The organism is Pseudomonas sp. R5-89-07 (assembly GCF_003851685.1).
Lineage (GTDB): Bacteria > Pseudomonadota > Gammaproteobacteria > Pseudomonadales > Pseudomonadaceae > Aquipseudomonas.
This window is the reverse complement of the sequence record NZ_CP027727.1, coordinates 5,876,520-5,932,620: the sequence shown is the minus strand read 5'-3', so window position 1 is coordinate 5,932,620 and position 56,101 is coordinate 5,876,520. Positions and strand designations below refer to the sequence as shown.

The following is a 56,101-nucleotide window of genomic DNA, read 5'->3' as shown; positions in this document are numbered from 1 at the left end:
GCCCATGCTGGCACGGGTCATGCGCCAGTACAGGTCGCGCAGGGAATTGCGCGGCAGCGGTGCGGCGAGGGCCTCGGATTCGGCGCAGGTGGCGCCTAGTTTGTCGGCGGCCAGCAGGGAGGCGCGGTCCAGCGGCTGCTCGAAGTTCTGCAGGATGAAGCGCCTGGCGCTGTTGACGGCCAGCACGCGGTCACGTTCGCCGAGGGTGTCGTGAAAGAAACCCGGGAGGATATGCAGCTCTTTTTTCAGGCTGCCGAGACGGTCGAAAAACTGCTGCTGGGGTTTGCGGTGCACCACGAAGTCGGAGCCGGAGATCAGCAATTGGGTTGGCACCTGAATCGCCTGGGCGTCGGCGACCACTCGGTCAGCCGCTTCGTACAGGCCCAGCAGCACATTCACCGAGATGGCCTTGGTGATCAGCGGATCGCTGTCGTAGGACGCCACGCGCTCGGGATCATGGCTGAGGAACTTGGCCTTGACGTAGCTGTTGACGAAAAAGTTGCCGCGAAACCTGCGCATCAGTGCCAGGCCCGGGCGGGCGAAAGGCACGTACAGCTTGACCTTGAAGGCAGGGGAGGCGAGCACCAGGGCACGGATCTTCGGTGCGTAATCATGCACCCAGGTGGCCGCAATCACCGCACCGACGCTTTGGGCGACCACGGCAATGTTGTCCTCTGCGATAGCGTAGGAGGCGCCTATGTGGTCGTGGAAGGTCTGCACGTCGCGGGCGCTGGTGGCAAAGCTGGGGCTGTCGCCGCGCTCGCCGGGGGACTGGCCGTGGCCACGGGCGTCCCAGGCGAAGAAGTCGAAGTCGGGCAGGCCCAGTTCATCCACAAGGTGTGCGATACGCCCTGAGTGCTCATGACCTCTGTGGAACAGCACAACAGCCTTGCGCGGCCCGGCGCCTGTCGTGGCCGGCCAGTGCCGGTAAAACAGCTCGACGCCGTCATGGGTGCTGAAGCTGTGTTGTTGCTGTTCGCGCATCGCAAGCATCCTTATGCAATCGGTGAGGTTTCTGAGTGTTCCTTGAGGCCCTGACGCACCCGGTTGACCAGGGTGTACGCCAGCAGCGCGGCGACCAGCCACATCACCGTGTCGACCCAACCGGCGCCGAGCCAGCCCAGCGCCACGCCCGTGGCCAGCACCCCAAGCACGAAGGCTCGATCGCTTTTGCCCATCGGCCCGTCATAGCGGCGCGATGCACCCACCATCGGCCCCAGCACGCCGGCGTATTCGCTGAACACCGCGAGCAGGGTGACCAGCAGCACAGGCGCCAGGCTTACGCCGGGGATCAGCGCAAACGGCAGAATCAGCGCGCTGTCGGCGATCACATCGCACAATTCATTGAGGTAGGCGCCCAGACGGGATTGCTGGCCGAATTCCCGCGCGAGCATGCCGTCGATGGCGTTAAGCGCCATGCGCGCAATCATCCACAGCGGGATCAGCGCAAACAGCCAGAGGTGCTGGGCGAAGGCGGCGATCAGCAGGCCCACCAGCACCGAAATCACGCCGGCCAGTACGGTGATCTGGTTGGCAGTGGTGCCGTTGTCATAGAGGCGCTGCACGAGGGGACGCAGCAGGTTTTGAAAGCGCGGTTTGAGCTGATAAATGGAGATCATGAAGGGTGACGCTTCCTTGTCCGTAGAGCCGCGAAAAACTGTTCTGGAGTGTGCCGATTAATTCTGACGTGCACCAGTGATGTCTCGTGTTTATAGGGGGTTAGTCACAATTCAGGACAGGCCGGAAGACAAATGTGGGAGGGGGCTTGCCCCCGATGGCGCAGGGTCAGTTGATAAAGGTGCTGGCTGATCCACCGCTATCGGGGGCAAGCCCCCTCCCACAGGGGATCGGCACTGCAGCCAAAAGCGAACAAAAATTTCACGCTCCGTGTTATATCGTAACGAATTATGTACAAGCGGGCGTTGAGTGGATGCAAGTGGATCTAGAAGCTGACGGCGCTTCGGTTGAAGGCCTGCCGCGTTTTCAGCAGGGGCTGTTCCATGCCCGTCGATTGCGGCAAGCCGGCATCAGCCTGACGGCCCTGGCCATTACCGGTTGGGTGCTGGCGCTATTTGTGGCGCTGTTTGCACCTGAATCGATCTGGCCGGTGGTGTTGGTCAACTGCTCGTCGGCCTTGTTCGTGCTGGTCGCCGGGTTGCAATCGGCGTGGTGGGTCGCCGATTGGCGTGCCCAAGTGTTGGAAGAACCGGCGATTGAAGCGCCGGTGGCCGATACGGGCCGCTACGGGCGTCTGGTGGAGCGCATTGGCAAGCAGATCGGCGCGCCGGTGTTGTGGCTGTGCGGTTGGTCATTGCTGGCGCTTATCAGCGTCGTCCAATTCTGGAACCTGGCGCTTCCTGCTGCGGCCGTCGGTCAATCCGCCAGCATCGGCGCGGCGTTGGGGTTGGCGCTGGCGTTCGGGTTGCTGGTGTTCGAGCGGCGCATGGCCCAGGAAACGGCCGCGCAATGGCCGGAAGCCGCGCAACTGGCGCAGTTGAGCCGGGTAACAATCATTTGCCTGGTGGTCAGTGCGGTGTGCCTGTTGTTTGCCGGCGCCCAATCGGTGTGGCCGCTGCGGCTGGCGACACTCATCGGCCTGTTGCCAGCACTGGTGGCGCTGGAGTTTCTGCTGCGTGGCGTGTTGTCACTGTTCAGCCCGCGCCAGCCGCGCGTTGAACCGCGCCTGATGGCGCAGAGTTTTGTCGCCGGCCTGCTGCGTTGGCCGCCGCAACCTTTGCAGGCTTTGCAGCATGAATTGCACAACCGCTTCGGCATCGACCTGCGCCAGATCTGGGCATTTACCTACATGCGCCGTGCGTTCCTGCCGGTGCTGCTGGTGGTGCTCGCGGTCGGCTGGGCGCTGACCGGCGTGCATGAAGTCCCGCTGCAGGGCCGTGGGATATATGAGCGTTTCGGCAAACCGGTCGAAGTGTTCGGCCCGGGCCTGCACGCCGGGTTGCCCTGGCCGCTGGGCCGCGTGTTGAACGTGGAGAACGGCGTGGTGCACGAGCTGGCGACCAGCGTCAGCGAAAGCGCCGCAACCGCGCTGGCCAGTGCCGAAGGCCCGGCGCCTTCGATCGCCAACCGCCTGTGGGACGCCAGCCATGTGAATGACAAATCCCAGGTCATCGCCAGCAGCAGCGGCGACAAGCAGAGCTTCCAGATCGTCAATATGGACGTGCGCTTCGTCTACCGCATCGGCCTGACGGACCACGCCGCGCTGGCCGCCACCTACAACAGCGCCGATGTGCCGACCCTGATCCGCAGCACCGCCAGCCGGATTCTGGTGCACGACTTTGCCTCGCGCACCCTGGATGAATTACTCGGCGAGCAGCGCACCCGCCTTGCTGATGAAATTGGCCGCAGCGTGCAAGCGGACCTGCAGAAGCTCGACAGCGGTGTGGAAATTCTCGCCACGGTCGTCGAGGCGATCCACCCACCGGCCGGCGCCGCCAATGCCTACCACGGCGTGCAAGCTGCGCAGATCGGTGCCCAGGCATTGATCGCTCGCGAGCGCGGCGCGGCCAGCGAGCAAACCAACCAGGCGTTGCTGCAAGCCAGCACGGCCCGCGACCAGGCCCAGGCCACCGCGCGCGAAGTGAATGCCGGTGCCCAAGCGGCGAACCTGCGGTTCGTTGCCGAACAAAAAGCCTATGCCACGGCGGGCCGCGCCTTCGTGCTGGAGCAGTACCTGGGCCAACTCAGCCAGGGCCTGGCCCACGCCAAACTGCTTATTCTGGATCATCGCCTGGGCGCCGACAGCGCACCGACGATCGATCTGCGATCTTTTACCTTGCCGGCCGATCCCTCGGTGCCGCGTAAAGCCGTTCAATAAGGAGTCTGTCTGTTGAGCGCTCATTCTCACGATCACGGTCATCACCATCATCACGGTCACCATCACCATCATGGTGACGAACAGGTCGAAAGCCCTTTTCCCTGGCGGCGCATGGCCTGGGCAGTAGTGCTCGTGCTGTTTGCCATCGCGGCGGCGAGCCTGGTGCAGGTGCGCTCCGGCGAGGCCACGGTGATTACCCGCTTCGGCAACCCGGTGCGGGTGCTGCTGGAACCGGGCCTGGGCTGGCGCTGGCCGGCGCCGTTTGAAGCGGCGATCCCGGTTGATCTGCGCCTGCGCACCACCTCCAGCGGTTTGCAGGATGTGGGCACACGCGATGGCCTGCGGATCATCGTGCAGGCCTACGTGGCGTGGCAGGTGCAGGGCGATACCGACAACGTGCAGCGCTTCATGCGCGCGGTGCAGAACCAGCCGGATGAAGCGGCGCGGCAGATCCGCACCTTCGTCGGCTCGGCGCTGGAAACCACGGCGGCCAGTTTCGACCTGTCCAGCCTGATCAACACCGACGCTAGCCAGGTGCGCATCGCCGATTTCGAAGCCCAGCTGCGCCAGCAGATCGACCAGCAATTGCTCGCCACCTATGGCGTACGCGTGGCCCAGGTGGGCATTGAGCGGCTGACATTGCCCTCGGTGACCCTCACCGCCACGGTCGACCGCATGCGCGCCGAACGCGAAACCATCGCCACCGAGCGCACCGCCGTGGGCAAGCGCGAGGCGGCGCAGATCCGCTCGGCGGCCGAACGCGATGCCCGCATCGTGCAAGCCGATGCCACCGTGAAAGCCGCTGATATCGAAGCCCAGTCGCGGGTTGAAGCAGCGCAGATTTATGGCCGTGCCTACGCGGGTAATCCACAGCTGTACAACCTGCTGCGCTCGTTGGATACCTTGGGTACCGTGGTGACGCCGGGCACCAAGATCATCCTGCGCACCGATGCCGCACCGTTTCGCGCGCTGGTGGATGGGCCCAAGGATGTTCAACCATGAGCGAGCGTGACAGCCCGGACAGCCCATGGATCCAGGCCGGGCGCCTGACCTTCCTGGCGCTGTACGCGGTCACTGTATTGGCGGCGTTGGCCTGGGCGTTTTCCAATGTGCGCCAGATCGACCCGCAGAACCGCGCCATGGTGCTGCACTTCGGCGCCCTTGACCGCCTCCAGAATGCCGGGCTGCTGCTGGCCTGGCCGCAACCTTTCGAACAGGTGGTGTTGCTGCCAGCGGCAGACCGGGTGATCGAGCGTCGGGTAGAAAACCTGTTGCGTTCAGAGGCGGCGGTACAGGCTGATCGTGTAGCCAGTTTCGCCACCCCCTTGAGCGACACGCTGGCCGGTTCCGGTTATTTGCTGACCGGTGATGCCGGGATTGTGCAGCTGGATGTGCGGGTGTTCTACAAGGTCACCGAGCCCTACGCCTTTGTATTGCAGGGCGAGCATGTGCTGCCCGCGCTGGACCGCCTGGTGACTCGCAGTGCCGTCGCACTGACGGCGGCGCGGGACCTGGACACCATCCTGGTGGCGCGCCCCGAGCTGATCGGCGCTGATAACGGCGCCGCCGAGCGCCGCGAACGGCTGCGCGGCGACCTGGTGCAAGGCATCAACCAGCGCTTGGCGCAACTGACCGCCAGTGGGCTGGGGCTGGGCATCGAAGTGACCCGGGTCGATGTGCAATCGAGCCTGCCGGGCCCGGCGGTGAACGCGTTCAACGCGGTACTTACCGCCAGCCAGCAAGCCGACAAAGCGGTGGCCAACGCGCGTACCGATGCGGAAAAACTCACCCAAACCGCCAACCAGGAGGCCGACCGCCAGGTGCAGGTGGCCCATGCCCAGGCCAGCGAGCGTCTGGCCAGTGCCCAGGCGCAAACCGCCACCGTCGCCAGCCTGGCGCAAGTCAACGACCCCGGCTTGCTGCTGCGCCTGTACCGTGAGCGCCTGCCGAAGATTCTGGGCCAGGCCGGCTCGGTGACCACGGTCGATCCGAAAGACGACTCCCGTTTGATCATTCAGGGAGCCGAGCAATGAGCGCACCCATGCTGACTTCCGCCGAGCAGCGCAGCGCCGCCCGGCAACTGACCCTGGCCATGCTGGCCCTGGGCTTACTGCTATTGGGCCTGGCGTGGCGTTGGCTGGCGGCGGACCAGGGCGGGGTCAGCCAACTGCTGCTCGGTGTGGCCTCGCTGCTGGTGGCCGTGCCGGTCATGCGGTCGGCCTGGTACAGCCTGCGCTACCCGAGCCTGCATGGCATCACTGACCAGTTGATCGCGCTGGCGATGATCGGCGCCTGGGCCACGGGCGATCTGCTCACCGCCGCGTTGCTGCCGATCATCATGATTTTCGGGCACGTGCTCGAAGAGCGCAGCGTGATCGGCTCCCAGGAGGCGATCCATGCGCTGGGCAAGCTCACTCGTAGCCATGCACGCCGGGTACAGGCCGACGGCAGCATTGTGGAAGTGGATAACAGCACGCTGAACACTGGCGATGTGGTCGAAGTGCGCGCCGGCGACCGCGTGCCTGCCGATGGCGTGGTGCTGTCGGGCCAGGCCAGCCTGGACACGGCGCCGATCACCGGTGAATCGGTGCCCCTGGAAGCCAGCGCGGGCGTCCAGGTGTTTGGCGGGGCGATCAACCTGGACGGCCTGCTGCGCCTTGAAGTAACGCGCACGGGCAATGAGTCGACCTTGGGCAAGGTGATCGCGCTGATGCAGAACGCCGAGCGTTCCAAACCGCCGATCACCCGGTTGCTGGAGCGCTATGCCGGCAGCTACATGGTGCTGGTGCTGTTACTGGCGGCGGTCACCTGGTTTGTCACCAACGACGCCCAGGCGATGCTTGCGGTGCTGGTGGCGGCGTGTCCGTGTGCGTTGGTGTTGTCGGCACCGGCCACGGCGATTGCCGGGATTGCGGTGGCGGCACGGCACGGGATTCTAATCCGCAGCTCGGCGTTTCTGGAAGAGCTGGCGGACCTCACCTCACTGGTGGTCGACAAGACCGGTACCTTGACCTTCGGCACCTTGCGCTTGCAGTCCATCGAAGCTGCATCTACCGATCGCCAGGCGTTGCTCAACCTTGCGGCCAGCCTCGGTTCGGCCAGCAGCCACCCGGTCAGCCGTGCGCTGGCGGGGCTGGCGACACAGGAACAGCGGGTGGCGCTGACCGATATCCGCGAGCGCCAGGGGCTCGGTGTGGTGGCGCACACTGAACAGGGCGAAGCGGCGTTGGGTCGCCCCGAACTGTTCGGGCAACTGGGTATCGTCACGGCTGCCGTTCCGCACCACGACGGCCCGATTGCCGGGCTGGCGCTGAACGGACAGTTCCTGGCCTGGCTGCTGTTGGCCGATAGCGTCAAACCGGAAGCTCGCCAGGCCCTGCAAGAATTGCGCGACCTGGGGCTGGGCCGCCAACTGCTGCTCACCGGCGACCGCCAGAGCGTGGCCGACAGCCTGGCCGTGAACGTGGGCATCGCTGAAGTCCAGGCCCAAGCGCTGCCGGAAGACAAACTCAACCGTGTGCTGGGGGAGATCGGCAGCGGTTTCCGGCCAATGGTGGTAGGGGACGGGATCAACGACTCCCTGGCGCTCAAAGCCGGGGTGGTCGGCGTGGCAATGGGCGCGGGCGGTGCCGATATCGCCCTGGCCTCGGCAGACGTGGTGCTGATCGGCAGCGACCTGCGCCGCCTGGGCACCTGCGTGCGCCTGAGTCGCCAGTGCCGGCACACCTTGCAGGTCAACGTGATCATCGGCCTGGGCTGGACGCTGGCTATCGTGGTGTTCGCCGCTTTCGGCTGGCTGGGCGCGGCCGGCGCCATGATCGCTGCGGTGTTGCACAACCTCAGTACCTTGCTGGTGCTCGGTAATGCCGGGCGGTTGCTGCGCTTTCAGGAGCCGCTGTTGAAGCTTGACGAATAATTTTCGGAAATCTTTGTACAGGGCTGTAACGCTAAAAGGGCACCTCACTCTAGTGGTGTGTCGAGACTGGACAATCCGTTCAGACCGACACCACCACTGACCGTTGAGGACTACACAATGAATATCAAAAACGCCGTTTCCGGTGCTGCCCTGGCTATCGCTGCTGCTTCCATGTTCGCCGGCGTCACCACCCAGGTACAGGCCGCCGACGCTCCGGTTCATTGCTACGGCGTAACCTCCTGCAAAGGCATGAACGATTGCAAGACCGCTGAAAATGCCTGCAAAGGCCAGGCGGTGTGCAAAGGCCACGGCTTCAAGGCCATGAGCAAGGCTGAGTGCGCCAAGGCCGGTGGCAAAGTCGGCGAGTAACCGACACGCGAGTGCAACCGCAGCGGCCCCGCTGCTGCGGACACTTTCCAGGAGCGCATGATGGCCAGTTCTTTCCCTTCCCTGGGTTACGGCCTGGGACTACGCAACGAATACTACGAGCAGATCCTCGCGCAATCCCCTGCGGTGGATTGGTTCGAAGTGATCTCCGAAAACTACCTGGTGCAGGGCGGCAAAGCCTTGTACTACCTGGACGCGATAGCCGAACGCTATCCCCTGGTGATGCACGGCGTGTCCCTGTCGATTGGCGGGCCCCACGCCATCGATACCGACTACCTCAAACAGATCCAACAGCTTGCCGAGCGCATCCAGCCGGCGTGGGTTTCCGATCATCTGTGCTGGAGCCGTGGCAGCGCACACCAGCTGCATGACCTGCTGCCCCTGCCGTACACCGAAGAAAGCCTGTACCACGTGGCCGCTCGTGTACGGCAGGTGCAAGACGTGTTGCAACGGCCGCTGGTGCTGGAAAATGTCTCCAGCTATGTGCGCTCCAGGGCCGATGAGTTCACCGAGTGGCAGTTTCTCAGCGCCCTGGCACATCTGACCGGATGTCAATTGCTGCTGGACGTGAACAATGTGTACGTCAGCTCGCGCAATCATGGCTTTGATGCCTGGACGTTTATCCAGAACCTGCCGCCTGAGAGCATTCGCCAGCTGCATCTGGCGGGGCATATGGACTATGGCGACTACGTGGTCGATACCCACGATCACCCGGTGTGCGATCCAGTGTGGGCGCTCTATCAGCGCACTTTGGAGCGGGTGGGGCCGGTGTCGACGCTGCTGGAGCGCGACGACCATTTTCCGCCATTCGAAGAACTGCTGGCCGAACTGGGCAAGGCCCGCGAATTGGGGGCCACGGCTTTGGCGAGGAGAGCGTCATGCGTCTGATCGATTGGCAACTGGCCTTCGAGGCGCAGCTGTTGTCGGAAAACTGCGCCGCCAACCGTGGCTTTACCGACACCTTGCTCGGCGGCCCGACGCTGAATGTGGACACGGGCCTGGCGATTTATCACAACGCCTACCTGTCCCGACTGCAGGAAGTGCTGCGGCATGACTTCGGCGCCATCCGGTACTGGTTGGGGGACGAGGAATTTGCCGCGCTGAGCCAGGCGTACATTCGTCGTTATCCCTCGCAGCATTACAGCCTGCGTTGGCTGGGTGAACGTTTCGCCGCCTTTATCCTTGAGTATCTGGTGGCCGACCAAAGTGCCCCGCTGGCGGAACTGGCGCAGTTGGAGTGGGCGTTCACCCTGGCATTCGATGCGCCTGCGGGCGAGCCGCTGAGCCTCGATCACATGGCGCAACTGGCGCCTGAGGATTGGCCGGGATTACGCGTATCGCTGGTGCCTTCCGTCCATTACTTGGCGTGCCGTTTCAATACGGTGAATATCTGGCGGGCCCACAAGGATGAATCAGACTTTCCCGGCAGTCAGGCGCTGGACCCGGCGCAGGTCTGCCTGGTGTGGCGCCATCAGAACCTGTGTCATTACCGCAGTCTGGAACCTGCTGAAGCCCACGCGCTGACAGGCATGATCACCACTGGCTGGAACTTTTCAGAACTGTGCATCGAGTTGGCAGTCACTTATGGAGAGGGGGCACCACTGCAAGCGGCCACGTGGTTGAAACAGTGGATCCAGGACGGGTTGCTCGAGCGTCGGGCTTCTTAGCGGGCAGTTATTTAATCGATAGCTTCCTACTTTATTTTGGATGGTCTACCCTCACAGCAGACGTCTGAAACAAGGGGGGACTACTCATGCTCGCGCAACTTCCACCGGCCTTACAGAATCTTCAGCTACCGCTGCGTCTTCGACTCTGGGACGGCCATGAATTCAACCTGGGCCCCGAGCCCAGTGTGACCATCGTGGTGAAGGACCCTACGGTCGTCACACAGCTGACCCATCCCACGCTCGATTCACTGGGCGAAGCCTTCGTCGAGGGCAAACTGGAGCTGGAAGGCTCTATCGCCGAGGTGATCAGGGTATGTGACGAGTTAAGTCACGCCTTGATCGACGACGACGATGGCCCTCGTCCGGTGCGCTCGATCCACGACAAGGCGACCGACGCGGCGGCCATTTCCTACCATTACGACCTGTCCAACGAGTTCTACCAGCTATGGCTGGACCAGGACATGGCGTACTCCTGCGGTTATTTCGAAACCGGCAGCGAGTCCATCGACCAGGCCCAACAAGACAAATTTCGCCATCTGTGTCGCAAATTGCGGCTGCAGCCGGGTGAGTATCTGCTCGATGTGGGATGCGGGTGGGGCGGGCTTGCGCGGTTTGCGGCGCGGGAATTCGGGGTCAAGGTGTTCGGGATTACCTTGAGCAAGGAACAACTGGCCCTGGCCCAGGAGCGGGTGAAAGCCGAAGGCCTGGAGGATCAGGTCGACCTGCAACTGCTCGACTACCGCGACCTGCCTCAGGACGGTCGTTTCGACAAAGTGGTGAGCGTGGGCATGTTCGAGCACGTTGGCCACGCCAATCTGGCGCAATACTGTCAGATTCTTAACGGCGCAGTACGTGAAGGCGGCTTGGTGATGAACCATGGCATCACCGCCAAACACACCGATGGCCGTCCCGTGGGCCGTGGCGCCGGGGATTTTATTGAGCGCTATGTTTTCCCCAACGGCGAGCTGCCGCACCTGGCGATGATGACGGCCGAAATCAGCGAAGTCGGACTGGAAGTGGTGGATGTCGAAAGCTTGCGCCTGCACTACGCCCGTACGCTGGACCATTGGAGCGAGCGGCTGGAGGACAACCTCGAAGCGGCGGCGAAAATGGTGCCGGAGCATGCGTTGCGTATCTGGCGGCTGTACCTGGCAGGGTGCGCCTACGCCTTTGCGCGGGGCTGGATCAACCTGCACCAGATCCTGGCGGTGAAACCCCATGCCGATGGCAGCCATGAACTGCCGTGGACGCGGGAAGATCTGTACCGCTGAAACCGCTTGATGAGAGAGGAGGCTCGCCCTGCTTTTTGTAGGAGCGAGCTTGCTCGCGAAGAACTCTGGGCTGCGAGTTTATTCAGGGTGAACGCGTTGCCTGGACGTTTTTCGCGAGCAAGCTCGCTCCTACAGTGAAGCCAGGGCTTGGCGCCTGTTAGAGAATCGGCGAGATCAAGCGCGCCACGCGCATGCCCAGTTGCTGCAGGCGCCGGGTTTCACGGCTTTCTTCCTGGCTCACTTCATGGGCCAGGGCGAAGTCGTCCAGCAGCATCTGCTCCACCTGTTTGGCAAAGGCCTCGTCGACCGTCAGCAACATCACTTCAAAATTCAGCCGGAATGAACGGTTGTCCATGTTGGCGCTGCCGATGGCGCTGATTTCGCTGTCCACCAACACCACCTTTTGATGCACAAACCCGGGCATGTAGCGGAACACCCGCACGCCGGCGCGTACTGCTTCGATCGCGTAGAGGCTGGAGGCGGCATACACGATGCGGTGGTCCGGTCGCGAGGGCAGCAGCACACGCACATCCACGCCGCGCAAGACAGCCAGGCGCAGGGCGGCGAACACCGCTTCGTCGGGGATGAAATACGGGCTGGTGATCCATACGCGTTCGGTCGCGGCATGAATGGCCTCGACAAAAAACAGCGAGCAGGTTTCATACGGATCCGCCGGGCCGCTGGCGAGCAACTGGCAGAGCACGCCATCTTCCGGATAAGCGTCCGGCAGGATCAGCGGCGGCAATTCCCGCGCGGCCCAGAACCAGTCCTCGGCGAACGACTCCTGTAAGCACGCGACCACCGGGCCGCTGACCTGCACGTGGGTGTCGCGCCACGGCGCCAAGGGCGGCTTTTTGCCGAGGTACTCATCACCTACGTTATGCCCGCCGACAAACCCGGTGATGCCGTCCACCACCACGATCTTGCGGTGGTTGCGGAAGTTGACCTGGAAACGGTTCAGCCAGCCGCTGCGGGTGGCGAAGGCTTTGACCTTGACCCCGGTGTCGCGCAACGATTGCACGTAGTGATGGGGCAGGGCGTGGCTGCCGATGCGGTCGTAGAGCACGTAGATGTCCACGCCTTCGGCCGCTTTTGCGCTGAGCAACCTGTGCAGTTGGCGGCCGAGCTCGTCGTCATGAATGATGAAGAACTGGAACAGCACCGCGGTTTTCGCGTTGCGGATGGCTTCGAAGATGGCGCTGAAGGTGGCATCGCCATTGATCAGCAACTGTACCTGGTTGTTGGCCAGGCAGGGCATGCGGCCCAGTTTGGGCATGGCGCGCAACGAGGCGTAGGCACTGGAGTTGCGCGCGGCCAGCGCTTCCTCGACCCAGGGGCGCCAATTCAATTCGGCGATTGCCGTGTGCATTTCCTGGTTGGCCTGGCGCCGCGCCTGAATGTAGGCATCGAAGGTGCTGCGGCCAAAAATCAGGTAGGGAATCAGCGTGAGATAAGGCATGAACATCAGCGACAGCGCCCAGGCAATCGAGCCTTGGGCGGTCCTGACGGTCAGTACCGCATGGATGGCGGCGAGGCTCCCGAGAAAATGCAGCGTGGCAATGAAGTAGGCGAGCAGGTGCGGGCCAAAAAAATCCATGAACGACATCACTCCAGGCAATCCAGTGCCTAACAGACCATGTTCCATCGTGAATGTCGCTATTTTATTTGCCGTGCAACACTGGCGCCTTTGCGGCGTCTAACGCCCACTATTGCCCAGGAGTTACCCGATGAATGCTCGTCTGCTCTGTTTGTCCATGGTTGTTGGTTTGTCGCTGCCGGTGGTGGCACAGGCGCAGATGTTGGCGCCGGGCTTGTGGGAATTGACGACCAGCAATATGAAAGTCGACAACCAGGATCTGCCGGACCTGTCGCTGATCCTCGGCCAGCTCAAGCAACAGATGACCCCTGAACAGCGTGCCATGCTGGAAAAGCAGGGCATCACCATGGCCGGTAAAGGCGTGCAGGTGTGCCTCACGCCAGCCCAGGTCGCTTCCGACTCCATCCCCCTGACTGACCCGCAATCGGGTTGCAAACAGGAAGTGACCGACAAGACCGGCAACCAGTGGAAATTCCGCTTCAGCTGCCCGAAAGCCCAGGGCACGGGCGTGGCGACCTTCCAGAGCCAGAAGGAATTCACCACCACCGTCAACGGCACCTTCAATGCCACCGGCATCCAGCAAAAGGGCAGCCTGGACACCCACGCGCAGTGGCTGGGTAATAACTGCGGTACCGTCAAACCCCGCGCTTAACGCAGGAAATGCAGGGGCAGGCCCTGGCAGCTGTCGACCACCTGGCCGTTGTGCCACGCCAGGTGGCCCGACACCAGGGTAGTGCTGACGCTGTGGCGAAAGCTGCGCTCGGCAAAAGGCGTCCAGCCGCAACGGGCCAGGATCGGTTGGCTGCTCACGGGTTTGCCGGCAGGCTCGGGCTTGATCAGTACCAGGTCGGCCCAATACCCCTCGCGCAGATAACCTCGATCCGGAATGGCAAACAGGTCGGCGACGCGATGACTGGTTTTGGCCACCAGTGTGGTCAGCGGCAGCAGCCCATCTGCCACCAGTTCCAGCAACGCCGGTAGCGCATGTTGCACCAAGGGCAAACCCGCCGGCGCCTGGCGATAGTCCAACTGCTTTTGTGCCCAGGTATGCGGCGCATGGTCACTACCAATCACATCCAGACGATCACTCAATAAAGCCAGGCGCAGCGCGTCGCGGTCGGCGCGGGTCTTGATCGCCGGGTTGCATTTGATCTGATGACCGAGGCGCTGATAGTCGCGGTCGTCGAACAGCAAGTGGTGCAGGCAGACTTCGGCGGTGATGTGTTTTTCCGACAGCGGCTTGTCTTCGAACAAGGCCAATTCCCGCGCGCTGGTCAGGTGCAACACGTGCAAGCGCGTTCCATGGCGCTTGGCCAATTCCACGGCAAACGATGAGGAGCGATAGCACGCCTCGGCATCGCGGATCAGCGCATGGGCCACGGCGGGGATGCGCTCGCCGAAGCGGTCACGCAGGCGCAGTTCGTTGGCCTGGATGCTCGGTGTGTGTTCGCAGTGAGCCAGCAGGATCGTTGGCACTTCGGCAAACAGGCGCTCCAGCGTCTGCGGGTCATCCACCAGCATATCGCCGGTGGACGCGCCCATGAACACTTTGACTCCTGCCACGTCGCGCGGGTCGAGGGCCGCGACGGTGTCGAGGTTGGCGTGGCTCACGCCAAAGTGAAAGCCGTAGTTGGCCACCGAGTGCAACGCGGCGCGGCGCTTTTTATCGGCCAGGGCGTCCAGGCTCAACGTGGCCGGTTGGGTATTGGGCATGTCTATGAAGCTGGTAATGCCACCGGCCACCGCTGCGCGGGACTCGCTGTAGAAGCTGCCTTTGTCCGGTGCGCCGGGTTCGCGAAAGTGCACCTGGTCATCGATCATTCCTGGCAACAACCATTGGCCTTGAGCGTCGATCTCCACCGGTTCGTTTGCGTGTTCAATGCTGCTGGCAATCTTCTCGATGCGGCCACTGACCACCAGCACATCCGCATCGAACTCCTGGCCCTCATTGACCAGTCTGGCATTGCGAATCAATAGGCGGCTCATGCTTCAGAACTCGTTTTGCAGGGCTTTGTAACCGCGCACCAGGTCGACATTGGTGCGGGCCACGTCTTCGGAAAACTCCGAGGCGCTGACGCTCACTGGCGCGAACTGCGACAAGTCGGTGGAGGGCCCGATGCGGGTGGTGGAGGGCACGTAGAAGGCAGCGGGCAGGTCGCGCTCGTCCACTACCGAGTTGTGCCGCACCACCGAGCCGTCGCCCACCACGCAATTGAACAGCACACTGTTGAAACCGATAAACACGCGGTCGCCCACGGTGCAGGGACCGTGGACGATGGAGCGGTGTGCAATGGAGGTGAACTCGCCGATCGTCACGGCGGCGCCGGATTTGGAATGGATCACCACGCCGTCCTGGATGTTGGAGTTGGCACCGATGGTGATCGGGTCCATGGCGCCGCTGGCGTTGACTTCGTCGGCGCGGATCACGGCGTAGGGGCCGACAAATACGTTTTCGCCGATGATCACCTTGCCGCAGATGATCGCGGTTTTGTCGACGTAGGCCGATTCGGCAATCACCGGCAGATCGCCCGAAGGGTTCTTGCGGATCATGGTTTGCTTAAGCTCGCGCACAGGGTGTTGAGGTTGTATTCGAACAGCCCGATAAAGGTGCTGGCCGGGCCTTCGGCGGCGAGGGCGTCGGAGTACAGCGTGCCGCCAATCTGCGCGCCGCTTTCGTCGGCGATTTGCTTGAGCAGGCGCGAGTCCTTGATGTTCTCCATGAACACGGCCTTGACCTTGTCCTTGCGAATCTGGGTGATCAGCGCGGCCACTTCGGCGGCTGACGGCTCACGCTCGGTGGACAGACCCTGAGGCGCCAGGAATTGAATGCCATAGGCCTGGCCCAGGTAACCGAAGGCGTCATGGGAGGTCACGATACGGCGGTTGCCTGCGGGCAGGGCGCCGAACTTGGCCTTGGCTTCGGCCAGCACGCGGTGGATTTCCTTGAGGTAGGCCTGGCTGTTGCGCAGGTAATCCGCCTGGTTGGCCGGGTCGGCGGTGACCAGCGCTTTGGTGATGTTGTTGACGTAGATTTCGGCGTTGGCCAGGTTGTGCCAGGCGTGTGGGTCGGGAATGGTTTCGCCGTCCTCGTCCATGGTGTGGGAGATCACGCCTTTGCTGGCAGTGACCACCGTGGCCTTGGTTTCGGTGCTGGTCACCAGGCGGTCCAGCCAGGGCTCGAAGCCCAGGCCGTTCTTGATGATGAGCCTGGCCTTGAGCAACGCCTTGGCGTCGTCGGGGGTGGGTTCGTAGGTGTGGGCGTCGGCGTCCGGGCCGACCATGTTGCTGATCTGGATGTGGTCGCCACCGATCTGGTGGGTGATGTCATCGAGAATACTGAAGCTGGTGACCACCTGGAGTTTATCGGCGGCCTGGGCCATCGACAGCGGCAACAGCAGACTGAACAGCACGAGTAGAGCGCGCATCGGAAGACACCTCATTGGGATGTAAGCAAGGGCGGGCGGCGCAGCAAGCCGTGCACCGGACCGAAGGCCACGGACAGCAAATACCCGCCGCCCGCCACCAGCACGATGGCCGGGCCGCTGGGCAGTGAGTAGTAGAACGACAGCAACAAACCCAGCCACACCGACAGGCATCCCAGCACCGCCGATACCGCGATCAGCACCGGCAAGCGTCGGCTCCAGAAGCGCGAAGCGATGGCCGGCAGCATCATCAAGCCCACCACCATCAAGGCACCGATGGCCTGGAAACCGATGACCAGGTTCAGCACCACCAGGGTCAGGAACAACCCGTGGGCCAGCGGGCCGAGGCGGCTGACGGTTTGCAGGAACAGCGGGTCGAGGGTGTCGAGCAGCAGCGGCTTGTAGATCAGCGCCATGGCGATCAGGCTGAAACCGGAGACCCAGAGCATGCCGGTGAGGGTGGTTTCATCCACCGCCAGGGCGGAGCCGAACAGCAGGTGCAACAAGTCCAGACGCTTGCCGGCGATGCCGAGGATCAACACGCCGGCGGCGAGGGAGATGGGGTAGATGGCGGCGAGGCTGGCGTCTTCACGCAGGCCGGTGCGGCGGGTGATCCAGGCGGACAGCCCGGCCATGCTCAGTCCCGCACCCAGGCCGCCGATGGTCAACGCCGGCAGGCTCAACCCGGCGAACCAGAAGCCCAAAGCGGCGCCAGGCAGAATGCCGTGGGCCACGGCATCACCAATCAGGCTCATGCGTCGCAGGATCAAGAACACGCCCAGCGGCGCGGTGCTGCAGGCGAGTACCAAGCCACCGATCAGCGCGCGGCGCATGAAGACGAAATCGACAAAGGGCATCCACAAGTGGGCAGCAAAGTGCATCAGGCCACCTGCATTTGCGGTTGGGGGCGGATCAGCTCTTTGCTCGAGCCCAGTGCGCAGCCCGTGCTTTTGATGTGCAGCACATGCGGGGTGTGATGGCGCACCGACGCCAGGTCATGACAGACCACCATCAGCGTGCGGCCTTCGTCATGCCAGGCGTGAATGTGTTTCCAGCACAACGCCTGGCCTTCTTCGTCGAGCGCCGCGTGGGGCTCGTCGAGCAGCAGGATCGGTGAGTCGGCCAGGCTCATGCGCGCGAGCAGGGCGCGTTGCAGTTGGCCGCCGGACAGGGCCATTAGCGGGCGCTGCTCCAGGCCGCCGAGGCACCAGTCTTCCAGCACGGCGCGCAGGCGCTCGCTGCGTTGCTGCGGTGTGAGCTGGGTGCCCCAGAAGCCGGCGGCGACCAGTTCCTGCAGGCTGATGGGAAACTGCCGGTCCAGGTGTTGCTGCTGGGGCAGGAACGCCAGGCCGCCACGGCGTGGCACGTCGACGCTGACTTTCCCAGTCAGCGGCTTTTGCAGGCCGGCAATGACTTTGAGCAGGCTGCTCTTGCCACAGCCGTTGGGACCGATGACGCCGGTGAGGCTGCCTTTTTCCAAAATGAAATCCACCGCAGGGGTGAGCGGTTGGCCCGGAGCGCCCCAGCGCAATGCGTTGCAGGTGATCATGTGGCAGGTCTCGTCCAGCGGCTTTCAGCCACGGCATCGTGCGCGTGCAGGCTTTCGGCGTGGATCACTTTGAGGTGGAAGGCGTTGACCGCATCCGAGCGTTTCAAGGCGAGGTTCAGGCGGCGCGCGGCGTCTTCGCAGAACATCAGGTTCTGCCCATTGGCCAGGGCGAAGGCTTGTTCGTCTGCCCGTTTCACCGCGGTTTGCACGGCGGTGCCGAGCGCGGCTTCGGCATTGTTGATCAGTTCAAGTATTGGCAGTTCGTCACCCTGAATCTGCACGTGTAACTGCGCACTGCTGCGCTGGCTGTGGGGCGTGGCGACAATGCCGTCGGCGCTGCCGAGCCAGGTCAGTACTTCTGCATGCTGCAACGATTTGTTAGCGAAATCGGCAAGAAACTGCTGCTGAATCAACTGCCTGGCAAGGGCGGCGGAGCAAGGGCAGGTTGAGGAATAAGTAACGTCAATTTTTAGTTCCACGTGGAACATCTGGTTTTCCAGACGCGCCTCGATGCTCACCGGGTAACGCTTCCAACCGTCCAAAGCGCTGACCAGGGCAGGCCGTTTCAACAGCAGATCGGTGTGAATACGCAGATAGGCGTTGTTAGATAAATCTTCATGTGTGTGGAGAAACCGCTGCAGTACATTACGCAGAAGTGCAGGCGTAAGCGGTTGCTGGTCGAACATCTCCAGGGCCAGGTACAGGCGTGACATATGAATGCCACGGGCCGCGCCATCGTCCAGGCTTACGCCCGCATCGGCGGTGGCGGGCAGACGTTGGCCATCGAACAACACAGGCAAGGCAATGCCGCACATGCCGACCCAATCCAGTGGCAAGGCCTGGCGTGAAGCCTGCGCGGCGATATCCGGCAGAGTCAGCGCATTCATAAGCAGGTCCATCGTTGGAAATAATTCGACATGTTATAGTATAACAATAGAATCCACGATGAAATTTCTGCACCCACCTTTCTTCAGTCACGTCGAGCAGGGACGCTCCCTCAATTCGCGGTATAGGTCATGCACAGACGTCAGCTCCTCAACCTGCTGCTGGTCAGCCCCTTGTTCGCCTTGCCGCTGGGGGCGTACGCCACGCAGATCCGCAATGCGCGGCTGTGGCGTTCGGACGATAAGCTGCGGCTGGTGTTCGACCTCAGCGGTCCAGTGCAATACAAGACGTTTTCACTGGCCGCTCCTGAACGCGTGATCATCGACCTGAGCGGCGCGGGGCTCAGTGGCGACTTTTCCCAGTTGGTGCTGAAGAACAGTGGGATTACCTCGATTCGCTCCGGTCATTTCGGCAAGAACGATACCCGCATCGTGCTGGACCTGGCTGCGCCGATGCAGCTCAACAGTTTCCTGTTACCGCCCCAGGACGGTCAGGGCCATCGCCTGGTGCTTGACCTGACCAGCGCCACACACGCGCCTCGCCAGATCGCCGCCGAGCCTGCGCCATTGATCGCGCCGGTGGACAAGACTCATCCCAAGCGCGACATCATCGTGGTAGTCGACCCAGGCCACGGCGGTAAGGACCCCGGTGCTATCGGCTCCAAGGGCCAGCGGGAAAAAGACGTGGTGCTGTCGATTGCTCAACTGCTGGCCAAGCGGTTGAAGCGCGAAAAAGGCTTCGACGTAAAGCTGGTGCGCAACGATGACTTCTTCGTGCCGCTACGCAAGCGCGTGGACATCGCCCGCCAGCACAAAGCCGACATGTTCATCTCGGTACATGCCGACGCCGCCCCCAGGCTCACCGCGTCGGGGGCCTCGGTGTATGCGTTGTCCGAGGGCGGCGCCACCTCCGCCACTGCGCGCTTCATGGCGCAGCGTGAGAACGGCGCGGATCTGCTGGGCGCCACCACGTTGCTCAACCTGAAGGACAAAGACCCAATGCTGGCGGGGGTGATTCTGGACATGTCGATGAACGCCACCATCGCCTCCAGCCTGCAACTGGGCAGCTCGGTGTTGGGCAGCCTGCAAAACATCACCAGCCTGCATCAGAAGCGCGTGGAGCAGGCCGGCTTCGCGGTGCTCAAATCGCCGGACGTGCCGTCGATCCTGGTCGAGACCGGGTTTATCTCCAACACCCAGGACGCCCAGCGGTTGGTGACGGCGCGTCATCAACAGGCGGTGGCGGATGGCTTGTTCGACGGGCTGAAAAAATACTTCGAGAAGAACCCGCCGATGAACAGCTACATGGCCTGGGTGCAGGAGCGGAAGAATGGCCAGGTCTAACAGCCAGTGATTCGGCTGCAGGTGAACTTGGCGCTGGCTCCACCCGAACTGGAGAACCGGTTGAGGGTGGTCCAGCCCACGCGCCGTGTGTAGCCGACCCAGGCCTCACCGTCCGACGCCAACCCGGTAAAGAACGTCAGTTGCCCATAACGGCTGTTGGTTTGTGCCCAATAACGTTTGCCGATCACTTCGAACCCGCGCAGATACGTGGTGCTGCCCACTGTCGCCACGCTATAGGCGTTGCCCAGCGGGTCCACGCAGGCCAGCAGGTTGGCGCTGCGCGTGCAGTTGGCCAACAGGCTTGGGGGTTGCGCACAGGCAGGTCCTGCCGCTGCCAATAACAGGACGTAGCAAAGGCGTTTCATCGGCTTTCTCAGGGCTGGAAGGTGATCAAGCATTGCGCCCTTCGTCGCCAGGAACAAGAGAGATTGGCTTGTTTGTACTGTTATACTATAACATAAAACAAAGCCTGGCTTGACCGGGCAGCCAGATGAGATCGACCTGATGCCCAATCGTCTACCCGTTACCGTGTTGTCCGGCTTTCTCGGCGCCGGTAAAAGCACGCTGCTCAACTATGTGCTGCGCAACCGCGAAAACCTGCGGGTTGCGGTGATCGTTAACGATATGAGCGAAATCAACATCGACGGCAGTGAGGTCCAGCGTGACGTCACGCTCAATCGCGCCGAAGAAAAACTGGTGGAAATGAGCAACGGCTGCATCTGCTGCACCTTGCGTGAGGATTTGCTCGAAGAGGTCGGCAAGCTCGCCAGGGAAGGTCGGTTCGATTACCTGCTGATCGAATCCACCGGCATCTCCGAACCGCTGCCGGTGGCTGAAACCTTCACCTTTCGCGATGAAAACGAGCAAAGCCTGGCGGACATTGCACGCCTGGACACCATGGTTACGGTGGTCGACGGCGTGAATTTCCTGCTCGACTATCAGGCCGCAGAAAGCCTGGCCTCACGCGGGCAAACCCTGGGCGAAGAGGATGAGCGCTCGATCACCGACCTGTTGATCGAACAGATCGAATTCGCCGACGTGATTTTGATCAGCAAGATCGACCTGATCAGCAGCCACGAGCGCGAAGAGCTGATGGCAATCCTTGAGCGCCTCAATGCCCAGGCGCAGATCATCCCAATGGTCATGGGCCAAGTGCCGCTGGACAAGATTCTTAATACCGGTCGCTTTGATTTCGAACGCGCCGCCCAGGCCCCGGGCTGGTTGCAGGAGATGCGCGGCGAACACGTGGCGGAGACCGAAGAGTACGGCATTGCCTCTACCGTTTACCGTGCGCGCCGCCCCTTTCACCCACAACGGTTTTTCGACTTTATCGACCGCCCCTGGGTGAACGGCAAACTGTTGCGTTCCAAAGGCTTCTTCTGGCTGGCCAGCAAACATCGGGACGCCGGCAGTTGGTCCCAGGCCGGCGGTTTGATGCGCCATGGTTTTGCCGGGCGCTGGTGGCGTTTCGTGCCCAAAAGTGAATGGCCGCAAGACCCGGAAAGTGTCGCGGCGATTATGGAAAACTGGCAACCGAGCACCGGTGATTGCCGTCAGGAACTGGTGTTTATCGGGCAGAACATCGACTTCGCGACAATGCGCGCCGAGCTGGACCAGTGCCTGCTCACTGACGCGGAAATGGCCTTGGGTGTCGACGCTTGGCGCCAATGGGTCGACCCCTTTGGCCCTTGGTATGAAGAGGCAGCCGCCTGATGCTGGCCCCGGTGATTCCCCTGCGCCCCGTGATTCGCCAAACCCGTGGTGAAACCCCGCTGGCGCTGTCTGACATCCTCGACGACGGTGTGAACCTTGCGCTGTGGCAGCGCCAATTACCGGTGCATATCGCCGAGTTCGGCGCCTTGATGGTAGCGCTCGACGAGCCGCTGGCCGAAGCGCGGGTCATCGAATTGGGCAGCGAAGACAGCGCGCCGAACCTGCAGGGTCTGGCCTCCGGTTGCCGCGATCTGGAGGGCTATGATGGCTTTATCGCCGATGTGTCCTGGCTGGTCAGCGCGTTTGCCTGCCTGCTGGGCGCCAAGCGCATCGGTGTGCGTTTGCGCCTGCTGGACAAGGCCATGTGCCCGCGTTTTCATGTCGACCATGTGCCTGTGCGGCTGATCACCACCTATGCCGGCGTCGGCAGCCAGTGGCTGCGCGAAGGCGTCATGGACCGGCGCCGGTTGAGCCAGGCTGACGCCGAACCCACCGAACGCATCGAGCAGATCCTGTGTGGTGAAGTGGCCCTGCTCAAGGGCACAAAATGGCATGGCAATGAAAACCATGGCCTCATTCATCGCTCGCCGGCACTGAAAGCGAATGAACGTCGCTTGATTCTCACGCTGGATTGGCTGGCATAAACGCGTAGGATCAAGCGCTCCAGACGGTCTGAATGATGCCACCCATGCTGCAGAATATTCCCACTCACGTGATTGCCGGGCCCCTGGGCGCCGGCAAGACCAGCCTGATCAAACACCTGCTTACCCAACGCCCGGCCAACGAGCGCTGGGCGGTGCTGATCAACGAGTTCGGCCAGATCGGCTTGGACGCTGCCTTGCTCACCCAAGATGACGATGGCATTGCCCTGGGCGAAGTCGCGGGTGGCTGCCTGTGTTGTGTGAACGGCGCGCCGTTCCAGGTGGGCCTGGGTCGGTTATTGCGCAAGGCCAGGCCGGATCGGCTGTTTATCGAGCCGTCGGGCCTGGGGCATCCGGCGCAGTTACTCAAACAATTGGGTCAAGCGCCATGGCAAGGCGTGCTGGCGGTTCAGCCTTGCGTATTGGTGCTGGACGCCCAGGGCCTGGCAGCGGGCAAACCCTTGCCACAGGCCCAGCAGGAGGCGCTGGCCAGTGCCGGCCTGCTGGTGTTGAACAAGGACGAGACGCTGGATGCGCTGCAACGCCAAGCCATCCAACAGCAGTTAACGGGTTACGCATTGTATTGGACGCGCCAGGCCCAGTTGCCCATTGAACAGCTACCTGGCCTGAAAGCGCAGGCTGGCGGGGTTGTGGATAACTTCGCAGTGCCCAATGGTTCGGCGCCAATGCCGACGGTTTGGAGCGACCCCACACTGCCCATCTGCCTGAGCCAGGCCCAGGAGGGGGGCTGGAGCATCGGTTGGCGCTGGCATCCGAGCCAGCAATTTGACCAGCAGCGCTTGAGCCAGTGGCTGAAAAGTCTGCACTGGCGTCGCGCCAAACTGGTTATCCACAGCCGTGACGCCTGGGTGTCCGCCAACGCTGTGGATAACAGCCTGCTGACCTGGCAGCCAAGTGAATGGCGTCGTGATTCACGTATCGAGTTGATCTTCAGCGCGCCACAGGACGTGGCGGCATTGCAGGCTGCACTGGCGGCCTGCCGTTACTGACGGTTCTTGGTTGCGTGGTCCTGTCGCCACTGGCTCAGCTCGATAACCTCGGCGCTGGGCAGTGGTTCCTTGGCCTCGAACGGGTAGGGCGCCAGTTCAATCTGTGCGCTGTGGGCGCCGAACTGGGTGATGGTCCCGCTGTGGCGAGCCTCGCCCGTCACGGTGAACTCGAAATTGTAAACGCGTGCCAACCGTCGCCGACCCTTGGCATCCTTCACGAAACCGATGCGCTTCAAGGCCACCGCGCCGTCGAGCAGTTCGATGTCGAGCTTGGCGCAGTGTTGCTTGACCCGCTCCAGCGCGCGCTCGCGCAGGCCATGGTTGTGCCAGACCCAAGCGGCGCCGGTCGCCAGCAGCATCAAGACGAAGATGTTTCCCAGGGTCAGCATTCCATGAACTCCAACAAAGTGAGCGCAGCTTAACTGTGTCGCCGGTCTGTCGTACAGGTTGCGTTTAGTCGCATACTGCGCGGCCAGAATTTCAACGGCTTTATGGAAATCTCCTGCATGAAACGTACACCCCATCTGCTTGCGATCCAGTCTCATGTGGTCTTTGGCCATGCCGGAAACAGCGCCGCCGTGTTCCCCATGCAGCGGGTCGGGGTGAATGTATGGCCGCTCAACACGGTGCAGTTCTCCAACCACACACAGTATGGTCACTGGGCGGGCGAAGTGCTGGCGCCGCAGCAAATTCCGGCATTGATAGAGGGCATCGCGGCGATCGGCGAGCTGGGCAACTGTGATGCGGTGCTATCCGGCTACCTCGGCAGTGCGGAGCAGGGGCGTGCCATTCTTGCCGGCGTGGCGCGCATCAAGGCGCTCAATCCCAAGGTGATGTACCTGTGCGACCCAGTGATGGGCCATCCCGAAAAGGGCTGCATCGTGCCGCAGGAAGTCAGTGATTTCCTGCTCAACGAGGCGGCGGCTGTTGCCGATTTCCTGTGCCCCAACCAACTGGAACTGGACAGCTTTGCCGGGCGCAAGCCGCAATCGCTGCTCGATTGCCTGGCGATGGCCAAGGCCTTGCTGACACGCGGGCCCAAGGCGGTGCTGGTCAAGCATCTGGATTACCCGGGCAAATTGCCGGACGGCTTCGAGATGTTGCTGGTGACGGCCGATGGCAGTTGGCACTTGCGGCGGCCGTTGCTGGCATTCCCGCGCCAGCCGGTGGGGGTGGGTGACCTGACGTCGGGGTTGTTCCTGGCGCGAGTGCTGCTGGGCGATAGCCTGGTGGCGGCTTTCGAGTTCACCGCGGCGGCGGTGCACGAAGTGCTGCTGGAAACCCAGGCCTGCGCCAGTTACGAACTGGAACTGGTGCGGGCGCAGGATCGCATTGCCCATCCCCGCGTGCGTTTCGAGGCGACACCGATCAGCCTGTAACTACACAAAACCCAATGTGGGAGGGGGCTTGCCCCCGATTGCGATATATCAGCCGCCATCTCTTTGGCTGAAATACCGCTATCGGGGGCAAGCCCCCTCCCACATTTTGGGTTTGCAGAACTTGAATCAGGGCGCGTCGGCCTTGATTTCCTGGTAGCGCTTTTCCAGTTCCTGGCGTATCTGCCGACGCTGCTGGGCCTGCACGAAGCGGCGCTTGTCTTCGCTGTTCTGCGGCTGCAAGGGCGGTACGGCGGCCGGTTTGCGTTGGTCGTCCACCGCCACCATGGTGAAAAAGCAGCTGTTGGTATGACGCACCGAGCGTTCACGAATGTTCTCGGTCACCACCTTGATGCCTACTTCCATCGAGGTGTTGCCGGTGTAGTTGACCGACGCGAGAAAGGTCACCAGCTCGCCGACATGAATCGGCTCGCGGAAAATCACCTGGTCCACCGACAGCGTGACCACATAACGGCCGGCATAACGGCTGGCGCACGCGTACGCCACTTCGTCGAGGTACTTGAGCAGTGTGCCGCCGTGGACATTGCCTGAGAAGTTGGCCATGTCAGGGGTCATCAATACCGTCATCGACAGCTGGGCGTTTCCGGGTTCCATAGCACACTCACGGGTTGTAGGCATTGGTTGGGGTAGGGCACCTCTGCGGGTGCTGGGGGCTTTGCAGCGCCATCCTTAACGGGACGCCGGCGGGCGGCTTGCCGTCACGCTTGGGCCGATCTGTTTCCATATATTGCACCGGCTTTCTGGCGGAAGTCGCGGTGTTAACCTTCAAAAGCCCATCTCGGGGCATTTCTTACGATTACGGCAGACTTTTCTCTCAGCGGCTGCGCAGGTGGTAAGTCGGAAAAGCGCCAGCCATTTCAAGGAGCCCCTCGCCATGCACGCCATCAGCTTTATCCAGGACTTGGCCGTGATCATGCTGGTGGCGGGAGTAGTCACCATTCTGTTTCACCGCCTCAAGCAGCCGGTGGTGCTGGGCTATATCGTCGCCGGCTTCATTATCGGCCCGCACACACCGCCGTTCGGCCTGATTCACGATGAAGACACGATCAAGACCCTGGCTGAGCTTGGGGTGATCTTCCTGATGTTCTGCCTGGGCCTGGAATTCAGCCTGCGCAAGCTGTTCAAGGTCGGTGCCACGGCGTTTATCGCGGCGTTCCTGGAAATCATCCTGATGATCTGGATCGGCTACGAGATTGGCCAGTGGTTCGACTGGAACACCATGGATTCACTGTTCCTCGGCGCGATCCTGGCGATCTCCTCTACCACCATCATCGTCAAGGCCCTCAATGACCTGAAGATGAAAAACCAGCGTTTCGCCCAGCTGATATTCGGCGTACTGATCGTCGAGGATATCCTGGGGATCGGCATCATTGCCCTGCTGTCGAGCATTGCCGTCAGTGGTACGGTCAGTTCCGGCGAGGTGTTTTCCACGGTGGGCAAGCTGTCGCTGTTCATGATTGTTGCCCTGGTGATTGGCATTTTGCTGGTGCCGCGCCTGCTGGCTTATGTCGCCAGATTCGAAAGCAACGAGATGCTGCTGATTACCGTACTGGGCCTGTGTTTCGGCTTCTGCCTGCTGGTGGTCAAGCTCGAATACAGCATGGTGCTGGGGGCGTTCCTGATCGGCGCGATCATGGCCGAATCGCGCCAACTGATTAAGATCGAGCGCTTGATCGAACCGGTTCGCGACATGTTCAGTGCGATCTTCTTTGTGGCCATTGGGTTGATGATCGACCCCCAGATCTTGCTGCAGTACGCCTGGCCGATTGCGGTGATCACCGTGGCCGTGGTGCTGGGCAAGATGCTGTCTTGCGGGCTGGGCGCATTTATCGCCGGCAACGATGGCCGCACGTCGCTGCGGGTGGGCATGGGGCTGTCACAGATTGGCGAATTCTCTTTCATCATCGCGGCGCTGGGGATGACCCTGCAGGTCACCAGCGATTTTCTGTACCCGGTGGCCGTGGCGGTTTCGGCAATCACGACCTTGCTCACCCCCTACCTGATCCGCGCTGCCGACCCGCTGTCGCTGAAAATCGCCGCTGTGATGCCCCAACGCATGGGCCGGGTATTCGGGATGTACGGCGAATGGCTGCGCAGTATCCAGCCTCAAGGCGAAGGCGCCATGCTGGCGGCGATGATCCGCAAGATCCTTCTGCAAGTGGGGGTGAACCTGGCGCTGGTGATCGCGATCTTTTTCGCAGGAAGCTTTTTCGCGGCGCGCATCGGAGGGTATCTGGAAGGCTGGATCAGCGATCCAAGCTGGCAGAAGGCGTTGATCTGGGGCGGGGCGCTGCTGTTGTCATTGCCGTTCCTGATTGCGGCGTATCGCAAGCTCAAGGCGTTGTCGATGCTGCTGGCCGAGATGAGCGTCAAGCCGGAGATGGCGGGGCGGCATACCCAGCGTGTGCGGCGGGTGATTGCAGAGTTGATTCCAATCTTGTCGCTGTTGGTGATCTTCCTGCTGCTGGCAGCCTTGTCGGCCAGCATCTTACCGACCAACAAGCTGCTGGTGCTCATCGCGGTGGTCACGGCGGCGGTGGCGGCTGTGCTTTGGCGCTGGTTCATCCGCGTGCATACGAGGATGCAGGTTGCCTTGCTGGAAACCCTGGATAACCACAAGGATACGCAGTAGGAGCGAGCTTGCTCGCGAAGATCGTTAACGATAACGCGGAAAACCTGACACCCACTGGCGCCCTCAGGTTTCTCGCGAGCAAGCTCCACTCCTACAAAGGCCTCAGCTTTCCAGCCAGACGTCCCGTGCCCAGTGCCACACCGATTCCCAGGTTTCTTCCTGGACCAGCTCTTCCTCGGCAGACCACAGCACTACGGTGCCGTCTTCTTCGACGCAGTAGTAGTCATCGCCGTCCTGGCAGATCGGGATCAGGCTGCGGTCAACACCGGCATCCCAGGCGTTGGCGGCAACGTCCGGCAGATAGGTGTGGGATTGCGGGTCGGTGACAGTCACCGGCTCAAGGCTGCCGTACACCACGTCGCTGACGGTCAGCAGGAATTCGCGGAATACAAACGGGATGTCGATGAACAGTTGTTCCTCGATTTCCACCAGCTGGTCTTCGTCAGGTAGCTCCAAAGGAACCGGGACCGGTTCGTTGGCTTCACGCAGTTGTTCGATGATTTCTTCCACGGCCGGGATCCTCTTGCTAGATGGCGCGGTTTATAGGGGCGTTTTATACAGTAGCTCGCTATAAGTGCAACCGTGAAATAGAAAACCCCGGACATGTCCGGGGTTTTTGTTACCGCTTGCTCAAACGTGCAGGTTTCAGCCGTTCTGGCGGATACCGGCGACCAGCCATGGCTGGTTGTCGCCCTGGGCGCGTTCCATGTTCCAGCTTTCGCTGAACACTTCGCCCTGGTCGAAACGCGAGGTCTTCGACACGCCGCTGAAGGTCAGGGTGGCGATGGTCTTGTCGGCGCGATCATCCACACCTTCCAGCTGTACGCGCAGGTCGTCGATATAGGTCGACTGGAAGCCGTCACCCAGGTCGGCGCGTTCGCGCTTGAGGAAGTCCAGCAGTTGCGGGGTCACGAACTCGGCGATCTTGTCCATTTCGTTGGCGTCCCAGTGCTGCTGCAGGGACTGGAAGTGGTTGCGGGCCGCTTCGACGAAACGTTCTTCGTTGAACCAGGCCGGTGCGTTGATCACCGGACGGGCGGCGGCAGGGGCTGCCGAACCACCGAAGATCGAACCCATGGCCGGTTTTTGCTCGAACACTTCACGCTGCATCGGCGCGCCGGCCGGAGCCAGGTGCTCCTGCTGCTTGCGGCGACGGGCAGCGATAAAGCGGAAGATCACAAAGGCGATAACCGCCAGGATCAGGATGTCGAAGATCTGCATGCCCTGGAAGCCGCCGCCCATGAACATGGAGGCGAGCAGGCCACCGGCGGCGATGCCGGCCAGCGGGCCCAACCAGCGCGAAGCACCGCCGGCCTTGGCAGCAGCGCCCGCGGCACCGGCTGCGCCTGCGGTAGCTGCAGCACCGCCGGCACCGGCGGATGGAGCCATCTGGCTAGTCTGGTGAGTCGGTGCCGAGCCCATGCTCTTGCCGCCACCGAAGCGTTTGGCGTTGGCGTCGAGGCTCATCGTCAAGCCGATGCACAACGCCATGGCGATGCTAAGAAAACGTTTCATAAAGGGAATTCCCATTTGTGGATTGCACGCGCGCCATGTTGCACAGGTGTCGTGACAGTGGCTAGCGGCATAATGTTTCGGGCTTTTGCGTAGGACCGATTCAGAATGGTCTGTAGGACGTATTACAGATATTGGCCCGCGCTCGTCTAAAACAAGGGCGAGCCTATAATCTTCATGTTACGCGGTGTTTCGTGTGGTGGGCTTGACGTGGCGAGGGAGCAAGCTCCCTCGTCACCTACCGTCGTTTCAGACCGCCTCAAGCTTCGCATAGCCCATCATCAGCCACTTGCTGCCCTCGGCGAAGTTGACCTGCACCCGTGCCTGGGCGCCGGCGCCTTCGAAGTTGAGGATCACGCCTTCCCCAAAGATGGCATGCCGGACCTGCTGGCCCAGGCTGAACGCGGTTTCCGGAATCGCGGAGCCGGCAAACAGGGTGCTGGAGTTCTGCTGCTGGCCGCCGCCAAACGGGCGGCTGACGCTGTTGGACAAGCGCACTTCCTGGATCAGCCCCTTCGGCACTTCACGTACGAAGCGCGACACCTTGTTGTAGGTCTCGCTGCCGTACAGGCGTCGGGTCTCGGCATAGGTCATCACCAGGTTCTGCATCGCCCGGGTAATGCCCACGTAAGCCAGGCGGCGTTCTTCCTCAAGGCGGCCAGGTTCTTCCAGGCTCATCTTGTGGGGGAACAGGCCTTCTTCCATGCCCACCAGGAACACATACGGGAACTCCAGGCCCTTGGCACTGTGCAAGGTCATCAGCTGGATGCTGTCTTCATGCTCGTCGGCCTGGGTATCGCCGGCCTCCAGCGACGCATGGCCGAGGAAGGCGGCGAGCGGGGTCAGCTCTTCATCTTCATCGGTGTTCTCGAAGGCGCGGGCGGCGCTGACCAGTTCCTCAAGGTTTTCTACGCGGGCCTGGCCTTTCTCGCCTTTCTCCGCCTCGTGGTAGGCGATCAGGCCGGACTGTTCGATCACGGTCTGAGTCATCAAGTGCAGAGGCATTTCCGCGCATTTGGCCGCGAGATTCTCGATCAACTCGACAAATACACCCAATGCGCCGGCTGCGCGGCCCGTCAGGCCTTTATTGGCGATAAGCAGGCGCATGGCCTCCCACATCGACACGTCGGCATGGCGGGCGTGCTCGCGAATGGCCTCGACGGTTTTTTCACCGATGCCACGGGCCGGGACATTAATGACCCGCTCCAGCGCCGCATCGTTGCCGCGACCTTCCAGCAAGCGCAGGTAGGCCATGGCGTTCTTGATTTCCGCACGCTCGAAGAAGCGCTGGCCGCCATAGATGCGATAAGGGATGCGCTCGCGCAACAAGGCTTCTTCCAATACCCGCGACTGGGCGTTGGAGCGGTAAAGAATGGCGATATCACTGCGTGCCAGGCCGGTTTTCAGCGCGCTCTCGATGGTTTCCACCACGTAGCGCGCTTCATCGTGTTCGTTGAACGCGGCGTACAGGTTGATCGCTTCGCCTTCGCCGCCATCAGTCCACAGCTCTTTGCCCAGGCGCCCGGTGTTGTTGGCGATCAAGGCGTTGGCGGCCTTCAGGATACCCGCGGTGGAGCGGTAGTTCTGCTCGAGGCGGATGGTCACCGCGTCCGGGAAGTCTTCGGAGTACTGGTAGATGTTCTCGATTTTCGCGCCGCGCCAGCCGTAGATCGACTGGTCGTCGTCACCCACCACCATCAGGCTGTCGCCGCCCTTGGCCAGCAGGCGCAACCAGGCGTACTGCACGGCGTTGGTATCTTGGAACTCGTCCACCAGAATGTGCCGGAAGCGCTTCTGGTAATGGGCCAGCAAGCCGGGGTTGTCGCGCCACAGGTCAAGGGCGCGCAACAGCAGCTCGGAGAAGTCGATCACGCCGGCGCGCAGGCAGGCCGCCTCGTAGGCTTCATAGATGCTGCGCATGGTGGCCAGGAACAGGTCACCGCTGGCCTGGATATGTTGCGGGCGCAGGCCCTCATCCTTCTGGCCGTTGATGAACCACTGGGCCTGGCGCGCCGGCCAGCGCTGTTCATCCAGGCCCAGCTCGCGGATCACTCGCTTGACCAGACGTTGCTGGTCGTCGCTGTCGAGGATCTGGAACGTCTGGCTCAGCCCCGCTTCCTGCCAGTGCGCCCGCAACAGGCGGTGCGCCAGGCCGTGGAAGGTGCCCACCCACATGCCGGCCGGGCTGATGCCCATCAACTGCTCGATGCGATGGCGCATCTCGGCCGCGGCCTTGTTGGTGAAGGTCACCGACAGGATGGAGTGGGGGGACGCGTTCTCGACCTGGATCAACCAGGCGATACGGTGCACCAGCACTCGGGTTTTACCGGAGCCAGCACCGGCCAGGACCAACTGACGGCCAACGGGGGCCGCTACGGCCTGGCGTTGGGCATCGTTGAGGGAATTCAACAAAAGGGAGAGATCATCGCGCATCGGCGCATTCTAGGGTGCTGGGGGGAGACGGGCAAATCCCAATGCCAGGTGGTCGACACAAAACCAACGGGGGCAAACATTCTGCAGAGTGCGGATGACCGGTTAGTCATGCGTCACAGCCCGCGTGGCGTCTCGTTCAAGCCGTCTGGAACAACGCTTTGCGTTCAGCCGACGGGTGTTTTTTATGGCCTGGGGCGGTTTGGTCCAGGCGCTTGCTTGTGTATGCTCCGTCGATGTTTCGGGCTCACCATTATAAGAACACTGCCTATGACCTTTAACACTGACTTGTTCGGCCCCGCGGCGGCGCCAGCGCAGGTTATCCGCAAACATTACGCCACCGAGATGGCGGTCGAGCGTACACGCCTGCTGTATCAGGGCTCGCTGCTGCCGACCCTGTTGATGCTGGTCAATGGCCTGGTGTGCGCCTGGCTTCTGTGGAACCCCAAGCAATACCTGCTCGACAGCATCTGGCTGGTCTGGTTGCTGGCCCTGGTGGCGATGCGGGTCATCCAGGTGGCAGCCTTTGATTCGGCGATGCCCAGCCGTCAGGCTCAACCCGTCTGGCGCCGTATGTTCATGCTCGGCTCGGCGGTCAGCGGCCTGACCCTGTCGGCCGCCGCCATCGCCCTGGCACCGACCGACAGCTTCATGCAGCAGGCCTGGGTGTTCGGCCTGATCGGCGCGGCGACATTGTCGGCCAGCGTGGCGTATGCCGTCAGCCTTTGGGCCTTTTTGTCCTTCGCCTTGCCGTGTCTGTTGCCGGTTATCGTCTATCTGTTCTGGAATGGTAGCTCGCAGCAGCAGGGCTGGGGCGTGCTTGGTCTGATCCTGTTGGCGTCCTTGAGTGTGGTGGCGTGGCAGGTCAACCGCCTGATCCAGCGCGGGCTGCTGCGACGCTTCCAGAACCAGGCCTTGATCGAGCATTTGCAACAGGCGCAGCAACGCAGCGAGCAGTTGAATCAGGAATTGATGCGCGAAGTCGAGCAGCGACGCCAGGTCGAACAGGAGTTGCGTGAAGCCCAGGTTGGCCTGCAAGACCGTGTGGCGCTGCGCAGCCAGGAGCTGGACGCCGCCAGCCTTGCCCTGAATAAAAGCGAGGCGCGCTTGGCCATGGCGCTGCAAGCCAGTGAACTGGGCTTGTGGGACTGGAACCTGCAAACCGATGAGGTGCACCACACTCAGCTCAAGGAACTGTTCGGCCTGGAACCCGAATTTGTCACCGCGATGCTCAGCCACCTCAAGCCGCGTCTGCACCCCGACGACCTGCCGCTGCTCAAGCATGCGCTGGTGGAGCATCTCAAAGGCCGCAGCGAGGATTATCAGGTCGAGTACCGCATACGCCATGGCGACGGGCACTGGGTGTGGATCGAGGACCGTGGGCGGGCGGTAGAGCGTTCGCCCAGCGGGCGGGTTATCCGGATGCTCGGCACACGCCGCGACATCAGTGCCGGCAAAGCCGTGGAAGAACAACAACGGCTCGCCTCGACGGTGTTCGAGGCGGCCAGCGAAGGCATCGTGATTCTCGACCCGAACTACGCGCTGATCGCCGTCAACCAGGCGTTCAGCCGCGTCACCGGCTTTGACATCGACGACATGCTCGGCCGCAACGTCGTGGAGTTACCCTGCAGTCGCGATGCCCGGCGTCACTTTCCGGTGATTCACCAGGCGCTGCTCAGCCACGGCACCTGGCAGGGTGAGCTGGTGGAAACGCGCAAGAACGGCGAGCTGTACCCGCAGTGGCTGCAATTGAGCGTGGTACGCGATGTTCGCGGCAACGTCAGCCATATTGTCGGCTTTTTCGCCGATCTATCCGCGCGGCGCGAGTCCGAGGAGCGCATGCGCTACCTCACCCATTACGACGAGTTGACGGGCCTGGCTAACCGTTCGCTGTTTCGCGAACGGCTGCGCGAAGCTCATCAGCGCGTGCGCCAGGGTGGGCGCAGCCTGGCGCTGCTGCACATCAACCTCGACCGTTTCAAGCTGCTCAACGACAGCCTTGGCCATGAAGTGGCTGACCAGCTATTGCAGAAAATGGCGCGTCGGCTGATCAACGCGCTGCCGGAAGCCGACACCATTGCGCGCCTGTCCGGGGATGAATTCGCTGTGTTGTTTGACGCCTACGGCAACTTGTCGAGCCTGGCGCGTGTGGCGACGCGGCTGCTGGCAAAGCTGCGCGTGCCGGTGACGGTGGAGGGGCATGAGCTGGTGGTCAGCGCTTCCATGGGCGTCAGCCTGCTGCCGGATAATGCGCGGGAAATTTCCGCGCTGGTCAGCCAGTCGAACATGGCGATGCAGCACGCCAAGCACCTGGGTGGGAATAATTTCCAGTTCTACACCGACAGCCTGCAAGCCAGCACCCTGGAGCGTTTGCAGCTGGAAAACCAACTGCGCAAAGCCATCGACGAGCGCCAGCTCGCGGTGTTCTACCAACCCAAACTGTGCCTGGCCAGCGGTAAGCTCAATGCTGTCGAGGCACTGGTTCGTTGGGATCATCCGCAGTGGGGCCTGGTACCGCCGGGGGACTTTATCGGCCTGGCCGAAGAAACCGGCCTGATCGTGCCGCTGGGTGAGTTGGTGTTGCGCCAGGCGTGCTGGCAGGCCTGTGAGTGGCAGCGTCAGGGGCTGGCGCCGATTCGGGTGTCGGTGAACCTGTCGGTGCACCAGTTGCGCCAGGGCAAGTTGGTCAGCCTGGTGCGCCAGGTGCTGGAAGAGACCGGGCTGGACCCGCAATACCTGGAGTTGGAGCTGACCGAAAGCCAGCTGCTCGACAGCGTCGAGCACATCATTGTCACCTTCCGGCAGTTGCGCGACCTGGGCGTGAAGCTAGCCATCGACGATTTTGGCACCGGCTATTCGTCCCTCAGCTACCTCAAGCGTATTCCGGTGGACTACGTGAAGATCGACCAGACCTTTATCCGGGGCCTTGGCCAGGGGCGTGAGGATGCCGCTATTACCCGAGCGATCATCGCCATGGCCCACGGGTTGGCGCTCAAGGTGGTGGCCGAAGGCGTGGAAGACCAGCAGCAGCTGGACTTCCTGCGGGCCGAAGGTTGCGACGAGGTGCAGGGCTATCTGATCAGCCGGCCGATGCACGCTGAGGGGCTGGCAGATTTGTTACGAAAAAATCCGGATTTTTCTTAACGACGCGAGGTGCGTCCCTATGGCTACAAAGCCTCTACCCTTAGTTTCAGAGGGGGGCGAGGCGATTTAGTGCTGCATCAGGCGGGCAAAACGGCAATTCTTGTAGTATAACTACAAGCTTGCTACATCCCTGGCGTCTGCCAATAACAAGAGTCCTGCCCTTTGAACCTGTTGCAACATATCGCCCAGTCGCGCCACCTGTTACGCAAATCGGAACTCAAGGTTGCCGATCACGTGCTGCTTGACCCTGCGGCCGTGATGCACAGTTCCATGGCCGACCTGGCCCACAGCGTGGGCATCAGTGAGCCGACCATCGTGCGCTTCTGCCGCGCCATCGGTTGCTCCGGGTTCCAGGACTTGAAACTCAAACTGGCGCAAAGCCTGGCCGCGGGTGCGAGCTTCGGCCAGTTTGCGATCCATGAAGACGACTCGGTCGCCGATTACAGCCTGAAAATCTTCGACACCACCCTGCATACCCTGATGGAAGTGCGCGAGAAGCTCGATCCGGTGGAGTTGCAAAAGGCCGTGACCGCGATGTCCCAGGCCCAGCGCGTCGAGTTCTATGGCTTCGGCGCTTCCGGCGCGGTAGCGGCCGATGCCCAGCATAAATTCTTCCGCCTGCTGCTCACCGCTGCGGCCTACAGCGACCCGCACATGCAGGCGATGTCGGCGGTGACCTTGAAACCCACCGACGTGGCCATCTGTATTTCCCAGTCCGGTCGCTCCAAAGACCTGCTCATCACCGCCAACCTGGTACGTGAAAGCGGCGCTTCGCTGATTACCTTGTGCCCGAGCCAGACGCCGTTGGCGGAACTGTCCACGGTGAACCTGGCGATCGACGTACACGAAGACACCGAGATCTACACGCCGCTGACCTCGCGCATTGCGCACCTGGTGGTAATCGACGTACTGGCGATGGGTGTCGCCATGGCCCGAGGGCCAAGCCTGGTCAACCACCTCAAGAGCGTGAAGCGCAGTTTGCGCAGCCTCAGGTTGTCGCCCAAGTCGGTCAAAGCCCTCGACGATTAAGCGCTGTACACAGAACAAATGTGGGAGGGGGCAAGCCCCCTCCCACAATTCAAACTGCCGCATCCCCGCAATCTTCATCAGGCTGTCATCGCCCCGTCATCCCTCGCGGCCATCCTGTACTCCCCGTACTCGCATTGGGAGACTCCAAATGGCCCGGCCCTACGAAGACAGCAACAGCACCGTCAAGACCCGTCGTCAGCAGGAAGACCAGCGCCGCATGGCGTTCCGTCGCGCAATCGAAGACCGCTGCGACCAGCGCCAACTGCAGCAGAGCATCAGTGACTACCCGGAACTCCATTGGCAGGCACCCTTGGCTGCCCAGCGAAGCGCTCAGCCAGCGCGCTGATTTGCACCCGTTCGCTGCGAATAAAGCCCAGGAACGCGTGGGCCACCGGTGACAGTCGCTTGGCTTTGGCTTGCACCAGGCACCAACTGCGGTACAGCGGCAGTTCTTCCACCGGCAGCTCCTTGAGCCCGCCGGTGGCCAGTTCCAGGTTCAGGGCGTGGCGCGTCAGCAGGGCCACGCCCAACCCTGCCACCACGCACTCACGCTGCGCCTCGGCCGAGGCCACTTCTACCGTCTGGGTGAAGTGCACGCGTTTTTCCTTGAAATACTCTTCGCAGGCCAGCCGCGTGCCGGATCCCGGTTCGCGGATGAGCAGCGTGTAGGGTTCCAGATCCTGCAGGCGCAGCGGCCCTTGCAGGCTCAAGGGATGATCCGGCAGCGCCACGGCGACAATCGGGTTGTTCAGGAATGGCAGGAACTCCAGGCCCATGTCCTGCGGCACCATGGACATGATCACCAGGTCGTCACGGTTGTCCGAAAGCCGGCGGATCACCTGGGCGCGATTGACCACGGTCAGGTGCAATTGCACTTCCGGGTGCTGGCGCTTGAAGGCGGCGAACAGGTGCGGCACGAAGTACTTGGCGCTGGATTCCACCGCCAGCTTCAACTGGCCCTGCAGTGAGCCCTGCATGTCCGACAGCTGCATATCGAGGTTTTCCAGGCGTCCGAAAATGTCTCGGCTGGCCCGCTGCAATGCTTCGGCGGCCTCGGTCATATAGAGCTTTTTGCCGACATAGTCGAACAACGGCTGGCCGAGCAGCTCTTCGAGCTGACGAATTTGCAGGCTGACGGCAGGTTGGGTGAGGGACATTTCCTCGGCTGCCCGGCTGTAGGAGCGCAAATCACACACTTCATTGAAGATCTGCAGCTGACGCAATGTCATACGCATCAATGACTTACGCATTTAATAACTCCTCGCGCCGGTGTTCGTCCGGCCAACTATAAGTCTTTACTTATACACGGCCCAACTATTATTGATTTTTGTTAATTCTCAAGTGCGCATAGTGTGTGTCTCGCGACTGTCATGAAACATTTGGTCACGCGCCGACCCGGCTACATCGGGTCGAAGAACGCAGCAATCGGCTCAAGGGAATTTTCAAGTGATAAAAAAGATCCTGATCGCCAACCGTGGTGAAATTGCCGTACGAATCGTGCGTGCCTGCGCCGAGATGGGCATTCGCTCGGTCGCGGTTTATTCGGACGCCGACAGCCACGCGTTGCACGTCAAGCGTGCCGACGAAGCCCACAGCATCGGTGCCGAGCCCCTGGCCGGCTACCTGAACCCGCGCAAGCTGGTGAACCTGGCCGTGGAAACCGGTTGCGATGCGCTGCATCCCGGCTACGGCTTCCTGTCGGAAAACGCCGAATTGGCGGACATCTGCGCCGAACGTGGGATCAAGTTCATCGGCCCGTCGGCAGAAGTGATTCGCCGCATGGGCGACAAGACCGAAGCCCGTCGCAGCATGATCAAGGCCGGCGTGCCGGTCACGCCGGGCACCGAAGGCAACGTCGCCGACATCCACGAAGCGCTCACCGAAGGCGACCGTATCGGTTACCCGGTGATGCTCAAGGCCACGTCCGGTGGTGGCGGGCGCGGTATTCGCCGTTGCAACAGCCGCGAAGAACTCGAACAAGCCTTCCCCCGCGTGATTTCCGAAGCCACCAAGGCCTTCGGTTCGGCGCAAGTGTTCCTGGAAAAATGCATCGTCAACCCCAAGCACATCGAAGCGCAGATCCTCGGTGACAGCTTTGGCAACGTGGTGCACCTGTTCGAGCGCGACTGCTCGATCCAGCGTCGCAACCAGAAGCTCATCGAAATCGCGCCCAGCCCCCAGCTCACCCCGGAACAGCGCGCCTATATCGGTGATCTGTCGGTGCGCGCGGCCAAGGCGGTGGGCTACGAGAACGCCGGTACCGTGGAGTTTTTGCTCGCCGAGGGCGAGGTGTACTTCATGGAGATGAACACTCGGGTGCAGGTGGAACACACCATCACCGAAGAAATCACCGGGATCGACATCGTCCGCGAGCAGATCCGCATCGCCTCGGGCCTGCCGCTGTCGGTCAAGCAGGAAGACATCCAGCACCGTGGTTTCGCGTTGCAGTTCCGTATCAACGCCGAAGACCCGAAGAACAACTTCCTGCCAAGTTTCGGCAAAATCACCCGTTACTACGCCCCCGGCGGCCCCGGCGTGCGTACAGACACGGCGATCTACACCGGCTACACCATCCCACCGTTCTACGACTCCATGTGCCTGAAACTGGTGGTGTGGGCGTTGACCTGGGAAGAAGCCATGGACCGCGGCCTGCGTGCCCTGGACGACATGCGCCTGCAAGGCGTGAAGACCACCGCCGCTTACTACCAGGAAATCCTGCGCAACCCGGAATTCCGCAGCGGCCAGTTCAATACCAGCTTTGTGGAAAGCCACCCTGAGCTGACCAACTACTCGATCAAGCGCAAACCCGAAGAGCTGGCCCTGGCCATCGCCGCCGCCATCGCCGCCCACGCAGGCCTGTGAGGATTATAAGAATGAGCAAGAAGATCTTTGTTACCGACACCATCCTGCGCGACGCTCACCAATCGTTGCTGGCGACCCGCATGCGCACTGACGACATGCTGCCGATCTGCGACAAGCTCGACAAAGTCGGCTACTGGTCGCTGGAAGTGTGGGGCGGCGCGACGTTCGACGCCTGCGTGCGCTTCCTCAAGGAAGACCCGTGGGAGCGCCTGCGCCAGCTGCGCGCCGCGTTGCCCAACACGCGTCTGCAAATGCTGCTGCGTGGCCAGAACCTGCTGGGCTACCGTCACTACAGCGACGACGTGGTCAAAGCGTTTGTCGCCAAGGCCGCCGTCAACGGTATCGATGTGTTCCGCATCTTCGATGCCATGAACGACGTGCGTAACCTGCGCGTGGCCATCGAAGCGGTCAAAGCTGCCGGCAAGCACGCCCAGGGCACCATCGCCTACACCACCAGCCCGGTGCACACCGTCGAAGCGTTCGTGGCCCAGGCCAAGCAGCTTGAGTCCATGGGCTGCGACTCCATCGCGATCAAGGACATGGCCGGCCTGCTGACGCCCTATGCCACTGGTGAACTGGTCAAGGCTTTGAAAGCCGAGCAGAACCTGCCGATTTTCATCCACTCCCACGACACCGCCGGGCTGGCCGCGATGTGCCAACTCAAGGCCATCGAAAATGGCGCCGACCACATCGACACGGCCATCTCCAGCTTCGCCTGGGGCACCAGCCACCCGGGCACCGAGTCAATGGTTGCCGCCCTCAAGGGCAGCGAATTCGACACCGGCCTGGACCTGGAACTGCTGCAGGAAATTGGCCTGTACTTCTACGCCGTGCGTAAGAAATACCACCAGTTCGAAAGCGAATTCACCGCCGTCGACACCCGTGTGCAAGTCAACCAGGTGCCCGGCGGGATGATTTCCAACCTGGCCAACCAGTTGAAAGAGCAGGGCGCTCTGAACCGCATGAGCGAAGTGCTCGCCGAGATCCCCCGCGTGCGCGAAGACCTGGGTTTCCCGCCGCTGGTCACCCCGACCTCGCAGATCGTCGGCACCCAGGCGTTTTTCAACGTGCTGGCCGGCGAGCGCTACAAGACCATCACCAACGAAGTGAAGCTCTACCTGCAAGGCGGCTACGGCAAGGCGCCGGGCGTGGTGAATGAAAAATTGCGGCGCCAGGCCATCGGCAGCGAAGAGGTGATCGACGTGCGTCCGGCCGACCTGCTCAAGCCGGAAATGACCAAGCTGCGCGGTGAAATCGGTGCGTTGGCCAAGTCCGAAGAAGACGTGCTGACCTACGCGATGTTCCCGGACATCGGCCGCAAGTTCCTCGAAGAGCGCGACGCCGGCACCCTGGCGCCCGAAGTGCTATTGCCGATCCCGGAAGCCGGTGGCGTGGCCCGTGCCGGTGGCGAAGGCGTGCCGACCGAGTTTGTCATCGATGTGCACGGTGAAAGCTACCGCGTGGATATCACCGGTGTCGGTGTGAAAGCCGAAGGCAAGCGTCACTTCTACCTGTCCATTGATGGCATGCCGGAAGAAGTGGTGTTCGAACCGCTCAACGAGTTTGTCAGCAGCGGCGGCAGCAAGCGCAAGCACGCGACCGAGCCGGGCCATGTCAGCACGGCGATGCCGGGCAATATCGTCGACGTGCTGGTCAAGGAAGGCGACGTGGTCAAGGCCGGCCAGGCCGTGCTGATCACCGAAGCCATGAAGATGGAAACCGAAGTGCAGGCCGCGATTGCCGGCAAGGTCAGCGCCGTGCACGTGGCCAAGGGCGACCGGGTGAACCCTGGCGAAATCCTGATTGAAATCGAAGGCTGATACAGCCTTCGACACTACCGCTTAATCCTCGGGGGGGCAGGTGCCCTCCTTTTTTTTGCCTGCAATTTTCGATCAAGCCGGCTGCCTCGCGGGTTTCAGCAGGTTGGCATCAGAATTCCATCCGCCAATGGCCTGTCAAACCCTGGCTGCGGCTGCTGCTGCCGGCTTCCCCGGTATAGGCGAGGCCCAGGGTGTGTTGGGACGACAGCGCCAGATCCAGGCCGGCGCTCAGCCCCAGGCTGTCACGGTCCAGCGCGGCGCCCCGGATAGTGAACTGGCTGTCGAGACCGTCCGTGCCGTCCAGGCCGATCAGGCGCGATGATTGATGAACGTGGCTGCTCACATCGCCATAAAGGTGTTTCCATTGGGCGCTCAAATGCGGCGTCAGGCTCATCTGATTGTCGAAGCGATGCGCTGTCGCCAGGCGCACGCCTAGCGTGCTGTTGAAGTTCTCTTGGGTTTGCGCGCCGACATTCAACGCCGCCTCGCCGCCGGTTTCCTTGAAGCCATTACGCTGATAACGCTGGTAGCCGACGCTGGCAAACGGTTCGGCGTTGAAGGTGTCATTGCCAAACTTATAGCCCGCTTCGGCGAATGCGTTTTGGCTCTGGGCGCTGTAACGTCCCTTCAGTTGCTGCTGGTAATCAAGGAAGGCGATGTCAATGTTGCGCTGGTTATTGCCATCATGACGACTGTGGATCGCTCCCAGCCGCAAGGCCAGCGGGCCGTCCTGGCGCACCGCATAGCCGCCCAGATGCCAGCTGTCTACCGTGGCCCGAAAGCGTTTCGCGTTTTGAGTGCTTGAAGAGCGGCCGCCTACCACGCCCATCCGCCAGGCCGAATCCAGCGACCAGTCGGCGCCGATCAGTAAGCCGCGCAGGCCTTGTTTCACGTTCTGGCTGCCTTCCAGCCCCGCAAGGTTGCTGCTGTGCCCCAGGCCCTGGACCCAGAAGCGGCCTTCCTCCTGGTCTGGCATTCCACGCAGCGCCGACAACAGGCCGGCGCTGACCTGCCCGCTGCTCTTTTGCGTGGCAGCGGCCAGGTTGGCGTTCTGGCTGCCGGCCAATTGCTCCAGGGCGGCGCCGAGTTCGCCGCTGGGTTGGCTGGCCAACAGCAATTGAAGTTCACGCAGCTGATTTTTCTGTTCGATGGTCAAGCCACCGGAGTCGCGCAGCGCCGCCAACTGGGTGTCGATGCCTTGGGCAAACTGCAGGCCGTTGTAGGAAGTGGCCCCGGATGCCAGATAAAAATGGGTCGGGACGGGGATGGGGGCTGGCGGGGCGTAATCGTTCAGGTCCAGCTCGAACCCCGGCAGCTGTGGGTAGTAAGGCTTGAAACTGGTTTGGGGTTGCTCGGGCGGCATATCTCCCCGAGCGTGCACGTTTTGAATACTGGCGAGCGCGGCGAGCAGGGCGACCGCCATCACGCGTGTTTTTTGTAGAACTGGCATGGAATTCCAACCTCAGTTTGACGAGGCGGAAAATTTAGCGAGATGACCCCGCGATAACTGTCAGGTCGCGGGTCACTGCTGTGCGGGACATGTCTCTTCTGCGGCGCGATAAAAAACGAGGCTTGTGCTGGCGGGCCTGTTTTTGATTGTGACGCTTATCAGTCGAGATCCGATAATGGACAGCTGCATTAAATTGCAGTTATTGTTGGGTTTCAGGTCAATAACTGCATTTTAATGCATAAATAGGCCTTCACAGAGGAGCTGTATGCACTATATTGCAGCGAAGCTACCTCGCTCGGCAGGTGTTTGATGCGAACTGAACTTACTTACAGCCTGACGCTACAGATATTCACTGCGGGTCATTGGCGTGACGCCATGCGGCTGGAGTTTCCTGAACCTCAAAGGGGGCTTGAGGGGCCTTGCAGGTTTCATTACCGGCAGGATTACCTTGTCGATCATCTGGAAGATATTCAGTTACCTTTTTCGATGTCCGTGAGTGCCCGGTATCCACTGGATTGGAATGTTGCATCGCTCCCATCAGCGCCTGCCTTTTTGCATGACATCGTCCCGGCGGGGGCAGCCAAGCGTTCTTTGATCAGGCGTATAGGTCATGAAAAGCCCGAGGGTATTAATGCCGATTTGTTTTTGCTCGGACGCAGCACACCAGCACCTGTCGGAAATATGCGGGTAAAGGAATCCGTAGAAGCAGCAAGCGGTGGCGTTGCGCTAGGGTTTGCTCGTCATGAAGTGGTCAATCGGGATAACAGCTTCCTGGAATATGCCTATGAACAGGGCGCGGCCATCGGCGGAGCCACTGGCGCAGGCGGCGAAGCGCCAAAACTGTTGATGGTGCAGGGGATCGATGGCCTGCTCTACCCTGACGCTGTTCTAGATGACAATGCCGTCGCCCAGCATTGGTTTATCAAGTTCGCGCGTAACCAGGCCACCCACAACGATCAAGACATTCTGAGAAGCGAGTACCACTACTACAAGGCTGTCCAGGCCCTTGGCATGGAGACAGTCGCCACCCACGGGCTGGCGCTGGAAGAAGCCAACAAACCCAGCCTGTGGATGCATCGATTTGATCGCCGGTCTGGCGAACGTGGTATTGAGCGGCTGGCGGTCGAATCAATCTATTCGTTGGCCGGGGTGACGGTGCCAGGAAGCTATATGGACCATTTGGAAGTGATCAGGCTGCTGGTCGCTCAATGGCGCGCGGCAGGGCAGGAACGGCAAGTGCCTGACCTGGTTGCTGAATACTTGCGCCGCGACTTGCTGAACAAAATACTGGGCAATACCGATAACCACGGACGCAATACATCGATAATCCGTGAGCGCAATGCTCTGCGTCTGGCGCCCATCTATGACTTGGCGCCCATGGTGATGGATGTCGAGGGTATTACCCGCACTACCAAATGGCCAAAGGCGCTGGAAGTCGCGGGAGATATCAATTGGAGGGGCGTATGCGAGGCGCTGGTGGGGATTGCCGACCCGCAGCAAAGCTTTGAGCAACTGCGACAAGATGCTGAGCGGCTGCGCGCGCTACCGGACATGTTGGTCTCAAGCGGCCTGCCCAGTGTCACGCTCAATCACCCCAGCATCCCCTTGGGTAAACTCGACCTGCGTCTCAAGCAATGGGGGCTGAGATGACTAACAGCATGGATGCCCGCGCGCTGCTGATCGAGAGCGTTGAGCGAGGCCTGGGTGACGGTTCCCTCACGTTGGGTGAAGCGGTGCGTCGTTTGCGCACCGAAGTGACTGGCCTGCATCAAGGCCAGTTTGCCAAAATGTGCAGAATCTCTGTGCGAACCTTGGTGCATATCGAGCATGACGAGGGCAACCAGACCCTGAAATCCCTAAATGCAGTGTTTCGCCCCTTTGGCTTGCAGATGGGGGTGGTCAAAGTTCGGCGCAATATCCGCTAAGGCTCAACCGCGCCTTACGTAGCCCTTGCTGTAATGCCGCTCCATGCGCGCCTGGATCAGTTCCAGGCCGAGGGACATCACCCAGTAGATGATCGCGGCGGTGGTGAGCATTTCGATATAGCGGTAGCTCGAGCGGCCGTAGGACTGCGCGAGGAACATCACTTCCCACACCCCCATCACCGAGATCAGCGACGAGTCCTTGAGCATCGAGATGAACTGGTTGGTGGCCGGCGGGACGATGGTGCGCATCGCCTGGGGCAGGGTGACGTGCCAGAAAATCGCGCTGTCTCGCATGCCCAGCGCCAGTGCGGCTTCCCGTTGGCCATGGGGCACGCCGAGGATGCCGGCGCGGAAGATTTCGCTTAGGTACGCGCCGTAGTTGAGCGACAGCGCGATGATCCCGGCGACGATTGCACCCGGTACCAAACCCAGTTGCGGCAGGCCCAGGTAAATCAGCAGGATCTGGATCAGCAGTGGCGTACCGCGAAAGAACGACGCGTAGAACGTGGCTATGCCGAAGGCCACGGCGCTTTTTGACAAGCGCCCCAACGCGGTGACAAACCCCAGCACCGACGACACCCCAATCGAGCACACACACAGAAACAGCGTCAGCGCCGCGCCCTGCAGAAAGCCGTTCGGCGCCAGGTGCACGCCGACCAGGTTAGGCAGCTTGTCGAGGATGATCGAGAACTTCAGGTCAAAGCTCAGGAAGAAGCTGGCGAACAGGCAGAACAGTGCGGCCCAGGTCAGGTACAGCCGTGTACGAAAGCCGAACAGCCGCCGCAGCCGCGACGCGGTTACCGATGGTTGGGGCGGGGTCGGGAATGCGGTCATTGGCTGATGTCGGCGCCGATCCATTTTTGTGACAGCTTGCTCAGGGTGCCGTCCTGTTTGAGCTGAGCGAAGACCTCACGCACTTTGCTGTCCCACTGAGGGTCGCCTTTTTCGATGGCGACCGAGTTGGGCTCCGAGTAGAGCGGCTCGCCGGCCAGTTTGAAACGCTTGTCGGCGGTCAGGCGCGGCTGTGCGGTGACCAGGTTGGTGAGGATCGCATCCAGGCGCACGCCAGCGCCCAGGCCCAGGTCCTGGAAGGCCACGTTGTCGGTGTCGTACGGGGCGATCTGCACGTCCTCGAACGGGTACTGTAGTTGCGTGTCTTCGGCGCCTTCGATCACCAGGTTCTTGTTCAGATAGCTCTCGTAGCTCGACGCGCTGGTCAAGCCGACTTTCTTGCCGCTCAGGTCCTTGGCGCCGTGGATGCGGTCATCCTTGGCGTTGACCACGATCACCGCAGGCGAGGCGTAGTACTCCACCGGGAAATCAAATACTTCGGCGCGGGCCTTGCTCGGGGTCATGGAGCAGATGCAGATGTCGTAGCGCCCGCTCCAGCGGCCGGCGGCGATCACGTCCCAGGATGGGGTTTCCAGGCGCAGCTTCACGCCCAGCTTCTGCGCCACGGCCTTGGCCACATCGACGTCAAAGCCGTCGAGCTGGTTTTGCTCGTTGAGAAACGAAAACGGCGGATAGCTTTCCATCAGCACACCTACCAGCTCTTTCTTTTGCTCGACCCGGTCCAGGGTCGCACCGCCGAAGGCCTGGGTGGAGGCAGCGAGCATCGTCAGGCCCAGGGCCAATAGCGGTTTAAGTTTCAAAGCGGACACCTGAATAAAAAAGAGTTGTTATGAACCGGTTGGTGCGTATTAAATAGTTATAAGAACGACTCTCATAGTGAGTTATTTTCATAAGCATATGAGTAAAAGCTATATGAGCGCACAACGTACAGTAATTCTCGATGGCGGCATGGGCCGTGAACTGCAACGCCGTGGCGCGCCGTTCAGGCAGCCGGAGTGGTCGGCGCTGGCGTTGAGCGAAGCCCCGCAGGCGGTTGAGGCGGTGCACGCGGCCTATATCCAGAGCGGTGCCAACGTGATTACCAGCAACAGCTACGCCGTTGTGCCCTTTCATATCGGTGAGGCGCGGTTCGCCGCCGAAGGCCAGGCCTTGGCGGCCCTCGCCGGTGAATTGGCCCGTCGTGCAGTAGAGGCTTCAGGCCAGGTGGTGCGCGTGGCCGGTTCATTGCCGCCGCTGTTCGGTTCCTATCGGCCGGATCTGTTTGAAGCTGGGCGGGTCAGTGAATTGCTGACGCCCCTGGTCAACGGCCTGGCGCCCCATGTCGACCTGTGGCTGGCGGAAACCCAGAGCTCCATCGCTGAAGCGCGGGCGATCCATGCCGGGCTGCCGAAGGATGGCAAACCGTTCTGGCTGTCCTTCACCTTGAAAGATGAAGACACGGACGAGGTGCCACGCCTGCGCTCCGGCGAACCGGTAGCCGATGCGGCTGAAGCAGCTGCGCAATTGGGCGTAGAGGTGCTGCTGTTCAACTGCAGTCAGCCCGAAGTGATCGGCGCGGCGATTGACGCTGCTCGCCAGACTTTCGAGCGCCTGGGTGTGGCGACTCAGATCGGTGCCTACGCCAACGCCTTCCCGCCGCAACCCAAGGAAGCCACGGCCAACGATGGCCTCGACCCGCTGCGCGACGACCTCGACCCGCCGGGCTACCTGCATTGGGCGGCCGATTGGCAGGCCCGTGGTGCCAGCCACCTGGGCGGTTGCTGCGGAATCGGGCCGGAGCATATTGCAGTGCTGGCCAAGCACCTGACCCCAATCAATTAAAGCTTTTTGTAGGAGCGAGCTTGCTCGCGAAGAATCCGGGGCCTCACGTTTATCCAGAGTGAACGTGTTGCCTGGGCGTTTTTTCGCGAGCAAGCTCGCTCCTACAGTGGCATTGCGCAAGCCACACTCTGTCAGCGTTTCAGCTTCTGCACTCGGCCAGGGTTTTCAGCTGCCCGGAGCCGGTTTGGTTGGCCTCTGAAAGCCACTGTTCGAACCCTGCATCAATCGTCGGCCATTCCGAATCCAGCATCGAAAACCAGGCCGTGTCGCGGTTCTGGCCCTTGACCACCATGTGCTGACGGAACACCCCTTCGAAACTGAAACCCAGGCGCTCGGCCGCGTACCGGGAGCGGGCGTTGTCGTTGTTGCACTTCCATTCCAGGCGGCGGTAGCCCTGCTCGAACGCATACTTGGCCAGCAAGTAAACCGCCTCGGTGCTTTTCGGCGAGCGCTGCATCGGCGCGCCAAAGGTGACATGGCCGATTTCGATGCGGCCCTGGGCCGGGACGATGGACATCAAGCTGAGAATGCCCTGCACCTGGTCGGTGGCGCGGTCGACCACGCTGAAGAAGTACGGGTCGGTGTTGGCCGCGTGGTTGTTCAACCAGGCATCGAACGCAGCGCGCTCGGTAAACGGGCCGTAAGGCAGGTAGTCCCACAGCTTGGGGTCGGCGCCGGGACCTTCGAGGGCTTGCCACAGTTGATCGGCGTGGCGCGCAGGGTCGAGTTTTTCCAGGCGGATAAAGCGCCCGTCGAGCCGTTGAGCCGTTGGCGCCGGAGCGCCTTTCCAATCAGCGAGAGAGTTCGACATGCTGCGCTCCTTAAAGGGCTTTGCGAAATTGTATGAAGCCTGGGCGTTCGGCGACGCGTTCATAGAGCTGGATCGCCGTGGCGTTGGTTTCGTGGGTCAGCCAGTGCACTTTGCCGCAGCCGTCTGCCTTGGCGGCGGTGTAGACGAATTCGATCAGTTTGCGACCGATACCGGTACCGCGTTGGGCCGGGTCCACCATCAGGTCCTGCAGGTAGCAGGAGTTCTCGATGCTCCAGTTGGAACGATGGTAGATGAAGTTGACCATGCCCACCGCCTTGCCATTCTGCCAGGCCAGGGCTGAATGGGTTGGTTCGCTGGCGTCGATCAGGCGCTGCCAGGTGCTTTGGCTGACCGCGTCCGGCAACTGGGTGTTGTAGAACGTCAGGTACGCTTGCCACAGCGGCAACCAGGCGGCGTGGTCGGCGGCGCTGACCTGGCGGATATCGATCTGGCTCATTCTGGGGCTCCTTGGGGAATAAAGCGGGCGAGCGTCTGGTCGCGTACATCCGCGCTGGCGGCCAGGCCGTCGCGCACGCCGGCGATGTCGGCCGGGCTGCGGTTCTGGCTGAGCTTGCGTTTGCCGATCAGGCGATCCATGGGCAGCGCGAAGCCGACGATGGCCTTGAGCATGCCGTCAATATAGTCGGCCGGGGCATCACTGACTTTCCACGGCTGGTCGCGGCCGCTCTCATGGCGCTCGGTGAGCGCGCTGACCAGGCCAAGCAGGCGCTCGGCGTCGGTGAACACCTCGGCCTTGCCATAGGCGTGCACCGCCAGGTAATTCCAGGTCGGCACCACTTTGCCGTGTTCGGCCTTGGCCGGGTAGAACGCCGGGCTGATGTAGGCCTCGGCGCCGGCGAAGATCACCAGGGCCTCGCTGCCGTTGCCCAGGTCCTGCCATTGCCGATTGGCCTTGGCCAGGTGCCCGTAAAGCGTGCCGTTCGGGCCTTCGTCAGGGTTGAGCAACAACGGCAGGTGGCTGGCTTGCAAGCCGTGCTCACCAAAGGTCACCAGTTGGGCCAGGCGGGTGTGTTGGATCAGTTGATGCAGTTCGGGCAAATCGTCGAGGGCAAAGGCGCTGGGTGTGTACATGAATATTTTCCTTGGCGAATGCTGCATCCTAGGCAGGCTAATGGCTCGATGTAAGAGCCATCTAGGGTCCATTTTATAGGTCCAATTGCTATGTCGCCGATAGAACCGCCGTTGTCTTTCAACCCCGCCGGCATTGAACTGGATCGCCGCCAGGGGCTGACACGCCAGCTGTACCAGGCATTGCGCCAGCGTGTGCTGGACGGGCGACTGGTCAGCGGCACGCGGTTGCCCGCCAGTCGCGACCTGGCCGCCGCCCTGGCGATTTCTCGCAACAGCGTGGTGCGTGCCTATGACCAGCTGTACGCCGAGGGCTTTATCGAAGCACGCGTAGGTGATGGCACCTATGTTGCGCACTTGCCGCAGAACCCGGCACGCGGTGCAAAATTATCCACAAAACCATCCACAGGCTTATCAACAAGCTTATCCCCAGGGTTATCCACAAATTTGTCGAATTCGGTGGATATTTCAAACCGCAAAGTTATCCACAGCTCGGCCCTGGAACGTCTGGATCGACACCATTTGCCCCGTCCTCCCAGCGGCCCTCCACGGGCGTTTCGGGTGGGTGTGCCGGCCTTCGATCTGTTCCCCTTTGAGGTGTGGGCCAAGCTGAATGCGGCGTTCTGGCGTCGGCCAGACCTGCAACACCTTTGTTACGGCGACCCGGCCGGGGACTGGCGCCTGCGCGGATTGATCGCTGCCTATCTGCGCAGCTCCCGGGGATTGCAGTGCGGCGCTGAGCAAATTGTGATCACCAGTGGCGCACAGCAGGCCATCAGCCTTTGTGCACAGCTGCTGGTGGAGCCGGGCGACGGCGTGGCGATTGAAAATCCAGGCTATCGCGCGGCCGGACACGCCTTCGCCATCGCCGGGGCGAACCTGCATGGCGTGGCGGTGAACGCCGAGGGCTTCGATTGCACTGCGCTGTCGCAACTGGAGGGTTGCCGCCTGGCCTATGTCACGCCGTCCCACCAATACCCGACCGGGGTGGTGATGAGCCTGGCCCGGCGCCTGGAACTGCTGGCGTGGGCCGAGCGCAGCGATGGCTGGATCGTCGAGGATGACTACGACGGTGAGTACCGCTACAGCGGCGCGCCGCTGGCTCCATTGGCTGCATTGGATCGCAGCGGGCGCGTGCTGTATGTGGGTACGTTCGGCAAGGTGGCGTTCCCGGCCTTGCGCCTGGGTTACCTGGTGCTGCCCGCGGGCCTGGTGCAAGCCTTCGCCCAGCGGCGCGCGGTGGATGTTCGGCATTCGGAAATCAGCACCCAGGCGGTGATGGCCGAGTTCATGGCGGCCGGGCATTTCCAGCGGCATATCCGGCGCATGCGTCGCGCGGCGTCGAGTCGCCGTGACGCGGTGCTGGCGGGTTGGCCACGGGATGTCGCCGGCCTTGGCGATTTGCCGACGATGACGGCGGGGCTGCACTTCATGGTCAAGGTCGACAGCCTTGAGCGCGAGGAGGCATTGGTGGCCAAGGCTGAGGCGGTCGACGTTGAGGTCAACGCCCTGAGCCGCTACTGGTTGCCCGGCCCCGGCGTCCCGACAGACGCGCAGGCTGGCCTGGTGCTGGGCTTCGCCGCCGTGCCGCCCGCCGCTATCGCCCAGGCCTTGGCGCGGTTACGCCAGGCCTGGGCGGACTGATCGCGGCCTCTCACGTCCCCGATTTGATCTTGCTCCATGCCCGCGTCCTGGCCCGCTCCGCCTCCCGGCCGAGAGGCTTGAGGGTGTAGAGCGTGGCCATGGCCGCGTCGGTGGGGTACAGGTTCGGGTTGTTGCGAATCGCTGGGTCTACGTGTTCGGTCGCGTCTTGGTTCGGGTTGGGGTAGCCGACAAAGTCGCTGATGGGCGCGATCACCTCGGGCTGCAACAGGTAGTTGATAAAGGTGTAGGCGTCCTGCGGGTTTTGCGCGCCTTTGGGGATGGCGAGCATATCGAACCAGATCGGCGCGCCTTCCTTGGGCAGGCGCATGTCAACGGTCACGCCATTCTTGGCTTCCTTGGCGCGGTTGGCTGCCTGGGAGAAGCTGCCGGAATAGCCCACCGCCACACAGATGTCACCGTTGGCGATATCGGCCATGTACTTGGACGAATGGAAATAGGTGATGTACGGACGGATCTTCATCAGCAACGCTTCGGCCTTGGCGTAGTCCTTGGGGTTGCTGCTGTTGGGGTCCAGCCCCAGGTGCTGCAGGGCCAGCGGCAGGATTTCCGAGGGTGAATCCAGCAGCGCCACCCCGCATTGCTTGAGCTTGCTGATGTTCTCTTCCTTGAAGATCAGGTCCCAGCTGTCCACGGGCGCATTGTCGCCCAGTGCGGCCTTGACCTTGGCCGGGTTGAAGCCGATCAGGATGGTGCCGTACATGTAGGGCACGGCGAATTTATTGCCGGGATCGTTGGCTTCGATCAGCTTCATCAGCTTGGGATCGAGGTGGTTCCAATTGGGCAACTGGCTGCGATCCAGGGGCTGGAACACGCCGGCCTCGATTTGCTTGGCCAGGAATACATTGGACGGCACCACCACGTCGTAGCCGGCGTTGCCGGTGAGCAGCTTGGCCTCCAGGGCTTCGTTGGTGTCGAAGATGTCGTAGACTAGCTTGATGGCGGGGTTCTGCGCCTTGAACTCCTCAAGCGCTTTGGGCGTGATGTAGTCGAACCAGTTGTAGACCTTCAGGGTTTTTTCGTCGGCCTGCACGGCACCGGCCAGCAGGGCCGTGCACAGGGCCAGGGATGTGAGTGCGTTCATTGGGCCGCTACCTCTTGTTCGAAGCCTTCGAGTACGTTGACGGCATTGATGCCGATTTCTTCCACTGCGTAGCCGCCTTCCATCACGAACAGCGTGGGCTTGCCCAGGCGCGCGATGCGTCGGCCCATGGCCAGGTAATCCGGGCTGTCGAGCTTGAACTGCGAGATCGGGTCGTCCTTGAACGTGTCTACGCCCAGCGACACCACGATGACGTCGGCACCATAGCCTTCGATCTCCTGGCAGGCCTCTTCCAGCGCGGCGCTCCAGGTGTCCCAGCCGGAGCCGGCGGGCAGAGGGTAGTTGAAGTTGAACCCCTCGCCTTCACCCTCGCCAGGCTCGTCGGCGTAGCCGAGGAAAAACGGAAACTCCGCTTCCGGATGGCCATGGATCGAGGTGAACAGCACGTCGCTGCGCGCGTAGAAAATCGACTGGGTGCCGTTGCCATGGTGGTAGTCGACATCAAGGATCGCGACCTTGCGCTGGCCCTGGTCGAGAAACGCCTGTGCGGCGATGGCTGCGTTATTGAGGTAGCAATAGCCGCCCATCAAGTCGCTGGCGGCGTGGTGCCCCGGTGGCCGGCAAAGCGCAAAGGCACTGTGGGCGCCCTGTTGGATCGCGTGTTGCGCGGTTAACGCCACTTGCGCCGCGCTGTAAGCCGCTTGCCAGGTGCCGGCGGTGATCGGCGCGCCGCCGTCGAAACTGTAGTAGCCCAACTGGCCGTGCAGGCTGGTGGGCATCAGGCGGCGCAGGGTACGGGCGGGCCAGGTGTAGGGCAGCAGGTCGCCGTTCTGGCCGAAGGCGGTCCAGCGCTCCCACGCACCCTTGAAGAACGCCAGGTAATCCGGGCTGTGAACCCGTTCCAGCGGCCCCAGGCCGAAGTCGCGAGGCGGTTGCACCGGGCCGAGTGCACGGTCGTTGACCCGTTGCAGCACATGATCGGCGCGCGAAGGCATTTCGAAGCAAGGCATCAGTTGCCCGTCCATCAGCTCACAACGGCCGTGGTGCAGGTAGTGATCGTCCGAATAGATGGTCAGCATTATTGTTCTCCGCAGGCATCAGGGATGCCCTGCAGTGTCGGGGCAGACGCGGCTGCGGAGAACGGCAGGAGCGGCCAAAAGGGGATCGATATGGCCAAAGAGTCTGTCCGTTATTCGCTCCATCAGAGACGGAACTGACTCGGTGTCACACCGCTCCAGCGCACGAAGGCATGGCGAAAGCTCGCGGTTTCGCTGAAGCCCAGTTGTTCGGCTATGCGATGAATTGCCAGCCCGTCTTGTCCCAGCAACTGCTTGGCGCGGTCAAAGCGCAGTTCGTCGAGCATTTCCTGGTAGCTGCAGCCAAGGTCATGCAGGTGGCGGCGCAAGGTGCGCGCCGAACAGTTCATTTGCTCGGCCAACCCTTCAAGGCCCGGCGCGGCATGCAGTTGCGCGGCGAGCAACTGGCGCACCCGGCCCAGCCATGCCTGGCGGCCGGTGAATTCCAGGTTCTGTTTGCGGCAGCGCTCGGCCATGGCGCGGTGGGTGACCGGGTCGGCGAGGGGCAGGGGGCGGTCGAGCCAGTGCTTGTCGAACGCGAAGGCGTTGCTGCGCTCGTTGAATTGCAGCGGGCAGTCGAAGGGGTCTGCATAGCGCCGCCAATAATCGGGCGCGGCGTGTTCGAAACGCGCGCCGAGCAACGGCAGCGCGCACCCTAAAAGGTCGTTGCAGATAACTTTCAGCGAAACCAGGCAAAACTCGACATTGAACGCCGCCAGCGCCGGGTCCTCCCGATAATCGCTGGCGGTGAACCAGATCCGCTCGCCATCCGCCTCAAGGCTCAGCTCGAAAAGTGTTCCCAACAGCGCCGGATAACGCAGCGCCAGGCGCAAAGCGTCACCAAAGGTGGCACTGGTGAGCAGCGCATAGCCGAGTAAACCGTAGGACGAAACATGCATGCGCCGGCCCAGTTCCAGGCCGATGTCCTGGCGCAAGGCCACGGCATTGGCGCACACCTGCATCTCCTGATGGGTGGTGATGCGGGTGTCGGCGCGGCTCAGGTCCGCCGCGCAGATGCCGCTGCCCGCCAGCAGGTTTTCGCCGGCCAGGCCCTGGGCCTCGAAGGTAGTGAGGATCAGGGACACGGCGTTGAGGGTGGTCAGGTGTGAATGGAGCATTGCAGTTCCCGCGACAGAGACCCAGGTCAGGCAGCAAGTAGTATGCCGTTGCGACGGGTCCTGCGGGGCGTGGCGAGGGCGACAACCCGGGGCCAGGCCTCGGGTGTCTCCTTATCTATATCTATGCGCTGGCTTCAGTCCAGCTCACCGCACAGGTTGACGGCCAGCAGCTGGCGGATCACGTCCGCCGCAAGACCTGCACCGACCAGCGCGTTGAGTTTGCCCAACGCGGTTTCCCGAGTCATGCCCGCGCCCGAGACAACGCCCACACTGCGCAGGCGGCTGCCCGCTTCGTATACATCCAGCTCCACGCCGCCCTCATGGCATTGGGTGATGGCTACCACCACGATGCCGGCGTCTTGCGCACGCTTGAGGCTGGCGAGAAACTCGGGGTTGTCGCTGGGCCCGGTGCCGCTGCCGAAGCACTCCAGCACCAGGGCCTGGATGCCGCTGCCGAGCAAACCGTCGAGCTGCGCGGGCGTGATGCCCGGCACGAGCGGCAGTACGCCGATGCAGGCTGGCGCTTTGTCCTGACGATAATCCAGCGTGCCCGGCACCGATTCGGCACGGGCCACGCCGCCCTGGCGTTGCAGGGTAGCGAAAGGCTTGCGCCCAAAGCTGCGGATCTTTGCGCAGCGGGTCGGCGCCAGCCGCTCACCGTGGAAGTAAAGGTGCACCCCCGACGACAGGCCTTCACCGAGTGCGACGAGGGCGCCGCCGAGGTTTTCCCAGGCGTCGCTGTCCGGTACGCCGGCCGGCAGCATCGAGCCGGTAAACAGCACCGGCGCCGGCAAGCCCAGCAGCTGGAAGCTCATGGCGGCGGCGCTGTAGGCCAGGGTGTCGGTACCGTGCAGGATCAGCACGGCATCGCAGCCGGCATCCAGCGCCTCGACCACCGCCACACGCAAGCGTTGCCAGTAAGCCGGGGTCATGTTGGCGCTGTCGATCAGCGGCGCCATTTCGCGAAAGCGCCACGCGGGCACGCGCAGTTGCGGTTGGCTGGCGAGGTAGTCGCTCATCCGCGCTTCAAAACCCGAAGCGGGTGCCAGGCCGTTGGCGCTGGCCTGCATGCCAATGGTGCCGCCCGTATAGAGCACCATGACGTTCTGGGCGGGTAGGGTCATTTGATTCTCCTGAACGAAAAACGCCGCGGGGCCCTGAGCATGCCCAAGGCCTCGCGGCGTGTCATCTGCTTAGCGTTGCGCTTGGGCTTCGAGTTCAGCAGCAACCTGCACGGCAGGGTCCGGCTTCACCGGGTTCGCCGGCCAGGCCTTGCGGTCCAGGTCCAGGTCAGGGAACTGGCTGGAGTCGAATACCGGGGTCTTGATGCCTGCGGCGCGCTGGTTGTCGTAGTCGTTCAGGATGCGCATGGCGATCTTGAACAGGAACGCCAGGGCGAACAGGTTGACGAACGCCAGCATCGTCATGGTGATATCGGCGAAGGCGAACACGGTGCTCAGGTTCTCGATGGAACCCCAGAAAATCAGCACCAGCACCAGTGCGCGGTAGCCCATCAGCACCTTGCGGTTGTTGCCGACCAAAAAGCGCAGGTTGCTCTCGCCCAGGTAGTAGTTGTACATGATCGACGTGAACACGAACAACGCCAGGGCCACCGAGATAAACATGCGGCCCCAGTCGCCGACCACCGCCGCCAGGGAGTTCTGGGTCAGGGCAATGCCGTCACCTTCAAAGCCAGGGGTGTAGAAGCCGGAGAGCAGGATCAGCAAGGCGGTGCAGGTGCAGATCACGAAGGTGTCGAGGAACACGCTGAACGCTTGCACCACACCTTGGGCGATCGGGTGTTCCACCGACGCCACGGCTGCCACGTTAGGTGCGCTGCCAAGGCCGGCTTCGTTGGCGAACACACCGCGTTTGACGCCCATGATGATCGCGCTGCCCACCAGGCCACCGAAGGCCTGGTCGAGGCCGAACGCGCTCTTGACGATGGTCGCGAGCATGGCCGGAACGTGGTCGAACTGCAGCACGATCACGTACAGGGTCACGGCGATGTAGACCAGGGTCTTGACCGGTACCAGCAGGTCGGCGATCGAGGCGATGCGCTTGATCCCGCCGATGAACACCAGGCCCAGCAGCACCGCCAGCGCAAGGCCGGTGTAGGTGGTGTCGAGGCCGAAGGCGTTATTGAGCGAGTGCGTTACCGCGTGGGCTTGCAAACCGTTGAAGGCAAAGCCGAAGGTCACCAGCAGCAGGAACGCCATGACCATGCCCAGCCAGCGCTTGTGCAGGCCGTGCTGGATGTAATACGCCGGGCCGCCACGGTAGGTGCCTTCGGCGTCGGTACGCTTGTACAACTGGCCGAGGGAGCACTCGATGAAGCTCGAAGACATGCCCACCAGCGCGGTGACCCACATCCAGAACACGGCCCCCGGACCACCCAGGGTCACGGCAATGCCGACGCCTGCGATGTTACCGGCGCCGACGCGGCCCGCCAGGCTGAGCATCAGCGCCTGGAACGAACTGAGTTGGCCGGAGCTGCTCTTCAGGCTGTCTTTAAACACCGAGAACATGTGGAAAAAGTGACGCAATTGCACGAAACGCGAGCGAATCGTGAAATAACCGCCGAGCCCGACAATGAGCACGATCAGTACTTTCCCTGAGAGGAAGTCGTTGATGACTTCGAGCATGGAGTGTTCCTCGCTGATTTTTCTAATGGCAAACGCAGGACGGTCCAACGCGTCGTATGGCACCAGGCAGTGCACGACGTTTCGACCCCGATCCTTTTGCGGGTGTTGTTATTCATGCGGTTTCGCGTGGTTCCCGGGCCTCGTTACCGACGGCCGCAGACGCGAAGAGGGGCGGCACTATACCTAGGCGAACGTGATTCGTCTGCTCGGGCTGATTAAAGGTTTCAGCCATACGGTGAAAGGGGTGGTGGGTTCGGGGTGCGATATTGGAATTTTTATTGGCGTCATTTCACGATCTCAGAGCAAAAAAAAGGGCCTGAAGAACGAGCCTTCAGGCCCTCAAAAGGTGAGAGGTGTCTAGTCCCTCAGCCTGGTGAGCGGTGCAACAAACGCTTAGGCCTTCAATGGGACCAAACGTGGAGCGATCATGTTTTCGGGGCGCAGGATGTCGTCGAGCATGGCGTCGTCGAGCAAGCCTTCTTCGCGCACCAGTTCCAGCACGCCGCGGCCGCTTTCAAGAGCGATGCGCGCGATGCGGGTGGCGTTTT

52 protein-coding genes (2 of these 52 only partly in view) are annotated in these 56,101 nt (G+C 61.9%); 24 read left to right on the top strand and 28 right to left on the bottom strand.

What is annotated here, in order from left to right; all coding sequences use genetic code 11:
- On the bottom strand, positions 1 to 984 hold the 5' portion of the coding sequence (locus C4J94_RS27265; protein WP_124388857.1) for a bifunctional alpha/beta hydrolase/class I SAM-dependent methyltransferase. The gene continues 765 nt to the left of window position 1, outside the view; 984 of the gene's 1,749 nt are visible here — the first part of the coding sequence; the start codon lies at positions 982 to 984; its stop codon lies beyond the left edge, outside the window.
- 11 nt (positions 985 to 995) lie between these two features.
- Complete coding sequence (locus tag C4J94_RS27260) at positions 996 to 1,619, bottom strand: CDP-alcohol phosphatidyltransferase family protein (RefSeq protein ID WP_124388856.1); 624 nt, start codon at positions 1,617 to 1,619, stop codon at positions 996 to 998.
- Between the two features lie 311 nt (positions 1,620 to 1,930).
- On the opposite strand from C4J94_RS27260, the gene hflK (C4J94_RS27255) reads away from it, so the two are divergent.
- From hflK (C4J94_RS27255) to cfaB, 8 genes are all read left to right on the top strand, one after another.
- Complete coding sequence (hflK, locus tag C4J94_RS27255) at positions 1,931 to 3,835, top strand: protease modulator HflK (RefSeq protein WP_124388855.1); 1,905 nt, start codon at positions 1,931 to 1,933, stop codon at positions 3,833 to 3,835.
- Positions 3,836 to 3,844: 9 nt separating this feature from the next.
- Positions 3,845 to 4,837 carry a protease modulator HflC gene (hflC, locus tag C4J94_RS27250; protein ID WP_164485633.1) on the top strand — a complete coding sequence of 331 codons (993 nt, stop codon included), beginning with the start codon at positions 3,845 to 3,847 and terminating at the stop codon, positions 4,835 to 4,837.
- On the top strand, positions 4,834 to 5,868 hold the full coding sequence (gene hflK, locus C4J94_RS27245; RefSeq protein ID WP_124388853.1) for a protease modulator HflK: 1,035 nt from the start codon (positions 4,834 to 4,836) through the stop codon (positions 5,866 to 5,868). Before hflC ends, hflK (C4J94_RS27245) begins: the two co-directional genes overlap by 4 nt.
- The gene (locus C4J94_RS27240) at positions 5,865 to 7,751 is read left to right on the top strand and encodes a cation-translocating P-type ATPase (protein ID WP_124388852.1); all 1,887 of its coding nucleotides are present in this window, start codon (positions 5,865 to 5,867) and stop codon (positions 7,749 to 7,751) included. The genes hflK (C4J94_RS27245) and C4J94_RS27240 overlap by 4 nt, the downstream gene beginning before the upstream one ends.
- A 117-nt stretch (positions 7,752 to 7,868) precedes the next feature.
- Positions 7,869 to 8,120, top strand: a complete 252-nt coding sequence (locus tag C4J94_RS27235) for a hypothetical protein (protein WP_124388851.1) — start codon at positions 7,869 to 7,871, stop codon at positions 8,118 to 8,120.
- 60 nt (positions 8,121 to 8,180) lie between these two features.
- Positions 8,181 to 9,026, top strand: a complete 846-nt coding sequence (locus C4J94_RS27230; RefSeq protein WP_124388850.1) for a DUF692 domain-containing protein — start codon at positions 8,181 to 8,183, stop codon at positions 9,024 to 9,026.
- On the top strand, positions 9,017 to 9,805 hold the full coding sequence (locus tag C4J94_RS27225; protein ID WP_124388849.1) for a DNA-binding domain-containing protein: 789 nt from the start codon (positions 9,017 to 9,019) through the stop codon (positions 9,803 to 9,805). The genes C4J94_RS27230 and C4J94_RS27225 overlap by 10 nt, the downstream gene beginning before the upstream one ends.
- Before the next feature lie 86 nt (positions 9,806 to 9,891).
- Positions 9,892 to 11,076: a C17 cyclopropane fatty acid synthase CfaB gene (gene cfaB, locus C4J94_RS27220; RefSeq protein WP_124388848.1), complete on the top strand. Its 1,185-nt coding sequence runs from the start codon at positions 9,892 to 9,894 to the stop codon at positions 11,074 to 11,076.
- Positions 11,077 to 11,233: 157 nt separating this feature from the next.
- Here the strand turns inward: cfaB and cls are convergent, their stop codons facing one another.
- A complete protein-coding gene (gene cls, locus C4J94_RS27215) occupies positions 11,234 to 12,673 on the bottom strand; it encodes a cardiolipin synthase (RefSeq protein ID WP_124388847.1) in 1,440 nt (479 codons plus the stop codon).
- A 130-nt stretch (positions 12,674 to 12,803) separates the two neighbouring features.
- Between cls and C4J94_RS27210 the strand changes: the two genes are divergently transcribed.
- The gene (locus tag C4J94_RS27210) at positions 12,804 to 13,325 is read left to right on the top strand and encodes a DUF3617 domain-containing protein (RefSeq protein WP_124388846.1); all 522 of its coding nucleotides are present in this window, start codon (positions 12,804 to 12,806) and stop codon (positions 13,323 to 13,325) included.
- Here C4J94_RS27210 and C4J94_RS27205 read toward each other — a convergent pair.
- From C4J94_RS27205 to folE2, 6 genes are read right to left on the bottom strand one after another with little or no spacing between them, the layout of a single operon-like run.
- A complete protein-coding gene (locus C4J94_RS27205) occupies positions 13,322 to 14,659 on the bottom strand; it encodes a dihydroorotase (RefSeq protein ID WP_124388845.1) in 1,338 nt (445 codons plus the stop codon). The genes C4J94_RS27210 and C4J94_RS27205 overlap by 4 nt on opposite strands.
- Positions 14,660 to 14,662: 3 nt before the next feature.
- Entirely contained in the window at positions 14,663 to 15,223 is a 561-nt protein-coding gene (locus C4J94_RS27200) for a DapH/DapD/GlmU-related protein (protein WP_124388844.1), read from the bottom strand.
- On the bottom strand, positions 15,220 to 16,098 hold the full coding sequence (locus C4J94_RS27195) for a metal ABC transporter substrate-binding protein (RefSeq protein ID WP_124388843.1): 879 nt from the start codon (positions 16,096 to 16,098) through the stop codon (positions 15,220 to 15,222). Before C4J94_RS27195 ends, C4J94_RS27200 begins: the two co-directional genes overlap by 4 nt.
- A gap of 11 nt (positions 16,099 to 16,109) precedes the next feature.
- Positions 16,110 to 16,976 carry a metal ABC transporter permease gene (locus C4J94_RS27190; protein ID WP_124388842.1) on the bottom strand — a complete coding sequence of 289 codons (867 nt, stop codon included), beginning with the start codon at positions 16,974 to 16,976 and terminating at the stop codon, positions 16,110 to 16,112.
- Complete coding sequence (locus tag C4J94_RS27185) at positions 16,976 to 17,644, bottom strand: metal ABC transporter ATP-binding protein (protein ID WP_124388841.1); 669 nt, start codon at positions 17,642 to 17,644, stop codon at positions 16,976 to 16,978. Before C4J94_RS27185 ends, C4J94_RS27190 begins: the two co-directional genes overlap by 1 nt.
- On the bottom strand, positions 17,641 to 18,531 hold the full coding sequence (gene folE2 / locus C4J94_RS27180; protein WP_124388840.1) for a GTP cyclohydrolase FolE2: 891 nt from the start codon (positions 18,529 to 18,531) through the stop codon (positions 17,641 to 17,643). The genes C4J94_RS27185 and folE2 overlap by 4 nt, the downstream gene beginning before the upstream one ends.
- 129 nt (positions 18,532 to 18,660) lie before the next feature.
- Between folE2 and C4J94_RS27175 the strand changes: the two genes are divergently transcribed.
- Positions 18,661 to 19,872: an N-acetylmuramoyl-L-alanine amidase gene (locus tag C4J94_RS27175; protein ID WP_124388839.1), complete on the top strand. Its 1,212-nt coding sequence runs from the start codon at positions 18,661 to 18,663 to the stop codon at positions 19,870 to 19,872.
- Here the strand turns inward: C4J94_RS27175 and C4J94_RS27170 are convergent.
- The gene (locus tag C4J94_RS27170; protein WP_124388838.1) at positions 19,869 to 20,237 is read right to left on the bottom strand and encodes a glutamine synthetase; all 369 of its coding nucleotides are present in this window, start codon (positions 20,235 to 20,237) and stop codon (positions 19,869 to 19,871) included. The two genes, C4J94_RS27175 and C4J94_RS27170, sit on opposite strands and share 4 nt — an antisense overlap.
- Positions 20,238 to 20,376: 139 nt before the next feature.
- Between C4J94_RS27170 and zigA the strand changes: the two genes are divergently transcribed.
- From zigA to C4J94_RS27155, 3 genes are read left to right on the top strand one after another with little or no spacing between them, the layout of a single operon-like run.
- Positions 20,377 to 21,585, top strand: a complete 1,209-nt coding sequence (zigA, locus tag C4J94_RS27165; protein WP_124388837.1) for a zinc metallochaperone GTPase ZigA — start codon at positions 20,377 to 20,379, stop codon at positions 21,583 to 21,585.
- Positions 21,585 to 22,229 carry a DUF1826 domain-containing protein gene (locus C4J94_RS27160; RefSeq protein ID WP_124388836.1) on the top strand — a complete coding sequence of 215 codons (645 nt, stop codon included), beginning with the start codon at positions 21,585 to 21,587 and terminating at the stop codon, positions 22,227 to 22,229. The genes zigA and C4J94_RS27160 overlap by 1 nt, the downstream gene beginning before the upstream one ends.
- 44 nt (positions 22,230 to 22,273) lie before the next feature.
- On the top strand, positions 22,274 to 23,236 hold the full coding sequence (locus C4J94_RS27155; protein ID WP_124388835.1) for a GTP-binding protein: 963 nt from the start codon (positions 22,274 to 22,276) through the stop codon (positions 23,234 to 23,236).
- Here C4J94_RS27155 and C4J94_RS27150 read toward each other — a convergent pair.
- Positions 23,230 to 23,625: a DUF3301 domain-containing protein gene (locus C4J94_RS27150; RefSeq protein WP_124388834.1), complete on the bottom strand. Its 396-nt coding sequence runs from the start codon at positions 23,623 to 23,625 to the stop codon at positions 23,230 to 23,232. The two genes, C4J94_RS27155 and C4J94_RS27150, sit on opposite strands and share 7 nt — an antisense overlap.
- A gap of 117 nt (positions 23,626 to 23,742) precedes the next feature.
- On the opposite strand from C4J94_RS27150, the gene pdxY reads away from it, so the two are divergent.
- Positions 23,743 to 24,615, top strand: a complete 873-nt coding sequence (gene pdxY / locus C4J94_RS27145; RefSeq protein WP_124388833.1) for a pyridoxal kinase PdxY — start codon at positions 23,743 to 23,745, stop codon at positions 24,613 to 24,615.
- A 126-nt stretch (positions 24,616 to 24,741) separates the two neighbouring features.
- Here the strand turns inward: pdxY and C4J94_RS27140 are convergent, their stop codons facing one another.
- Positions 24,742 to 25,227, bottom strand: a complete 486-nt coding sequence (locus C4J94_RS27140; protein ID WP_053258732.1) for an acyl-CoA thioesterase — start codon at positions 25,225 to 25,227, stop codon at positions 24,742 to 24,744.
- A 280-nt stretch (positions 25,228 to 25,507) separates the two neighbouring features.
- Between C4J94_RS27140 and C4J94_RS27135 the strand changes: the two genes are divergently transcribed.
- A complete protein-coding gene (locus C4J94_RS27135) occupies positions 25,508 to 27,265 on the top strand; it encodes a cation:proton antiporter (protein WP_124388832.1) in 1,758 nt (585 codons plus the stop codon).
- A 102-nt stretch (positions 27,266 to 27,367) separates the two neighbouring features.
- Here the strand turns inward: C4J94_RS27135 and C4J94_RS27125 are convergent, their stop codons facing one another.
- From C4J94_RS27125 to uvrD, 3 genes are all read right to left on the bottom strand, one after another.
- Positions 27,368 to 27,775: an SMI1/KNR4 family protein gene (locus C4J94_RS27125; protein ID WP_003195742.1), complete on the bottom strand. Its 408-nt coding sequence runs from the start codon at positions 27,773 to 27,775 to the stop codon at positions 27,368 to 27,370.
- Positions 27,776 to 27,910: 135 nt separating this feature from the next.
- A complete protein-coding gene (locus C4J94_RS27120; RefSeq protein ID WP_124388831.1) occupies positions 27,911 to 28,780 on the bottom strand; it encodes a Tim44 domain-containing protein in 870 nt (289 codons plus the stop codon).
- A gap of 246 nt (positions 28,781 to 29,026) precedes the next feature.
- A complete protein-coding gene (gene uvrD, locus C4J94_RS27115) occupies positions 29,027 to 31,210 on the bottom strand; it encodes a DNA helicase II (RefSeq protein WP_124388830.1) in 2,184 nt (727 codons plus the stop codon).
- Between the two features lie 267 nt (positions 31,211 to 31,477).
- Between uvrD and C4J94_RS27110 the strand changes: the two genes are divergently transcribed.
- The 3 genes from C4J94_RS27110 (at position 31,478) to C4J94_RS27100 (ending at position 35,726) form a co-directional block, all read left to right on the top strand.
- Positions 31,478 to 34,351: an EAL domain-containing protein gene (locus C4J94_RS27110; protein WP_124388829.1), complete on the top strand. Its 2,874-nt coding sequence runs from the start codon at positions 31,478 to 31,480 to the stop codon at positions 34,349 to 34,351.
- A gap of 162 nt (positions 34,352 to 34,513) precedes the next feature.
- Positions 34,514 to 35,380 (top strand): transcriptional regulator HexR, encoded by an 867-nt coding sequence (hexR, locus tag C4J94_RS27105; protein WP_003177007.1) that lies wholly within the window; start codon positions 34,514 to 34,516, stop codon positions 35,378 to 35,380.
- Between the two features lie 148 nt (positions 35,381 to 35,528).
- Entirely contained in the window at positions 35,529 to 35,726 is a 198-nt protein-coding gene (locus tag C4J94_RS27100; RefSeq protein WP_124388828.1) for a PA3496 family putative envelope integrity protein, read from the top strand.
- Here C4J94_RS27100 and C4J94_RS27095 read toward each other — a convergent pair.
- Positions 35,656 to 36,630, bottom strand: coding sequence for a LysR family transcriptional regulator (locus C4J94_RS27095; RefSeq protein ID WP_124388827.1), 975 nt, complete (start codon positions 36,628 to 36,630; stop codon positions 35,656 to 35,658). The genes C4J94_RS27100 and C4J94_RS27095 overlap by 71 nt on opposite strands.
- Before the next feature lie 196 nt (positions 36,631 to 36,826).
- Between C4J94_RS27095 and C4J94_RS27090 the strand changes: the two genes are divergently transcribed.
- Together C4J94_RS27090 and oadA are read left to right on the top strand one after the other, a co-directional pair.
- Positions 36,827 to 38,242, top strand: coding sequence for an acetyl-CoA carboxylase biotin carboxylase subunit (locus C4J94_RS27090; RefSeq protein ID WP_124388826.1), 1,416 nt, complete (start codon positions 36,827 to 36,829; stop codon positions 38,240 to 38,242).
- 11 nt (positions 38,243 to 38,253) lie between these two features.
- Positions 38,254 to 40,062, top strand: coding sequence for a sodium-extruding oxaloacetate decarboxylase subunit alpha (gene oadA, locus C4J94_RS27085; protein ID WP_124388825.1), 1,809 nt, complete (start codon positions 38,254 to 38,256; stop codon positions 40,060 to 40,062).
- Between the two features lie 109 nt (positions 40,063 to 40,171).
- Here oadA and C4J94_RS27080 read toward each other — a convergent pair whose 3' ends face one another.
- Positions 40,172 to 41,512 carry an autotransporter domain-containing protein gene (locus C4J94_RS27080; protein ID WP_124388824.1) on the bottom strand — a complete coding sequence of 447 codons (1,341 nt, stop codon included), beginning with the start codon at positions 41,510 to 41,512 and terminating at the stop codon, positions 40,172 to 40,174.
- A 309-nt stretch (positions 41,513 to 41,821) separates the two neighbouring features.
- Between C4J94_RS27080 and C4J94_RS27075 the strand changes: the two genes are divergently transcribed.
- A complete protein-coding gene (locus C4J94_RS27075) occupies positions 41,822 to 43,162 on the top strand; it encodes a HipA domain-containing protein (RefSeq protein ID WP_124388823.1) in 1,341 nt (446 codons plus the stop codon).
- On the top strand, positions 43,159 to 43,437 hold the full coding sequence (locus C4J94_RS27070) for a helix-turn-helix transcriptional regulator (protein WP_124388822.1): 279 nt from the start codon (positions 43,159 to 43,161) through the stop codon (positions 43,435 to 43,437). Before C4J94_RS27075 ends, C4J94_RS27070 begins: the two co-directional genes overlap by 4 nt.
- 3 nt (positions 43,438 to 43,440) lie before the next feature.
- On the opposite strand, the gene C4J94_RS27065 is transcribed toward C4J94_RS27070, so the two are convergent.
- A complete protein-coding gene (locus C4J94_RS27065) occupies positions 43,441 to 44,271 on the bottom strand; it encodes an amino acid ABC transporter permease (RefSeq protein WP_124388821.1) in 831 nt (276 codons plus the stop codon).
- Positions 44,268 to 45,089, bottom strand: a complete 822-nt coding sequence (locus C4J94_RS27060; protein ID WP_124388820.1) for an ABC transporter substrate-binding protein — start codon at positions 45,087 to 45,089, stop codon at positions 44,268 to 44,270. The genes C4J94_RS27065 and C4J94_RS27060 overlap by 4 nt, the downstream gene beginning before the upstream one ends.
- A 112-nt stretch (positions 45,090 to 45,201) precedes the next feature.
- On the opposite strand from C4J94_RS27060, the gene C4J94_RS27055 reads away from it, so the two are divergent.
- Positions 45,202 to 46,110: a homocysteine S-methyltransferase family protein gene (locus C4J94_RS27055; protein WP_124388819.1), complete on the top strand. Its 909-nt coding sequence runs from the start codon at positions 45,202 to 45,204 to the stop codon at positions 46,108 to 46,110.
- A gap of 139 nt (positions 46,111 to 46,249) precedes the next feature.
- Here the strand turns inward: C4J94_RS27055 and C4J94_RS27050 are convergent, their stop codons facing one another.
- From C4J94_RS27050 to C4J94_RS27040, 3 genes are read right to left on the bottom strand one after another with little or no spacing between them, the layout of a single operon-like run.
- Positions 46,250 to 46,921: a GNAT family N-acetyltransferase gene (locus C4J94_RS27050; RefSeq protein WP_124388818.1), complete on the bottom strand. Its 672-nt coding sequence runs from the start codon at positions 46,919 to 46,921 to the stop codon at positions 46,250 to 46,252.
- Between the two features lie 10 nt (positions 46,922 to 46,931).
- Positions 46,932 to 47,378 (bottom strand): GNAT family N-acetyltransferase, encoded by a 447-nt coding sequence (locus C4J94_RS27045; RefSeq protein WP_124388817.1) that lies wholly within the window; start codon positions 47,376 to 47,378, stop codon positions 46,932 to 46,934.
- On the bottom strand, positions 47,375 to 48,013 hold the full coding sequence (locus C4J94_RS27040) for an FMN-binding negative transcriptional regulator (RefSeq protein ID WP_124388816.1): 639 nt from the start codon (positions 48,011 to 48,013) through the stop codon (positions 47,375 to 47,377). The genes C4J94_RS27045 and C4J94_RS27040 overlap by 4 nt, the downstream gene beginning before the upstream one ends.
- 90 nt (positions 48,014 to 48,103) lie before the next feature.
- Between C4J94_RS27040 and C4J94_RS27035 the strand changes: the two genes are divergently transcribed.
- Complete coding sequence (locus tag C4J94_RS27035) at positions 48,104 to 49,654, top strand: PLP-dependent aminotransferase family protein (protein WP_124388815.1); 1,551 nt, start codon at positions 48,104 to 48,106, stop codon at positions 49,652 to 49,654.
- Between the two features lie 10 nt (positions 49,655 to 49,664).
- Here the strand turns inward: C4J94_RS27035 and C4J94_RS27030 are convergent, their stop codons facing one another.
- The 6 genes from C4J94_RS27030 to aspA form a co-directional block, all read right to left on the bottom strand.
- The gene (locus C4J94_RS27030; protein ID WP_124388814.1) at positions 49,665 to 50,756 is read right to left on the bottom strand and encodes a polyamine ABC transporter substrate-binding protein; all 1,092 of its coding nucleotides are present in this window, start codon (positions 50,754 to 50,756) and stop codon (positions 49,665 to 49,667) included.
- Complete coding sequence (locus C4J94_RS27025; protein ID WP_124388813.1) at positions 50,753 to 51,793, bottom strand: histone deacetylase family protein; 1,041 nt, start codon at positions 51,791 to 51,793, stop codon at positions 50,753 to 50,755. The genes C4J94_RS27030 and C4J94_RS27025 overlap by 4 nt, the downstream gene beginning before the upstream one ends.
- Before the next feature lie 122 nt (positions 51,794 to 51,915).
- Positions 51,916 to 52,908 carry an AraC family transcriptional regulator gene (locus C4J94_RS27020; RefSeq protein ID WP_124388812.1) on the bottom strand — a complete coding sequence of 331 codons (993 nt, stop codon included), beginning with the start codon at positions 52,906 to 52,908 and terminating at the stop codon, positions 51,916 to 51,918.
- Positions 52,909 to 53,042: 134 nt separating this feature from the next.
- Positions 53,043 to 54,032 carry an asparaginase gene (locus tag C4J94_RS27015; RefSeq protein WP_124388811.1) on the bottom strand — a complete coding sequence of 330 codons (990 nt, stop codon included), beginning with the start codon at positions 54,030 to 54,032 and terminating at the stop codon, positions 53,043 to 53,045.
- 69 nt (positions 54,033 to 54,101) lie between these two features.
- Positions 54,102 to 55,553, bottom strand: coding sequence for a sodium:alanine symporter family protein (locus C4J94_RS27010; protein WP_124388810.1), 1,452 nt, complete (start codon positions 55,551 to 55,553; stop codon positions 54,102 to 54,104).
- A gap of 393 nt (positions 55,554 to 55,946) precedes the next feature.
- On the bottom strand, positions 55,947 to 56,101 hold the final stretch of the coding sequence (gene aspA, locus C4J94_RS27005; protein WP_124388809.1) for an aspartate ammonia-lyase. 1,270 nt of this gene lie beyond the right edge of the window; only the last 155 of its 1,425 coding nucleotides appear in the window; the start codon falls outside the window, past its right edge — the gene reads right to left on this strand; it ends in the stop codon at positions 55,947 to 55,949.

Excerpts from the sequence above, each read along its gene's own strand:
- C4J94_RS27260 (WP_124388856.1), bottom strand. The coding sequence starts at position 1,619 with ATGATCTCCATTTATCAGCTCAAACCGCGCTTTCAAAACCTGCTGCGT.
- hflK (WP_124388855.1), top strand. The coding sequence starts at position 1,931 with ATGCAAGTGGATCTAGAAGCTGACGGCGCTTCGGTTGAAGGCCTGCCG.
- hflK (WP_124388853.1), top strand. The coding sequence starts at position 4,834 with ATGAGCGAGCGTGACAGCCCGGACAGCCCATGGATCCAGGCCGGGCGC.
- C4J94_RS27240 (WP_124388852.1), top strand. The coding sequence starts at position 5,865 with ATGAGCGCACCCATGCTGACTTCCGCCGAGCAGCGCAGCGCCGCCCGG.
- C4J94_RS27235 (WP_124388851.1), top strand. The coding sequence starts at position 7,869 with ATGAATATCAAAAACGCCGTTTCCGGTGCTGCCCTGGCTATCGCTGCT.
- C4J94_RS27230 (WP_124388850.1), top strand. The coding sequence starts at position 8,181 with ATGGCCAGTTCTTTCCCTTCCCTGGGTTACGGCCTGGGACTACGCAAC.
- C4J94_RS27225 (WP_124388849.1), top strand. The coding sequence starts at position 9,017 with ATGCGTCTGATCGATTGGCAACTGGCCTTCGAGGCGCAGCTGTTGTCG.
- cfaB (WP_124388848.1), top strand. The coding sequence starts at position 9,892 with ATGCTCGCGCAACTTCCACCGGCCTTACAGAATCTTCAGCTACCGCTG.
- cls (WP_124388847.1), bottom strand. The coding sequence starts at position 12,673 with ATGGATTTTTTTGGCCCGCACCTGCTCGCCTACTTCATTGCCACGCTG.
- C4J94_RS27210 (WP_124388846.1), top strand. The coding sequence starts at position 12,804 with ATGAATGCTCGTCTGCTCTGTTTGTCCATGGTTGTTGGTTTGTCGCTG.
- C4J94_RS27205 (WP_124388845.1), bottom strand. The coding sequence starts at position 14,659 with ATGAGCCGCCTATTGATTCGCAATGCCAGACTGGTCAATGAGGGCCAG.
- C4J94_RS27200 (WP_124388844.1), bottom strand. The coding sequence starts at position 15,223 with ATGATCCGCAAGAACCCTTCGGGCGATCTGCCGGTGATTGCCGAATCG.
- C4J94_RS27195 (WP_124388843.1), bottom strand. The coding sequence starts at position 16,098 with ATGCGCGCTCTACTCGTGCTGTTCAGTCTGCTGTTGCCGCTGTCGATG.
- C4J94_RS27190 (WP_124388842.1), bottom strand. The coding sequence starts at position 16,976 with ATGCACTTTGCTGCCCACTTGTGGATGCCCTTTGTCGATTTCGTCTTC.
- C4J94_RS27185 (WP_124388841.1), bottom strand. The coding sequence starts at position 17,644 with ATGATCACCTGCAACGCATTGCGCTGGGGCGCTCCGGGCCAACCGCTC.
- folE2 (WP_124388840.1), bottom strand. The coding sequence starts at position 18,531 with ATGAATGCGCTGACTCTGCCGGATATCGCCGCGCAGGCTTCACGCCAG.
- C4J94_RS27175 (WP_124388839.1), top strand. The coding sequence starts at position 18,661 with ATGCACAGACGTCAGCTCCTCAACCTGCTGCTGGTCAGCCCCTTGTTC.
- C4J94_RS27170 (WP_124388838.1), bottom strand. The coding sequence starts at position 20,237 with ATGAAACGCCTTTGCTACGTCCTGTTATTGGCAGCGGCAGGACCTGCC.
- zigA (WP_124388837.1), top strand. The coding sequence starts at position 20,377 with ATGCCCAATCGTCTACCCGTTACCGTGTTGTCCGGCTTTCTCGGCGCC.
- C4J94_RS27160 (WP_124388836.1), top strand. The coding sequence starts at position 21,585 with ATGCTGGCCCCGGTGATTCCCCTGCGCCCCGTGATTCGCCAAACCCGT.
- C4J94_RS27155 (WP_124388835.1), top strand. The coding sequence starts at position 22,274 with ATGCTGCAGAATATTCCCACTCACGTGATTGCCGGGCCCCTGGGCGCC.
- C4J94_RS27150 (WP_124388834.1), bottom strand. The coding sequence starts at position 23,625 with ATGCTGACCCTGGGAAACATCTTCGTCTTGATGCTGCTGGCGACCGGC.
- pdxY (WP_124388833.1), top strand. The coding sequence starts at position 23,743 with ATGAAACGTACACCCCATCTGCTTGCGATCCAGTCTCATGTGGTCTTT.
- C4J94_RS27140 (WP_053258732.1), bottom strand. The coding sequence starts at position 25,227 with ATGGAACCCGGAAACGCCCAGCTGTCGATGACGGTATTGATGACCCCT.
- C4J94_RS27135 (WP_124388832.1), top strand. The coding sequence starts at position 25,508 with ATGCACGCCATCAGCTTTATCCAGGACTTGGCCGTGATCATGCTGGTG.
- C4J94_RS27120 (WP_124388831.1), bottom strand. The coding sequence starts at position 28,780 with ATGAAACGTTTTCTTAGCATCGCCATGGCGTTGTGCATCGGCTTGACG.
- uvrD (WP_124388830.1), bottom strand. The coding sequence starts at position 31,210 with ATGCGCGATGATCTCTCCCTTTTGTTGAATTCCCTCAACGATGCCCAA.
- C4J94_RS27110 (WP_124388829.1), top strand. The coding sequence starts at position 31,478 with ATGACCTTTAACACTGACTTGTTCGGCCCCGCGGCGGCGCCAGCGCAG.
- C4J94_RS27100 (WP_124388828.1), top strand. The coding sequence starts at position 35,529 with ATGGCCCGGCCCTACGAAGACAGCAACAGCACCGTCAAGACCCGTCGT.
- C4J94_RS27095 (WP_124388827.1), bottom strand. The coding sequence starts at position 36,630 with ATGCGTAAGTCATTGATGCGTATGACATTGCGTCAGCTGCAGATCTTC.
- oadA (WP_124388825.1), top strand. The coding sequence starts at position 38,254 with ATGAGCAAGAAGATCTTTGTTACCGACACCATCCTGCGCGACGCTCAC.
- C4J94_RS27080 (WP_124388824.1), bottom strand. The coding sequence starts at position 41,512 with ATGCCAGTTCTACAAAAAACACGCGTGATGGCGGTCGCCCTGCTCGCC.
- C4J94_RS27075 (WP_124388823.1), top strand. The coding sequence starts at position 41,822 with ATGCGAACTGAACTTACTTACAGCCTGACGCTACAGATATTCACTGCG.
- C4J94_RS27070 (WP_124388822.1), top strand. The coding sequence starts at position 43,159 with ATGACTAACAGCATGGATGCCCGCGCGCTGCTGATCGAGAGCGTTGAG.
- C4J94_RS27065 (WP_124388821.1), bottom strand. The coding sequence starts at position 44,271 with ATGACCGCATTCCCGACCCCGCCCCAACCATCGGTAACCGCGTCGCGG.
- C4J94_RS27055 (WP_124388819.1), top strand. The coding sequence starts at position 45,202 with ATGAGCGCACAACGTACAGTAATTCTCGATGGCGGCATGGGCCGTGAA.
- C4J94_RS27050 (WP_124388818.1), bottom strand. The coding sequence starts at position 46,921 with ATGTCGAACTCTCTCGCTGATTGGAAAGGCGCTCCGGCGCCAACGGCT.
- C4J94_RS27045 (WP_124388817.1), bottom strand. The coding sequence starts at position 47,378 with ATGAGCCAGATCGATATCCGCCAGGTCAGCGCCGCCGACCACGCCGCC.
- C4J94_RS27040 (WP_124388816.1), bottom strand. The coding sequence starts at position 48,013 with ATGTACACACCCAGCGCCTTTGCCCTCGACGATTTGCCCGAACTGCAT.
- C4J94_RS27035 (WP_124388815.1), top strand. The coding sequence starts at position 48,104 with ATGTCGCCGATAGAACCGCCGTTGTCTTTCAACCCCGCCGGCATTGAA.
- C4J94_RS27030 (WP_124388814.1), bottom strand. The coding sequence starts at position 50,756 with ATGAACGCACTCACATCCCTGGCCCTGTGCACGGCCCTGCTGGCCGGT.
- C4J94_RS27025 (WP_124388813.1), bottom strand. The coding sequence starts at position 51,793 with ATGCTGACCATCTATTCGGACGATCACTACCTGCACCACGGCCGTTGT.
- C4J94_RS27020 (WP_124388812.1), bottom strand. The coding sequence starts at position 52,908 with ATGCTCCATTCACACCTGACCACCCTCAACGCCGTGTCCCTGATCCTC.
- C4J94_RS27015 (WP_124388811.1), bottom strand. The coding sequence starts at position 54,032 with ATGACCCTACCCGCCCAGAACGTCATGGTGCTCTATACGGGCGGCACC.
- C4J94_RS27010 (WP_124388810.1), bottom strand. The coding sequence starts at position 55,553 with ATGCTCGAAGTCATCAACGACTTCCTCTCAGGGAAAGTACTGATCGTG.